The following is a 56,887-nucleotide window of genomic DNA, read 5'->3' on the forward strand; positions in this document are numbered from 1 at the left end:
CCGCGACCGCGCCGCCGACGCCGCGCATCACCGCTTCCCAGGTGCCCGGCGACATCGAGGTGTCGCCGTCGATATAGACCTGGCCGCTGGTCGGCGCGATGTGGCGCAGCTCGGTGACGTAATGCTCGTTGTGGCACAGCGTGACGAGATCGAGATCGCCCTCCGGCGCCTGGTCGCGCACCAGAAACTGGAAACGCTCGTGCGACAGCGCTTCCTCCACCGCGCGCAGGCGATCCGGCCTTTCAGGATGTCCCGGCGGCGTGACGTGGTCGAGGCAGGCCTTGTGGGAGAGAAGAAGCGTGCTCATCAGGTCAGCCTCGCAAAAACGGCGCTTGACGTCGCTTGGCGCATTCGGCGCCAAAACGCAATGCAAAACCCAATCTAGGCATTTGAGCGGCAATGGCAAAGGGTCGGCCCGCGCCGGCCCGTTTGATCCGGATCAATTCATCCGCAGGATACGGGTGGGTGGCAGCGGACCGATCGGCCCGTGCGCCCGGAAGAACGCGAACAGCGCGTCCGCATCGTAGCCGCCGTATTGCGGCGCCGTGCCCTGCTTGGCGACGGTAAAACCATCGCCACCGACGGCGAGGTAATCGTTGAGGGTGACGCGGTAGGCGCTTCCGGCTTCGACCGGCCTGCCGTTGAGTGTCATCTTATCGAGGCTCACGCGCTCGCCGGATGGCTTCGCCGCATCCCAGGCATAGCTGAATCCGTTCGACACCTGGAGGATCCGCGGTCGCTTCGGGTCCAGCCATTGCTGTTCCAGCATGTCCTTGAGCTGGCTGCCCGTCAGCGTCAGGGTGACGAGGCGGTTGCGGAACGGCTGGCTCGCGAAGACGTCACCGAATGTGATCGTGCCGTTCTCCTTCGGCACGATATCGGTGCGGATGCCCCCGGGATTGGTGAGCGCGAGGACGGCGGCGCCGTCCTTGGCGTCGCGGGTTGCGAACAGTTGCGCATCGGCGATGACGTCGCCGAGCGCGCTTTCGCCGGCCTCGTTCGGACTGCGCGACAGCGTCTGCGTCACCGATCCGGCCGGGCGATTTGCGATCGGCGCCGACAGCCTGTCATAGGCCTCCATCAGCGCGGTCTGCTCGGGGTCCTTCGCCAGCGACGCATTGGCGACGATGACGTTCTCGGCTCTGGCTGCGACGATGTCGCGGCTCGCCGGGTCGAGCTTGAGGTCGATCGCGGTGACAAGCGTGCCGTATTTGTCGCCGCTGGTAACGAGCCGTCCGTCGATGTCGCAGACATAGGCGCGATGAGTATGGCCGCTGACGACGACGTCGACGGCGCGGTCGAATTTTTTGACGATATCGACGATGGGCCCGGTAATGGCGGGGCATTCATTGTAATCGCCCGAGGGCTCACCGCCCTGGTGGATCAGCACCACGATCGCCTCGACGCCGCGCGCCCTCAGCTGCGGCACCAGCGCATTGACCGTCTCGGCCTCGTCGCGGAATTCGAGGCCGGCAATGCCTGCCGGAGAGACGATGCCCGCGGTTTCCTTCAAGGTCAGTCCGATGAAGGCGACAGGGATACCCTCGAACTCCCTGATCTCGTAAGGCGGCAGCACGCTCTTGCCCGTCGCGGTCTCGATGGTGGATGCGGCGAGATAGCTGAACTTGGCTCCCGTGAAGGGATGCGGTCCCTGACAGCCGTCGAGCGGATGGCAGCCGCCGTTCTGCATCCGCAGCAGCTCGGTCTTGCCTTCGTCGAATTCGTGATTGCCGACCGAGCTGATTGCAAGGCCCATCATCGAGAGCGACTCGATCGAAGGCTCGTCGTGAAACATCGCCGACAAAAACGGGCTCGCGCCGATCAGGTCGCCGGCGGCAACGAAGATCGTGTTCTTGTGTCCTTCGCGCAGCTGCTTGACCAGCGTCGCCATGTATTCGGCGCCGCCGGCGGCGACCATGACTTTCTTGGCCTTGTCCTCGGGATCTCCGATGCGGATGCCGCCTGGCGGCGGCCGCAGATTGCCGTGGAAATCGTTGATCGCGAGGATGCGCAGCTCGACCGGCGCGGCGGTCTGGGCCGAGGCGGGGAGGGTGGCGAGCGCAATGGCGAAGGCGGTGAGGCGGAGGAGATGTCGCATGCAACCAGACTAGACGCACCGCGCGAAGATTTCACGAAGCATTGTCGTGATCACGCCCCGCTTTCTTCCGTCTCCCCTTGTGGGGTGGCATAGGCGGTCTGCGGCTGCCGTTTTTGAGAGCGCCGAAGCGAAGCTTCGGCTATGGCGCCGGATGAGGGTTGTCTCCGCGAGGTTAGATGTGTGCCGCAAGGGGAGAGGGGAAGGGCGCCCCTATCCCTTCTTCCGGTTCGCAAACGCATTGAACGCCGCGACCGCCTCGTCGGACTTCAGCCGGTCGCCGAACAGATGGCCTTCCTGGTCGATGCGGCGGGTGAGGTCCTCGGGCGGGGCGCGCAGCAATTTGCGCGAGGTCGCAACGGCCTCTGCCGGTAGCCGGCAGATCTCGCGCGCCACCTTGCGTGCCTCGACCTCGGTGTGTCCCGGTGAGACCACGGTGTTGACGAATCCCGCGGCATGCGCCTCCGCGGCGGTGAAGGTCCGTCCCATCACCAGCATCGCGAAGGCGCGCTGATAGCCCATCGTGTTCGGCATCAAGAGACTGGCGCCGCCGACCGGGACGAGCCCGAGATGGATATAGGGTGCGGAGAAGGTTGCCGCGTTGGAGGCAAGCACATAGTCGCAGTGGAACAGCATCACGGTGCCCATGCCGATCGAGGCGCCGTCCACCGCTGCGATGACTGGCTTGGCGTTGAGGGCCAGCGAATAGAGGAATTTTGTACCCTCCGACAGCGTCGCGGGGCGGGAAGTGTCGGCGTGCATGAAATCGTCGATGTCGTCGCCGGCGGTGAACACGCCGGAGCCGCCGGTGATGATCATGCAGCGGATATCGGGGTTGTTCTGCGCGGTATCGATCGCGCGGCTCATCTCCCGATACATGTCCTGCGTGATCGCATTCTTCTTGCTCGGACGACGCAGTGTGATCACGCGTGTTCCACGCTCTTCGGTGACGACGATGTTGCCGTTCGGCATGCGAGCCCCCTGCGATCGCCGCGGCGCTTGCCTCTGGCGTGTCTCACGAAGCGTCAGCCTACATCATCTTGCAGGTGTGCCAATGCACGGACGCGCGCTTTTCGACGCAATTCCGTGACATGGCCCGACGGCGCCGGCCGCATCGCGCGTCAGCCGCGTTGCGCATTGCAACAAATGGCTACAATGTTTCATTTGAAAAACCGGGGGTTGTAGGGCACGATCGCACTGTTGCACTGTTTCTTTGATGATTGCTCCATCGATGATTGCCGCATCGCGTGTTGACGAATCCTCGCTGCACTATCGCGGCTGGCGCGTGGTGCTGGCCTGCTTCCTGATGGCCTTCTTCATGTTCGGCTTCGGCCTCTACGGCCAGGGCGTCTATCTGGCGGAGCTTCAGCGCGCCCACGGCTGGCCGGGTACGCTGGTCTCCACGGCCAGCACCTTCTCGTTCCTCCTGACCTCCGTGCTCGTCATCTTCACCGACGAGCTGCTCGCCCGCATCGGGCTGCGTGCGCTGATCCTGTGCGGCCTGTCGGCGCTCGGCGCCTCGACCGTGCTGCTGGCGTTGATGCAGACGCCGTGGCAGCTCTATCTCGCCTATGCGCTGATGTCGGTCGGCTGGACCGGCATGGGCACCGTGGTGATCGCAACCCTATTGAACGCCTGGTTCGAGCAGCGCCGTGGTCTGGCACTCAGCCTCGCCTTCAACGGTGCGACCTGCGGCGGCATCATCCTCGTTCCCCTGCTGCTGTCGCTGACCGGCAGCATCGGCTTCCGCGCTGCGATGCTGGCGGCCACGCTCGCGATGATGGTGCTGGTGCTGCCGGCGGTCGTGACGTTCGTCGGCTGGCCCGTCGGGATGCCGCTTGCATCGGGCGAACGTCAGACCGGTGACGGCACGGCCGCGCCGCTTCACTCGCGCAAGGCGCTGCTCGCCAATGCGGCATTCTGGACCATGGTGCTGCCGATCGCGATCGCACTGCTGGCGCAGATGGGCTTCATCATTCACCAAGTGGCGTTCCTCGAACCGTTGATCGGGCGCGCCAGTGCCGGGCTTGCCGTGACCATCATGGCGGCGATGGCGATCGTCGGCCGCCTGTCGCTCGGCCTGTTCGTCGACCGGCTCGATCCGCGGCTCGCCTGCGCGGCGTCGATGACGAGCCAGGCCGCCGCGCTCTTCGTGGCCCTCCAAAGCACGAGCCCGATCGTGCTGCTGGCCTGCTGCGCCGTCTACGGCTTCTCGATCGGCAACATGATCACGTTCCCGCCGCTGATCATCCAGCGCGAGATCGGCTCTACCGCCTTCGCGGCCGCGATGGGCCTGGGCACCTCGATCAGCGGTATCGTCAGCGCCTTCGGTCCCGGCATCGTCGGCCTGGTGCGCAGCTTCACCGGCGATTACACGATTGCGTTCGCGCTGTGTGTGGTGCTCGATCTCGTCGCGGCGGGCGTGGTGCTGTGGCGGCCGGGGAAAAGCGTAGCCCGAATCTCCACAAACTAAGGTGAAGGCTCGCTCAAAATACCTGGTATCGTCCCGGCGGAGGCCGGGACCCATACCGCGTGATTCATCGATTGCGGCAAGGGCTCAATACCGCGGAAAGTCCGCTCAATTCCAGTCTTCGCCAAACGCCCGGTTGTGTTTATGGGTCCCGGCCTTCGCCGGGACGACACCGGTTATGTGGCAGGCGGTGGGCTGTTACCCCAGCAACACCGCGTCCGCCGCCGCGACCGACTCCGCGCTCTCGGTCACCGTGCGCTCGAGCGAGGGCGCCTGTACCGTGATGTTCTCGGCGAAGAAGCGCGCGAGCGAGACGTAGCGCGCGGCATCCGCAGCGCCGTCGGCCTTGGCGGCAAGGGCCTCGGAGGCCAGCATGCAGCCGCCGAGCGTGGCGCCGAATTGCTGCAGATACGGCGTCGCACCCGCGAGCGCCTCGTTGGGTGCGGATGCAACACGCTCCAGGAGCCATTTGCTGGTGCGCGTCAACGCCTCCAGCGCCTCGCGCAGCTTGGTGCCCGTGGTGCCGAAGGCGGGATCGTTGGAGGCCTCGACCTGTTTGACGGTGGCGGAGAGCTCGTCGAGCAGCGCCCACACCGAGGCGCCGCCGTTCGCCGCGAGCTTGCGCGTGACGAGGTCGATCGCCTGGATGCCATTGGTGCCTTCGTAGATCGCCGTGATGCGGGCATCGCGATAATGCTGCGCCGCGCCGGTCTCCTCGATGAAGCCCATGCCGCCATGCACCTGCACGCCGAGATAGGCGACCTCGTTGCCGATGTCGGTGGAATAGCCCTTGGCGAGCGGCGTCAGCAGCGCGGCGCGCGCGGCCGCGTCGGCCCGCACCTTGGCGTCCTTGGCGCGGGTGGAGACGTCGATCGCGACCGCGGTCGCATAGCAGATGGTGCGCGCCGCCGCGGTCTGCGCCCGCATCCGCATCAGCATGCGCTTGACGTCGGGGTGCACGAAGATCGCATCCGAGCCGTCGCCCTTGTTGCCGACGGCGCGGCCCTGCTTGCGCTCCTGCGCATAGGACAGTGCCTGCTGATAGGCGCGATCGGCGACGCCGACGCCTTCGAGGCCGACGCTAAGGCGGGCCTGGTTCATCATCGTGAACATGCAGCGCATGCCCTGGTTCTCTTCGCCGACCAGGAAGCCGATGGCGCCGCCATGATCGCCCATGGTCATGGTGCAGGTCGGCGAGGCATGCATGCCGAGCTTGTGCTCGACGCCGCTTGCATGGATGTCGTTGCGCTGCCCCAGCGAGCCGTCCGCATTGACCATGAATTTCGGCACCAGGAACAGCGAGATCCCCTTGGTGCCGGCCGGCGCGTCGGGCAGGCGCGCCAGCACGAAATGCACGATGTTGTCGGTCATGTCGTGCTCGCCATAGGTGATGAAGATCTTGGTCCCCTTGATGCGATAGGTGCCGTCGGCCTGCTTCTCGGCACGGGTGCGCAGCGCGCCGACATCGGAGCCGGCCTGCGGCTCGGTCAGCTGCATCGTGCCGGTCCATTCGCCGGAGACGAGCTTCTCGAGATAGATTGTCTTCAGCTCGTCGCTGCCATGCGCCTCCAGCGCCTCGATCGCGGAGGCGGTCAGCAACGGGCAGAGACCGAAGGCGAGGTTGGCGGCGCTCCAGATCTCGGTGCAGGCGGCGTTGATCGCGAGCGGCAGGCCCTGGCCGCCGAAACCTTCCGGACCCGAGACGGCGTTCCAGCCGCCTTCGGTCCAGCGCTTATAGGCGTCCGGCCAGCCCGGCGCGGTCGTGACCTTGCCGTCCTCGAGCTTGATGCCGTGCTCGTCGCCGATCTTGTTGAGCGGCGCCAGCACGTCGGATGCGAACTTGCCGGCTTCCTCCAGCACGGCCGCGACGATATCGCCGTCGAAATCGCCGTAATGGCCGGCCGTCACGGCAGCCTTCAGGCCCGCGCCATGGTTGAGCGACAGCAGCATGTCAGAAATCGGCGCGCGGTAGGTCATGGCTCACTCCCGTGGACATCATTGGCGCCGTATTCCCATGAAACGGGGGCGGTCTCAATGGGCGGTGGGCAGGGTTTGGCGCCTGCCGGCGGGGGGACCGCCGAGGTCCATCATATAAAGTGAGAAGAGGCGGGGGGCGCTGCCCTGTGTGGTATTTTGCCCCTCCAGGCGGTTGAAATGCCGCGCCGCTCCCTATAGACCGGCTGCGACCGATGGAGTCCGCGGTAGCCAGTTCTTCCGCGGTCCCTGCAGTTGGGGCGTAGCCAAGCGGTAAGGCAGCGGATTTTGATTCCGCCATTCGGAGGTTCGATCCCTCCCGCCCCAGCCAGGCGCAACACCCTGAATTTCCTTCAAAATCGGCTTTGTTCTCAGGCGCGCTTTGAGAGCATTTGGAAACTCGTTTGCCCCGGCATTTGGAAATTCTGTGCCGTTTTTGTTTCCAGGCCACCCAGGTGCCAGGTTGGCTGCATCTGCTCTTATTCGTTGGACGCTATTGATGCTGAGAACGCGCGGCGCATCAGGTGCGCAGCTGAGCCCAATAGGCATCGGCTTGATCGCTTCGACGCGGGGATCAACAGCAGGCGTGAGGCACTGACTGCTACTTTAAGGCGTTGTGCCGGATATCGCCGTCGCTTGTCTGATCTTGAGCTTCAGCTACTTCGCTATCCTGGTGTTCAACCTGCTTTTGCGCCAAGAGATGCGCATGCCGCTTGCGGGTCGCGGCCAGGGCGCGCTGCATCGTTTCCTTGGCGTAGCCGCGGTAGGCCTGTGCGGTCTTGTGCCCGGAGAGCGCTCGGCCCTGACCATCCGTCAGCTCGGCTTCTTCCAGTTCGGTCATGCCACCATGTCGGCACGCATCGAGCGTGAACAGCTCGGACACGCCATCGATCTTCTTGCGCATCTGCTGCACGACTTTTTCCATGCCTGGGTAAGACCAGACTTTTGCCGTGCCCTTAGATTCTCCTCGCTCGATCCGACGCATGATCATGGGAACGCCGATCTTCGGGAGATGGCCTAGGATGTCCTCTGCTTCGGCGTAGAACCTGACGATCTCGCCGTCCAGCTTGTCCTCGAGCGGATGCCAGACCAACGTCTTGTTCTTGTGGTGCTCAATCCGCACCGCATGCGGCCAATTCTTGCTGCGATAGTCTGGCCAGGTCAGAAATCCGGCCACAACGTTTTCCGGTCGCTGCAACCATTCAAAGCAAATGACGGCCACTGCGGCCGGCTCAGGCCGGCCGTGCTCGATGCAGCCCCAGGCAAATCGATAGACTTCATCACGCGTGACCGCGTGCTTCTTGGTCTTGGTTCGGCTCTTCAGGGTAAAATCGTCCCACGGATTCGGGTGCTTCTTATCGAACAGGTCTGGATGCAGGCGGGCGCATAATACGCCAAACCTTGCGGCACAGCCCGACGACCTTTTCTCCTTGCCGCAGCCTGACACCGTTCGGCCCGTTGATGATCCTGTCGTAGATCTTGTCAGCTGCTCGAGGTGTAAGTTCCCGGATCTGCCGCGCGCCAACACGCCGACCGCTCTTGCCGACGGTGTCGCAAATCATCTGCATAATGCGTTCGTAGTCGGGACGCGATCGCAATGAGACCTTCTCGGTATAGGCCTTCTCTGTCTTGTATTGGCGAAAGAGCCAATCAATCGTGCCATAGCGCGCGATCTCACCGAGTTCGATTGGTTCGCCCTTGCGGCGGTCGTTCCATTCATCGAACAGCGCATTGAGCGTCGCGGCGCGTCCTCCCTTGCCGTCTTCACCGCACGCCACTTCATAGCTAGTGCCCAATGGCTCGTTCGCCATCTCACACCCAAGCTTGCGATAATGCGTGGGAATGCGGAAGTAGAAACCAACGGGGCTACTGGCGAGCCGGCGCACCTCGACGAACCGCGGAAGAAGGCGCTCCAGCGTTACAAATCCTCGGCGAGGTCGCCCGGCGCGAGGTCCGGGGCAATCACTCGGTCTAGATCGTCTCTCAACCACAGCTGACGTCTTCCTTCCTTTACACGTGGCTGAGGATACTCCGAACCGACCCGTTTTAGAAAGGACTCAATGGTTGGCTCACCACAATAACCAGCTGCAATCGCGGCGGGCATGCGACGCGGCCAGGAGCCAGGTGGAATGATGGCAGAGCGTCGCATCGCCGAAACCAAAAACGCTGAGGTCAAATGAAGCCAGTGATGAGCAGCGCCGGGATGACGAGTCTCTGAGAACGGCCGCCCGGTCTTTCACCGGCCGCGCTTGTTGATCGCATCAAACACGGCGCGCAGGAATTGCTCAACTGCAAGCAAAGCAAGATTGCTGCATGGTGCGCCCAGATCAGGCCGCTTGCGGTATCCCTCGTAAGACTGGCCGGTGTTACGTCATGCTGATCATATTTGTGTTATCCCGCCGTCTGTACGGCGATGGCGGCCGCTGGTTATGAATTGCGTAGAATCTGCCTTGATGGCTTCAAGCTGAAAGCACCCTGTTGCTGCTGCAGGCTGGACTTTTCGTGATGCTGATCGTTGGCGCGTTCGCAAGCGAACCGGGCTCTCGTGGACCGAGCCGCGTTGCGTCTCGGCCTTTGACTTCGATCCCTCGCGCAAGCAAGCAGCATATATAATGTGTCGCTCGCCGGAGGCACTCGCGCGAAGGGCTGCCGCTTTGCGGCACCGCTATCACTGTCCGTCGCGCGGGTGCCTTCTTGAACCGGTCTCGCGGCTGCACTCGGTCCCGGGTCCCGCCGCGTATCGCGTCGGCGCTATGCTGACCCTCTTGCGGGTGCCTCTTTTGATTTTCTCACTCTTGCTTTTGTTTTCGATGTTTTGTTTTCACGTGCGCTGACAAGCTCAATATCGCTCACGCTCGAAAGCTATGGGGCTCCGCCCCTCGCGCGCGCCAGGGTGAAGCGCCGGCTGTCGCCGGCGCCGCCCCGAGCGGTCTCCCCGGTCTTCCGCGCTGATTTCAAACGACCGACTTCAGACTTCAGGGCAATCGCTTGTGCAGACCCGCTCGTGCGAGCGGCCCTTGCGGGCGGGCGATCCCCCACCGCTCGGGTCGCCCTGGCACTTGCTAACCCCGGTCTCGCCGACGGGCAGGGGTGCAGGCGCGTGGTGCGCCTTGCACCCATGGAAGCAAAAGGAAGAATGATCATGTCGGAAAAGCACATCGAAATCATCCCCGTGAGTGGGACGGAGACGTTCATTCCGCTCAACAAACTGAAGAAGTCACCGAACAATGCGCGCAAGACGCCGCATAGTGAGGCGGCAATTGAGGGCTACGCGGCAAGTATCGCTGCGAAAGGTATCCTGCAAAATCTGGTGGTGGAGCCCGAGTTGGACGGAGAGGGCGTGGCCACGGGGTTCTATCTGGTGACCATCGGTGAGGGCCGACGGTTGGCCCAGCTGCTGCGGGTGAAGCGGAAGGAGATCAAGAAGACCGAGCCGATCCGATGCGTCATCGACACCACGAACGACGCGCACGAGATCAGCCTGGACGAGAATGTCACCCGGGAAAACATGCATCCCGCCGACCAGTTCGAGGCGTTCAGGAGGCTCGCGGACGAGCGGGGCTTCGGCGCGGAGGAGATCGCCGCCCGGTTCGGCGTGACGCCGCATGTGGTGCGGCAACGGCTGCGATTGGGGTCAGTTTCGCCACGATTGGTGCAGCTTTATCGCGATGGCAATCTGGCTCTTGATCAGTTGATGGCGTTTGCCATCACAGACGACGTGGTTCGGCAGGAAAGTGTCTATGAGCGTCTTTCCTATGACCGTGAGCCCAGCACGATCCGCCGCCTGCTCACCGAAACCCACATCGCCGCAACCGATCGCCGGGCGCGGTTTGTCGGGCTGGAGGCTTACGTTGAGGCCGGTGGCACGATTCTGCGCGACCTCTTTGGCGAACGCGAGGCGTACGTCGTCGCACGTTCCCTTGCTCACCGGCTTCGTGCGTCGGTTGACCCATCGCGGCTTGGTTATCATGGCCTGATATCCGCGGTCCAGATCGGCCCACGTCCAGGTAGCCGGCTTGGGCACCTGAGGTGCTGCCGCCGGAGGCGCCTCGTCGAGCTTGCCGCCGGCCATGTCGGCGTAGATTTGCTTGGCCTTCTCGCGAGCGTCTCGAAGCGAGAGGCAGGTCGGGTCGACATGGATTCCCGTGGCGGAGCCGATCTTGCGGGAAAGGCCATACGCCCGCACGATCCACCGCACCGACCGCCCGCGCTGGCGCAGGGTCAGGTACCGCCGCTCCGTGTCGTTCCAATCGGCGATCCGACCGCTGTCCGTCGCCTTCTTGGCGGCTGCAATGGCCTGGTCTACGACCGCCGGTGTGATCCGCTCCCGGACCTGCTGCGTCTTCTTTTCGCTCGCTACTTCCCTCTGTTTGGAAATGGTAGCTAAGTAATTGATATTGCTAGAGGCGAATTCGAGCATTTTTTCCAAATGCGCACTGAAATCCTTGAATAATCAAGCTGATTTTGATTCCGCCATTCGGAGGTTCGATCCCTCCCGCCCCAGCCAGATCTCGCGCTCGGTCCGAAATCACGCACGAAACCGGCCTGACTGCGGAGCTGCCGCACAGCTCTGGGAGAACATCATTGCTGCGTAGTGGGTAGTCCACGAGCGTCCACGCTCGGCGTCAACGCGCGTCAACTGCATCTGCTCGATCAGGCCGACTGGTCTTGGATCTCCTTGGAGCTCCCTGGAACTGCCTCGAGCAAAGTTCGTGCTTCGGCCCCGAAAGTTCTTGACAGCCGGCAAGATGCTTAACATGTTAAGTATATCGACCGACGTTCCAAATTGACGCGTCGGAGCTGCGGCGCCATTGGTCCGGGGCTTTGCGAAAACAAATAAGGGGTCGCTGCCCGCGTGCGGCGCTGCAAAAGCAAAAGGGAGTGAACCGTCATGTCCAAGCTCCAGGAAAATATCGACAAGGCGGAGCGTCATCTTGCCCGCTTCAAGGAGAAGGGCGTGCTCAACCGCATCGGCGGTGAGGACATCCCGGCTGCGGACAACGCGACTTTCGAAACGATCTCACCGGTCGACCTCAAGCCGCTCGCCAGGGTCGCGCATGGCAAGGCGACGGACATCAATCGCGCTGCGAAGGCGGCGCAGGCGGCGTTTCCACAATGGGCCGAGACCTCCGGGGAAGCCCGCAAGAAGCTGTTGCACAAGGTCGCCGACGCCATCGTCGCACGCGCCGAAGAGATTGCGTTTGTCGAATGCATGGATACCGGCCAGTCGCTGAAGTTCATGGCCAAGGCTGCGCTACGGGGTGCCGAGAATTTCCGCTTCTACGCCGACCGCGCCCCCGAGGCGCGTGACGGCAAGACGCTTCGCACCGATGGCCAGGTGAACATGACGACCCGCGTGCCAATCGGTCCGGTGGGCATCATCACGCCCTGGAATACGCCCTTCATGCTGTCGACGTGGAAGATCGCGCCGGCGCTCGCGGCCGGCTGCACCATCGTGCACAAGCCGGCCGAATTCTCGCCATTGACGGCACGTCTGCTGATCGAGATCGCGGAAGAGGCCGGTCTCCCCAAGGGCGTCTGGAATCTCGTCAACGGCCTTGGCGAGGACGCCGGCAAGGCGCTGACCGAGCACCCGCTGATCAAGGCGATCGGCTTCGTCGGCGAAAGCCGCACCGGATCGATGATCATGAAACAAGGCGCCGATACGCTGAAGCGCGTTCATTTCGAGCTCGGCGGCAAGAACCCGGTGATCGTGTTCGCGGACGCCGACCTCGAGCGCGCCGCGGATGCGGCGGTGTTCATGATCTACTCTCTCAACGGCGAACGCTGCACCTCGTCCTCGCGACTTCTCGTCGAGGCCAGCATCTACGACAAGTTCACGGCGATCGTCGCGGAGAAGGCCAGTCGGATCAAGGTGGGGCACCCGCTCGATCCCGAGACCGTGATCGGTCCGTTGATCCATCCCGTTCACGAGAAGAAGGTGCTCGAATACATGGAGATCGGCAGGTCCGAGGGCGCACGGATTGCGACCGGCGGCGGCAAGGTCGACGGTCCCGGCGGCGGCTGCTACGTCGCTCCGACGCTTTTCACCGGCGCCAACAACCGGATGCGCATCGCACAGGAGGAGATCTTCGGGCCGGTGCTGACGGCGATCCCGTTCAAGGACGAGGCGGAGGCGCTCGCACTCGCCAACGATGTCCAGTACGGCCTCAGCGGTTACCTCTGGACGGCCGACGTCACGCGCGCCTTCCGCTTCACGGACCGGCTGCAAGCCGGCATGATCTGGGTCAACTCGGAGAATGTCCGCCATTTGCCGACGCCGTTCGGCGGTGTGAAGAGCTCCGGTATCGGCCGCGACGGCGGAGATTGGTCGTTCGATTTCTACATGGAGACGAAGAACGTCGCGTTCGCCACGACCGCGCACAACATCCAGAAGCTGGGCGGCTGAGCGGTCCGCAACAGACCCAAGGAGGACATCATGGCCTTGCCAACGCCCAACCTCTACCCGCCGTTCAACATCGTGCGTCTCAGCCATGTCGAATTCGGCGTGACCGATCTCGCGAAGTCACGGGCCTTCTATGTCGACACGCTCGGTTTGCAGGTGACGGACGAAAGCTCCGATGCGATCTATCTTCGGGCGATGGAAGAGCGCGGCCACCATTGCATCGTGCTGAGAAAGTCCGACAAGGTCGAAGCCCGCGATCTCGGCTTCAAGCTGTTCAGCGAAGAAGATATCGACAAGGCAGTCCATTTCTTCAAGGGCAGGGAGTTGCCGGTCGAATGGGTCGAGCGGCCCTATCAATCGCGTACGTTTCGCACCCGCGATCCCCACGGCATTCCGCTCGAGTTCTATTCCAAAATGGACCGGCTGCCGCCGATCCATCAGAAATACGCTCTCTACAAGGGCGTGAAGCCGCTCCGGATCGATCACTTCAATTGCTTCTCGCCCAACGTCGATGAATCCGTCGTCTTCTACAATGAGATCGGCTTCCGCGTGACCGAGTATACGGCGGATGAGGAGACCGGGCGGCTCTGGGCTGCGTGGACCCATCGCAAGGGCGGCGTTCACGATCTCGCCTTCACCAATGGCCGCGGCCCGCGCCTGCACCACACCGCGTTCTGGGTGCCGACGCCGCTCAACATCATCGACCTTCTCGATCTCATGGCGACCACCGGATGGGTGTCCAACATCGAGCGCGGTCCCGGCCGCCACGGCATCTCCAATGCCTTCTTCCTCTACATCCTCGATCCCGACGGCCACCGCATCGAGATCTACTGCTCGGATTACCAGACCGTCGATCCCGATCTCGAGCCGATCAAGTGGGACCTGAAGGATCCGCAGCGGCAGACGCTTTGGGGGGCGCCCGCGCCGAAATCCTGGTTTGAGCATGGCAGCCTGTTCGCCGGAGTGCAGCCGCGTGATGCCGAGTTGGCGGCGCAGCCCATTATCGCCCCCTGATCCCCAAGCATTCGCATCTCGCCTGAAGTCGAGAGGAAAGGCGCCATATGTCTCGTCCGAGATTCGTCAGCTTCACCCGCAACGGCACACCCGGATACGGGCTCCTCGGCGCGCAGGGCATCGTCGACCTGTCGGGCCGCCATGGCAAGCGCTGGCGTACGTTGCGTGAGGTGATCGAAGCCGGCGCGCTGGTCTCCCTGGCCGAGGAGAGCGCCGCGTTGGCGGCGGATTTTGCGGTCGGAGAGATCCGCTACGAGATCCCGGTGCCGGCACCGGAAAAAATCATCTGCGTCGGCGTCAACTTCCCCGACCGGAACGAGGAATACAAGGACGGGCAGGCGGCCCCATCGAATCCCTCGCTCTTCATCCGTTTTCCGCGCTCGTTCACGGGCCATGAGCAAGCACTGCTCCGTCCGCCCGAGAGCGCGCAGCTCGACTATGAAGGCGAAATCGTCATCGTGATCGGCAAGGGCGGCCGCAGGATCGCGCAGAGCGAGGCGCTCGGCCATATCGCCGCACTGTCGCTGTGCAACGAAGGCACCATCCGCGATTGGGTGCGGCACGCCAAGTTCAACGTGACGCAAGGCAAGAACTTCGACCGCACCGGATCGATCGGACCCTGGCTGATCCCTTATACCGACGAGAGCCAGCTTGCCGCCGTCAAGCTGGAAACCCGGGTCAACGGCGAAGTCCGCCAGCAGGACCGCACGAGCCGGATGATCTTCTCCTTCCGCAAGATCATCAACTATATCTCGACCTTCACGACCCTGGTTCCCGGGGATGTCATCGTGACCGGCACGCCGACGGGCGCCGGCGCGCGCTTCGACCCGCCGATCTGGCTGAAGCCCGGCGACGTCGTCGAAGTCGAGGCGGAGGGCATCGGTGTGCTGCGCAACGCGGTTGCGGATGAAGCGTGATCGCCGATCAGGCCGCTGATGCGGCGTGCACGCGAATGCGGCCGTCGTCATCCACGACGATCGGAATGGCATCGAGGGCGCAGTTCAGGCCCAGTCCCTCGACGCCGGTGCCATCCTGAACGCGAAATCCGGCGCTGTGATTGGTGCAGCGAAGCACCGTGCCGTCCGCACTCAGCAGATTGTCGCCGCGATGATCGAGCGGCAGGTACTGATGGGGGCATGCATTGACATAGGCGGCGAGAGTGCCCGCCGACCTCACGATCAGGACCGGAAAATCAGCCGGGCCGAACTTGATGGATCTGAAGCTCCCTTCGCCGATGTCATGGGCGTTGCACAGAACGCTTCCTTCGGCCGGAGCGCCGCGATAGCTCTTCCACGCGTCGGGTATGGCTGCCTCCTTCAAGACGCCTTCAGCACGCCGCGCTGGATCTGATCGGCCTCGATACTCTCGAACAGGGCCTTGAAGTTGCCCTCGCCGAAGCCGTCATCTCCCTTCCGCTGGATGAACTCGAAGAAGATCGGGCCGATCACGGTCTTGGAGAAGATCTGGAGCAGGATGCGGGTCAGCCCGCCATTCACCACGCCTTCGCCGTCGATGAGGATGCCGTGCTTGCGCATGCGCTCGAGCGGCTCGGTGTGGCCCTTCACGCGGTCGAACGATTTGTCGTAGTAGATCGAGGGCGGGCCCGGCATGAATTCGAGCCCGCGACCGGCGATGGCGTCGGTCGCCGCATAGATGTCGTCGGTGCCGACGGCGATGTGCTGGATGCCTTCGCCCTTGTACTGACGCAGATATTCCTCGATCTGGCTCTTGTCGTCGGCGCTTTCGTTGATGGGAATCCGGATCTTGCCGCAGGGTGACGTCAATGCGCGCGAGGTCAGGCCGGTCAGCTTGCCGGAGATGTCGAAATAGCGGATCTCGCGGAAATTGAACGTCCGGCTGTAGAACTTGTACCAGGTGTCCATGTTGCCGCGCATCACGTTGTGCGTGAGGTGATCGAGATAATAGAATCCCACGCCCTTCGGTGTTGGGTCGGCCTCGCCGGTCCAGTCATACTCGGCCGAATAGGGCGAGCCCTTCGCGCCATAGGTCTCGACCAGATACAGCAGCGATCCGCCGATGCCGACCACGGCCGGCACGTCGAGCGACTTGTCGTTGCCGGTATATTCGGTGCCGCCGAGTTCGAGGACGCGCTTCAGGGCGTGCTTGGCATCGACGACGCGCCAGGCCATCGCCGGTGCGCAGGGCCCGTGCTCGGCGACGAAGCGGGCGGCATGGGAGTTCGGCTCCCGGTTCAGGACGTAATTGATCGTGCCCTGGCGCCAGACGGAGATGTCCCTGGTCTTGTGCCGGGCGACCTCGGTGTAGCCCATCTGCTCGAACAGCTTGGCGAGCTTCTCCGGCTCGGGATGGGCGAACTCGACGAACTCGAAGCCATCCGTGCCGGCCGGATTGGCTGCCGAAATCGTGGCGGGTGGGGCATCGTGAGGGAAGGGGCCCAATGTCGCGCTCCTGCAACGGTATGTGATCCGGTGAGAAATATACTGCCGGCCCGCTGCACGATCCCCGCAAAATCCGCTCGACAATGCCGAGATATGCGTGAAACATGCGGACAGGAGCATTTATGTGCAAGGATCACGCATGGATCGGTTCGACGTCAAATTGCTGCAGGCGCTTCAGTCCGACGGCCGCTTGTCGAACTTCGAGCTGGCCGATGTTGTCGGCTTGTCGGCCTCGCAATGTTCGCGCCGCCGTGCGGCGCTCGAGAATGCCGGCACGATCGCGAGCTATCATGCGCATCTCGATCGCGAAGCGCTTGGCCTCGGCATCGTCGTGTTCGTGCAGGTGACGCTCGCAACGCACTCGCCGGACAATTCGAGGCGCTTCCCCAAGTTGATCGAGAGCCTGGATGAGGTGCAGGAGGCGTATGCGCTGACCGGCGAGGCGGACTACCTCATCAAGGTGACGATCACCGACCTGAAGGCGCTGTCACGCCTGCTCAACGAGGTGTTCCTGCCGCACGACAGCGTTGCGCATGTGCGCTCGTCCATCGTTCTCAATCGCCTGAAGCAAACGTCCCAATTGCCGCTCGGGCATCTGATGCCTGCCGACAACAGCAAGGCAGGCAATGCTCGGTCCCGAGGCAACGCTCGCCCCCGGGGCAAGCGGACGATGAAGGCAAGGTAAGGCGTCTCACGCCGACATGGAGGTTTCGTCGCCGCCTATCCCTCGTACTGGTCCGGACCCATCGCCCATGATGCTTCATCGTGGCCGAACGCGTAGTTCCGGTTGTTGATCGCCGGATTGCGGTTGACCATCGGGCGCATGAACATCGGGTGGGTGGCGCTGCGCACCTCGTGCTCGACGGTGAAGAGATGCCTGCCGCTATCGAGATCGACGATGTCGCAGAACCGGTACTGATATTGATTGTCCTCGCGGGAGACCAGGTCGCGCGCCAGCAGCTTGCGGTAGGGGCCGGAGAAGTCGGTGATGTACATCTGAACGTGGTGGCCGTCATACTCGCCTTGCGGACGATCGGTCTCCCGGAACAACAGATGCTGGTCGCGGCCGGTCTTTACCGCTGCAACCGTACCGTCGCCGTCCTGCAGGGTCGCGGGCATGCCCATGATCTCGGGATAGAACGCGCAGATGCCGGCTGCGGAGCCCACCGGCACGTCGAACTCGACATAGGGAATGCCGAGCGCGATGCGCCCGAAGCGCGCCGGGTCCGGCTCGTAGCAGCGCAGGCGGTTGCCCCACGGGCAGGTCGCCTCGACATGGTCGTTATGCGCGGTGAATGTGAAGGCCGTGCCCTCGAGCTTCGCCGCGACCGACGCCAGGCGCGCCAGCAGTGCCTCGCGGCCCGCGATGACCAGTCCGATATGGCCGCGCAGCACCTGCGGCCGGCCGCTCGGCAAGTGAAACTGGCTGCGCCCGGCATTGATCCACATGTTGGTGTCGGACACCATCAGATAGGGATCGCGGGTGAGGCCGAGGCCGGTGACGTAGAACAGGGTCGCCAGCCGCTGGTCCGGGACCTGGACGTTGACGTGCTCGAAATGGATAGCATTGCCGAGATCTTCTGCGGATCGGTCGAATTGTTGCGGCATGGCTGCGTGCTTCTCGCTGGGGGACGGACGAACCCATCCTAGAGCAGAATTTCCGCCAGCCGAAACTGGTCGCCGATCACTTCTTCAGGGCATGGCCCTGTGCCCATTGCCGTCTTGCTGCGGCGGCCAGTCCCTGTAATCTGACCAAAACAATGGGAAGGGACCGATGGGAGGAGTTCTGGAAGGCGTCCGCGTCCTCGATTTCGGACGCTATATCGCCGGGCCATATTGCGCGACCTTGCTGGCCGAATTCGGCGCCGAGGTCATCCGCGTGGAAAAGCGCGAGGGCAGCGAGGACCGCTTCGTGGCGCCGGTCGGCGAGAATGGCGAAGGCGCGCTGTTCCTCCAGGTCAATCGCAACAAGAAGTGCATCACGCTCGATCCGATGAAGGCGGAAGGGCAGGAGGTGATGCGCCGCCTGATTGCGACCGCGGACGTGGTCGTCGCCAACCTTCCGCCGCAGACCCTGCGGGCGATGAAGCTCGATTACGAATCGCTGAAGGCGGTCAAGCCGGACATCATCCTGACGACGGCCACCGCGTTCGGCGGGCCGGGTCCCTGGTCCGACCGGGTCGGCTTCGACGGCGTCGGGCAGGTGATGTCGGGCGCGGTCTACATGACGGGCGCGGGCGATCCGCCGTACCGGGCCTCGGTGAACTGGGTCGATTTCGGCACCGCGCTACATTGCGCGTTCGGAACGCTCGCCGCGCTGATCGAGCGCGGCAAATCCGGGCGCGGGCAGATCGTCGAGGGCGCGCTGCTCGCAACCGCCTTGTCCTTTACCAATGCCACGCTGATCGAGCAGGCCGTCATCAACGTCAACCGCGTGCCGACGGGCAATCTTGGCCAGACCTCGGCTCCCGCCGACATCTACCGCACCAAGGACGGCTGGGTGCTGTGCCAGGTCACGGGGCATCCGCTGTTCAAGCGCTGGGCGAAGCTGATGGGCGAGGAAGAGTTTTGGCTGAACGACCCGCGCTTTGCCGACGACATCAGCCGCGGCAACAACGGACCCGTCATCAGCGAGCGGATGGCGCGCTGGTGCGCCGAGCGCACCACGCAGGAGGCCGTCGACACGCTGGGACGTGCGATGATTCCGACCGGACCCGTCCTCAGCCCGCAACAGGCGCTGGATCATCCCCACATCCGCGCCGCCGGCTTCATGCAGGACGTCGATTATCCCGGCCTGCCGAAACACGCGCCGGTGTCGCGCGCCGCCGTCCGCCTGTCGGAAACGCCGGGCGAGATCGCAACGCGCCCGCCGACGCTCGGCGAACACACCGATCTCGTTCTGGCGGAGCTCGGCTACGACCGGGCCGCGATCGCCGCGCTTCGGCAGGGCGGTATCGTCTAGCGAGGCCGGTGTCTCGAAGGGCCGCGCGTCACGGCAAATGCTTCAATGCCCGTGCCGCCAGCCGGAGGTGCCGATCAGAACGCGCGCCATGGGTCACGTGCCATCCATTGTCCTTTGCCGGATGGGAACGTCCGTGCGGCCGACACGTTGCTCGGTAGCTTGACTGACGCAGGACCGGAACCGATGTACGCGCTGTTCGAAGGCAACAAGCAGATCGGCGATCCCTTTCCCACCGAGAAGGAGGTGTGGGAGGCCGCCTTGATCGAGGGACTGGTGACCGACGTACCCGTCGCGGACGCGGAGGGCGGCGGCCGCCTGCGCCCCACCGGCTACCACGTCGCGCAGGTGGATGAGAATTTCGCGCCGCGGCCGGAATGGAAGCTGCCGCGCGAGATCTCCTGAGCGGGCCTAATTCGACACCAGCGCCGTCTTGGCGACCTCGGCCATCCAGCTGGAGGCGACCGGAAGGATCGCGTCGTTGAAATCATAGCGCGGGCCGTGCAGCTCCGCGCCGTCGCGCAAGGGTCCGTTGCCGATCCAGACGAAGGCACCGGGCCGCTGCTGGAGATAGAACGCAAAATCCTCGCCGGCCATGCTGGGCGCGAGGTCGCGACGCACGGGAGCCTTCACCTTTTCCGCGGCGATGCGGGCAAGGCCCGCTTCCGCCGGCGTGTTGATCACCACACCCACACCCCAGACGATCTCGGGCGTGACCTTGACGCCGAAGCTCGTCGCAATGCCGGCGCAGGTGCGCTCGATCCCGTCGAGGATGGTGTCCTTGACCGCGTCACGGTGGTATCGCAGCGTGCCGCGGATGGTCACGCGGCCGGCGATCTGGTTCGCTGCGGTGCCGCCTTCGATCATGCACAGCGAGAGCACGGCGGTGTCGAGCGGATCGACGCCGCGCGAGGTGATCGATTGCAGCGCCACGATCAAATGGCCCGCCGCCACCACCGGATCGCGCGTCAGGTGCGGCATGCCGGCATGTCCGGCATGGCCCTCGATGGTGATGGTGACGCGCCCGCCGGAGGCCATGACGACGCCGTCATGCACCGCGATGGTGCCGGCGGCAAGGCCTGGCCAGTTGTGGAAACCGAACACCCGCTCCATCGGAAAGCGGTCGAACAGCCCGGCCGCGACCATCGCGCGGGAGCCGCCAAAACCCTCCTCGGCCGGCTGGAAGATGAAATCGACCGTACCGCTCCAATCGGTGTCGGCGGCGAGCAGCGCCGCTGCGCCGAGCAGCGAAGTGGTGTGGCCGTCATGACCGCAGGCATGCATGATGCCTGGGGTCGTCGAGGCGTAGGGCAGGCCGGTGTCCTCGGTGATCGGCAGCGCGTCCATGTCGGCGCGCAAGCCGACCCGCCTCATCGCATGCCCGCGCGTCAACGTCGCGACGATGCCATGCCCGCCGATGCCTGCCACGAAGGGAATGCCGAGTTCGGTGAGCCTGTCCTGCACGTAGGCGGCGGTGGCTTTTTCCTGGAGCGACAATTCAGGGTGCGCATGCAGGTGCTGGCGCCACTGGGTCAGTTTCTGGTGCAACTCGGGCGTCAAGGGAAAGGCTTTCGTAAGGTGTTGGTGCTGCCATCATAGCGGAACAATTGAGCCTGATCGCAGCCAGGAAGACGGGGATCTCCCTCTTCCGCAAGCGGGAGAGGTGCAGCAGAGCCCTACGGGATCAGCTTCGCCAGCCCCTTCCAATCAAAGCCGATGCCGTGGCCGGGCCGGTCAGGCGCGAGCGCCATGCCGTCCTTCAGCACCAGCGGATGATCGATATACGTGTCGAGCCCAAAACCGTGTGCCTCCAGATACGAACGATTCGGGCACGCCGCGAGCAGGTGCACGGTGATGTCGTGCGCGCCGTGGCTGGTGACGGGCAGGTTGAAGGCCTCCGCCAGCCGCGCGATCTTCATGAATGCGCTCACGCCGCCGCAATTGGTGACGTCCGGTTCGGGATAGGACACCGCGCCGCTGGCAATGTAGTTCTTGAACTCCCAGAGCGAGCGCAGATTTTCGCCCGCCGCGATCGGCACGCCGCCGGCCTGCATGATCCGCGCGTGGCCTGCGACGTCGTCGGGGATGATCGGCTCCTCGAGCCAGGTGAGGTCGTAGGGAACGAAGGCACGGGCGGCGCGGATGGCCTCCTCGACGGTCCATTTCATGTTGGCGTCCGCCATCAGCGGAAATCCGTCGCCGAGGTGCTGTCGCATCGCGGAGACCTTCGCGACGTCGGATTTCAGGTCGGGCCGGCCGACCTTCATCTTGATGGCGCGAAACCCCTTGGCGAGATTGCCGTCGGTCTGCTTGAGCAGCGCATCGACGGAGAGATCGAGGTCGATGCCGCCGGCATAGCACGGCACCCGCGCGTCGAAGCCGCCGAGCAGGCGGAACAGCGGCAGCTTGGCGCGCCGCGCCTTCAAATCCCACAACGCGATGTCGAGCGCGGAGAGCGCCAGCACCACCGGCCCGCCGCGGCCGCCATAATGCAGCGCCCACCAGAGATGATGCCAGATCGCTTCGGTATCGTCGGCCTCGCGTCCTTCGATCAGCGCGGGAATCTCGCGCTTGAGGATGTCGGCGACGGCGCTGCCATTGCGGCCGACGGTGTAAGTGTAGCCGACGCCCTCGGCGCCATCCCCGTCACGGACGCGGCAGGTGATCAGCTCGAACGCCGCGATCTCGCCATGAGTGGAATCGGAGAGCGTGACGGGGAGGGGGATCCGGTAGAATCCGGTCTCGGTCGTTGCGATGCGCGCCATGTTTTCTTCCTGATTTTGTTGCAGGCTAGGACGATGCGCGGCGCCCGGCAAGCGCGCGCCGCGCAAGGCACCTCACCGCATCGTCGCGAGCTGCACCGCCAGCGTGCAGGCGCGGTCGTATTCGTCGAGGTTGATCCACTCGTCGATCGTGTGCGCCTCGTTCTGCCCGGCGCCGAAGGTCACGGTCGGAACGCCGTGGCGGACCATCCAATTGGCATCCAGGCCGCCATTGGCCGCGCGCACGTTCGGAGTTCCGCCGACGGCGGAGACCGCCTCGATCGCGCGTTTGACCACGGGCAGGCTCTCCTTCATGCGGAACGGATAATAGTCGGTCTCGGCCTTGAACTTGACCTTGCCGGACTTGCCTTGCGCGTTGGTCACCTTCTTGGCCGCCTTCTCGAACGCGGCCTTGTAGGCTTTCGTGATCTCCTTGAAGAATTTTCCGTCATGGCTGCGGCTTTCGCCGCGCACATGCACGTAGTCGGTGACGACATTGGTGGCATCGCCCGCGGGGCGGCCATCGCCGCCGGTGACAGGGCCGACATTGCTGGTGCCTTGCTTCTTGCCCTTCACCACCTTGCCGAACCAGCCGCCGGCCTTCACCTCGGCCAGCGCGAGCGCCATGATCATGGTCGAGGAGATGCCGCGCTCCGGCGCGACGCCGGCATGCGAGGCGCGGCCGAAAATCTCGACGGTCCAGCGATCGGCGCCGACCGCGCCGATGACGACGTTGGAGGCGGAGCCGCCGTCATAATTGAAGGCCATCGTGGGCGAGCCGAGCTCGTCGAGCTTGACGTGGCGCGCACCGTAGAGCCCGCTCTCCTCGCGCACGCAGAACAGAAGCGTGATCGGCGGATGGTCGAGCTTCTGCTTTTCGAGCTCCGCGGCCAGCGTCACCAGCACGCCGCAGCCGCAGCGGTTGTCGCCGCCGAGCGCGGTCCTGGCCTCGTTGACGATCTTGCGCCCCGACTGCTTCGGCTTGGCGCCGGCACAGAGCGGCACGGTGTCCATGTGGGTCATGAACATGATGCGCGGCTGGTTGTGCAGCGCGCCGCGGCCGGGCAGGTCGACGATGAGGTTGCCGGTCTCGGTCGGAACGGGAATGCGGCTGTTGGCATCGTCGAGCCGGATCGCCTTCGCCGGAACGCCGCCCTCCTTCAGGGCGGCGGTGAGCTCGCGCCCGATCGCCGCCTCCTGTCCGGTGACGCCTTCCACAGACAGGAAGCGCATGAGGCGATCGGTGGCGGCTTTGGTGTCGACAGGCATGGATCTTCATTCCCCTTGGTGCGATGCCTGTCAGCATCCCCTGCGTCGCCCGGTTATGCAAGCTCGCCCCGACGCATGAGCGACGGCGCTGCGTTGCCAGGTGCGCATGGTGGCGAATACGGCGACGGCTGCCGCGATCCGCCGGCCGGGAGCATGCCTGCCGCAAATCGCTTTTCCGCGTGATCTAGTTCCTGCACTCCGAACTGTGCGAGCACAAGTTCGATTGCGCGAGCTTGGAGAAGTCCTCGGTCGCGATGAATACGAGAAGACCGAGCAGCACCATCGCTGCGATGTTCGAGCGCATGCTGGCGCCATTCTCCGCAGCGTGGCGATCTCGTTCAAACTTCGAGAGATCGAGCATGCGAAGGATGTCGTCGGATCGCACGTCGTCGATCCGATCTCCGCCGTCTCCCGATCGCGTTCGAAACGGTATGACATTTCCCCGATGGTCGGGCTGATCGGCTTTCATGTTGCGCCTCAAACGACAGTTCGCGTCGCCATCAAGATTATGATGATAGGCCCGGCTTTGGCTGGACGTTCCATAAATTCCTGGCCGCTGGCGCAATTGCGCGTGATGCCGCGGCAATCGTTCTCGCGCGCATTCCGATTGTTTCCGTCTGTTGCTTGCCTCGTTGGATGTCTTCGCCAGCCCGGAAGATTCGCGAGCTCGGAATTGATCGGTGCTCGATTTGCGCACTCGCGTTTTCGCCGCGATCAAACATGACGGTTTGTACAGAATGTCGCACGCAATCGTTATTTTGAGGCCGAGATGTTGTCCGCGATACTTTCCATTCAAAGCATGTGAAATCGAAGAGTTAGATGGCCATCAACCTGAAAAGGCGACCGAAGCTCAGCGCCACGCTGCTTGGAATCTTTGCACTGGCCGCGGTGGCGTTTGGCTTGTGGTATGAGCTCCTCGGGAGCGTCAAGCCGGTCGAAGCGGCCGCTCAGAGCGCGTCCAGTCAGGCTGCTGTCAGGATTCCCGTGACCTCGTTCGAGGTGAAGAAGACCGACTTTCCCGTGCACACCTATGGTCTCGGTGTCGTCTCGCCGTTCAGGACGGTGACGGTCAAGAGCCGTGTCGACGGTCAGATCACGAAGGTGTTCTTCAAACAGGGGCAGATGGTGAAGGAGGGCGATCCGCTGCTGCAGATCGATCAACGCCCCTTTACCGCGGCGCTGGAGCAGGCCGTGGCGAAGAAGGCCCAGGACGAGGCGAGCCTGAGGAACGACCAGCTGAACCTGGAGCGATTTCAGAAGCTGGCGAAACAGCAATTCGAGACCCAGCAAAATCTCGATACCCAGCAGGCGCTGGTCGATCAGATGACGGCGCAGGTGAAGGGCGACCAGGCCGCCATCGACAACGCGCAGACCAATCTGGGTTACACCTCGATCAAGGCGCCGATCAGCGGACGAATGGGCTTCCGGCTGGTCGACCCCGGCAACATCGTGCATGCCGCGGATACGACGGGCATCGTCACCATCGCCCAGCTGCAGCCGATCGCCGTGCAGTTCACGGAACCGGAAGACCAGTTGCAAGCCATCGCCAAGGCCTTCGCGGCCGGCGAGGTGCCCGTCGAGGCGCTGTCCTCGGACGGAACGCGAACCCTGTCGCATGGCAGGCTCGCGATCATGGACAATTCGGTGAACCAGGCGACCGGGACGATCGGTCTGAAAGCGCGTTTCGACAACACGGACAACGCGCTGTGGCCCGGCCTGTCCGTCAACACGCGGATGCTGGTCGACACGCTCAGGCAGGTCGTCGTCGTGCCGCAGGACGGCGTGCAGCACGGGCCGTCCGGCCTGTTCGCGTATGTGATCGGCGACAATGGCAAGGTCAGCGCCAGGCCGATCAAGGTCAGTGAAAGCGGCGATGCGAATGCCGTGGTGTCCGAAGGCCTGAACGTCGGCGACAGGATCGTGGTGGCCGGACAGTCGCGCTTGTTCGAGGGCGCCTTGGTGGACGACAAGCCGCTGGTCGCCGCGGCCGCGCCGATGACGCATGCGAGCGCCGCCACCCGGGCCAGGGCCGGATCGGCTGACTGACATGGCTGGCGGCATCTCGGCTCCCTTCATTCGCCTGCCCATCGCGACGTCGCTACTGATGGTCGGCATTCTCTTCGTCGGGATCATCGCCTATCCGCAATTGCCGGTGGCACCGCTGCCGGAAGTGGACTTCCCCACAATTCAGGTCTCCGCCAGTCTTCCCGGCGCGGATCCCGAGACCATGGCGTCCTCGGTGGCGCAACCGCTCGAATCGCAGTTCGCGCTGATCCCCGGCGTCTCGGAGATGACGTCGTCGAGCCAGACCAGCTCGACCCAGATCGTTCTGCAGTTCGATCTTTCGCGCAACATCGACGGGGCGGGCTCCGACGTGCTTGCCGCCATCAATGCCGCGAGCGGGCAATTGCCCAAGACGATGCCCAGCGCTCCGACCTACAGGAAGGTCAATCCGGCGGACTCGCCCATCCTCCTGCTTGGCGCCACGTCGAAGACGCTGCCGATGACCCAGGTGTCGGACGAAGCCTACACCAAGCTCGCGCAAGCGATCAGCCATATCAGCGGCGTCGGCCAGGTCAGTGTCGGTGGACAGCAGGCTCCGTCGATCCGCGTCCAGGTCGATCCCGCCAAGCTGGTCGCCAAAGGCCTGTCGCTGGAAGACATCCGGGCCCCGCTCTCGGTGATCACGGTCAACAATCCCAAGGGCACCCTCAACGGGGACACCCGCACCTACACTGTCTATGCCAACGACCAGTTCACCAAGGCCGAGGCCTGGAACGACATCGTCATTGCCTATCGCAACGGCAGTCCCGTCCGCGTCGGCGACATCGGCCATGCCGTCAGTGCGCCGCTGGACAATACCCAGTACGGCTGGGCCGACGGCAAGCCCGGGGTCTTTCTGGTCATCTTCAAGCAGCCCGGCGCCAACGTCATCGATACCGTCGACAATGTGATGAAGCAGCTGCCGCACCTGGAGGCGGGCATTTCGCCCGCCATCGACATCAAGGTGTTGTCGGACCGCACGCAGACCATCCGGGCGGCCGTGAAGGACGTGCAGTTCACGCTGCTCCTGACGATCGGCCTCGTCGTCATGGTGATCTTCGTTTTTCTCCGCAGCGTGTGGGCCACCATCATCCCGTCGGTCACGGTGCCGCTCGCGCTGCTGGGCGCCTGCGCGCTGATGTGGGTGGCCGGATACAGCCTCGACAATCTGTCGCTGATGGCGCTCACCATCGCAGTCGGCTTCGTGGTCGACGACGCCATCGTGATGCTGGAGAACATCACCCGGTACATCGAGGAAGGCGAGTCGCCGATGGCCGCCGCGGTCAAGGGCGCGGGCGAGATCGGGTTCACGATCATCTCGATCTCCGTCTCGCTGATCGCGGTCCTGATTCCGTTGCTGCTGATGAGCGGCATCATCGGCCGCCTGTTCCGTGAGTTCTCGGTGACGCTCGCGATGACGATCGTCGTGTCGGCCTTCGTGTCGTTGACGTTGACGCCGATGATGGCCTCGCGCTTCCTCAAATCGCACGACGAGGAGCATCACGGCAGGCTATACATGCTCAGCGAGCGGATGTTCCAGGGCCTGGTCAACGGTTATGAACGCGGCCTCGACCTCGTGCTGCGCTTCCGCTTCGCCACCTTGATGGTGTTCTTTGCGACGATAGCCCTGACGGTCTATCTGTTCGTGATCATCCCCAAGGGGTTCTTTCCGCAGCAGGATACCGGACTGATTACCGGAATTGTCGAAACGTCGCAGGACGTGTCGATCGCGGACATGGCGAAGCACATGCAGGAGATGGGAGCGATCGTGCTGAAGGATCCGGCGATCGCCCACATGGCCATGCGCATGGGCGGCAGCGGCAACACGCTCAACGACGGCAACATGTACATCACCTTGAAGCCGCGGGACGAGCGCACGGCGTCGGCCGACCAGGTCATCCGTCGCCTGCAGGCGCAGACGGCGAAGGTTGAGGGCGCGCGTCTCTATCTGCAGTCGGCGCAGGACGTTCGCGTCGGCGGCCGGGCCTCCCGCACGCAATATCAGTTCACCTTGCAGTCGACCGACATTGACCAGCTGAACACATGGGCCCCTAGGCTGCTCGACAAGATGAAGCAGATGCCTGAATTGCGCGACGTCGCTTCGGATCAGCAGACGTCGGGCACCACGCTGACGCTGTCGATCGACCGCAATCAAGCGGCCCGTTTCGGGATCACCCCCGACGTCATCGACGCCACGCTGTATGACGCATTCGGGCAGCGGGAAATCGCGACCTATTCCACCCAATTGTCCACCTACTACGTCGTCCTCGAGGTGCTGCCCTCGCTGCAGAAAAATCCGTCCACGCTGGAGCAGATCTATCTGCGTTCCCCGACGACGGGCGGTGAGGTGCCGTTGTCGGCCTTCGCGAAGTGGACCACGGCGCCGGTGCGGCCGCTGGCCATCAATCATCAGGGCCAGTTTCCGGCGGTGACGATCTCCTTCAACCTCGCTCCCAATATCGCGCTCGGCCAGGCGACGCAGGCGATCGATGCGATGGAAAGGCAGATGAACGTGCCGGCCGCCATCACCTCCACATTCCAGGGAACGGCGAAGGCGTTCCAGGAGTCGCTCTCCTCGGTGCCCCTCTTGATCGTAGCGGCGCTGATCGTGGTGTATCTCATCCTCGGTGTGCTCTACGAGAGCTACATTCACCCTCTGACGATCCTGTCGACCCTGCCGTCGGCCGGGGTCGGCGCTCTGGCGACGCTCCTCATTTTCCACTTCGATTTCAGCCTGATCGGGCTGATCGCGCTGGTGCTGCTGATCGGCATCGTCAAGAAGAACGGCATCATGCTGGTCGACTTTGCGATCGTGGCGGAGCGGGATCAGGGCATGTCACCGGTCGAAGCCATTCGCCGGGCATGCCTGCTGCGCTTCCGTCCGATTCTCATGACCACGATGGCGGCTGTGCTCGGCGGCGTGCCGCTGATGCTGGGCCACGGGACCGGCTCGGAGCTCCGTCAACCGCTCGGCTACGCCATGGTCGGCGGTCTCCTGGTCAGCCAGGTCCTGACGCTTTTCACCACGCCGGTGGTCTATCTCTATCTCGACCGCGTCTCGCAATGGCTCAATCCAGACCGACACAAAGGCGATCGTCAAGACGAGGGTGTTGTCGACAACGGTGATCTCGACATCGTCGACAGGATACCCCGGAAGACATCCAAGGTCCTTGCAGCGCAGTGAGCGTTCACAGGACCCGCCACGGCTGCGATGCGCGATGTCCGTTGAACTGCTGCCGATGACGGCCCGGCAGATTTCGAAATGGTGCCGGTGCCGTCCCTGGCCGTCCCTGGCCGTCCCTTGCCCTCCCTTGCCCGCGCGGTGACGGCGTGCTTCCGCTGGCGGGCGGAGCGCGCCACCTATGGGCTTGGCGAGGTGTAAGCCAGGAAGATCAACACGCCGAGTGCCAGCATGGCCGCCATGAACAGCAGCACGGCCGGCAGTCCCGCGAGCGCGGCCACCGCGCCGGTCACGGACTGCATCAGGGCTGCGCCGAGAAAGAATGCGAGGTTCACCGCCGCAAGCGCCTTGCCCGCAGTCTGCGCATCGACCAGCTGCCGGGACATGCCGAACAGCAGCGGCTGGGCGGATGTCGCAAGGCCGATGAGCACGAACAGCACGAGGTCGTATTGCGGCGGCATCACGGGCACCCCCCACAGCGCGGAGACGGCGTAGTGCGGCGCGCCAAGCGCCATCAGCGCCAATAGCAGCGCGCCGACCATATGCGTGCCCGCCACCAGCGCCCGGCGGCGGCCCAGCCTGCGGTCGATCATGCCGATGCAGAGGGGGCCGGCGATCATCGCCAGCGTGAACGCGCCGAGCTGGTTGCCGGCCTCGAGCCGCGACAGGTCCTTGATCTGCATCAGCCACGGCCCGCCCCACAGGCCGCGCAGCACCAGCGAGGTCGCCAGCGACACCAGCGCCAGCGCGATCAGGCCGCGCAAGGGCCGCGACAGGCCGAGCCTGAGCACCTCGATCATCTGCGACAGCGGCGAGGAGTCGTCCTTGTGCTCGGCCGCCTGGTGCGGCACCAGCGCGAACACGGCGAGCGCCACCGCGACGCCGCCGAGGGCCGAGATGAAGAATCCGGCGCGCCAGCCCCAGGCGTCGACCACGAAAGCGAGCGGGCTCGACGACAGCAGCATGCCGATATTGCCGATCGAGAGGATCGCGCCCGACCACAGGCCGAACCGCGCTGCCGATAATTGCTTGGCCGCCAGCGTCATCGGGCACATCAGCATGCCGGAGGTGGCAACGCCGAGCAGCACCTGGCCGACCGCAAAGCTCGCAGGCCCGGTGGCAAATCCCGACGCGATGGCGCCGATCACGGTTCCCACCAGCAGGCTGAGCGAAACGGGACGCACGCCGAAGCGATCCATCGCCGCGCCGACCGGAATCTGCGCGGCGGCGAAGGCGAAGGGATAGACCGAGGTGAGGCTGGCCAGCGCCTGCGGCTCCATGCGGAAGTCCGCCGCCATCAGATCGAGGCTCACGGCCGGAATGGTGCGCAGCAGGGTCGAGAGCATGTGCCCGCAGGCCAGCGCAAGCAGTGCAAAGATCAGCGCGCGGGTGGCATCGCCCGCTTCATCCGTGGTAGCGGCCGTCATGAGCGTCCCGTCCCGAGAAGATTTCGGATCGGCCTACATGATCGCGGGCCGGTCGCCAATGGCGGCAGCGGGACCCCCTCATTCCGGAATGTGGCTACTCTGCTGTCCTACGCTCGCGCGTACGGCACCGCGCGCAGCCGGCGCAATCGATGCAGCTCCCTTGCGGCGTCCTTCATCAGGCCGGCGGCGGCCTCGCGTTCCTGTCCGACGATGACGCCCGACGCGAAAGCCTGGGCGCGGCGATTCGCGGGCGGTGCCGTCAGCGCAGCCTCCGTCGCAAGCTCGCGGTGCGACATGAAGTCGTTCAGCGATCCCAGCGCGGATTGAATCTGCTTCAGCCGGCCGGAAAGAGCCGCAAGCTCCTTCCGGTCGCCGTCGCCATAGAGGCTCTCGAAGAAGTCGGCGGCATAGCGAATCTTCTTGATCTTGATCCGCAGCTTGTGGCGCTGCATCGGGTCGAGATCGTTCAGATGCTTGCCCTGCTTGCGCGCCTTCCTGATGCGCCGATCGAGAATCTCCGCGGCGTAGGCGGCGATCGAGCCGTCGTCGGCGGCGCGATGTCGTCCGCCTTCGATCCACTCGATCACGTCGATCAGCAGGCGGCGGTAACGCGCCGACATGACCGCCCCGCGTGCGCGCTCGAATGCCGTCACCCGTTGTCGGGAGAACCTCTTGCGGATCGCGCGGGCGCCGCGTCGCGGCACGCCCTGCTTGGTGATCGGCCGAATGCTCTCATTCAGGAACACGTCGATTTCACGCGCCGGCGCCAGCTCGCCCGTCAGCCATTTCAGCTCGGCCTTGATCCGCGCGGTGCTTGCCCGCGGCAGGATATCGGCGAACAGCGAGATGGCCGCACGCAGGCGCCGCACGCCGACGCGCATCTGATGGACTCCTTCGGCGTCGATGTCGCGCACCGGATCGGCATTCGCCGCGACGTGACGCAGCGTCGAATGGGCGATGATTCGGAACGCCTCGCGCGGCGACAGGCCGGCCTTCAGTTCGATCGGCCCGGCGCGTTGCGCGCCACCGCCGCCCGCGACGAGCATGAAACCTTGTTCGGCCTTGGAGCGCAGATCGAGCTCCGCACCCGCTTTGCGTTCGAGATCGCGGGCAAGGCGGAACAGGTCAGCAATATGTCCGGACTTCAGTTCGAGCTCCAGCTCGGCAACGGGCCGCACCCGGCGGCCGGCGCTGATGCGGCCGCGGTCGACTGCAAGTTCAATCTGGCTGTTCCGGACGCGCCGCGCCTGCGCCATGCGACGAATTTCGGTCTGGAACACAGGCTTCAGCTTGCGGGGAAGCTTCCGGGTCGCAAGCTCCCGGAGCGGCGTATGCCTCGTCTTCTTGAGGTCGGGCCGTGCACCGGAAACCTCGTGCTCCCATTCGCCCCGCGTCAAGCTGCCCGCGCCGGCCGCTTTCACGGTCTGAACATAGCGATCCTTGATCTTGCGGACGCGCAAGGTCAGGCCGTGGCGTCTGAGCTTATGGGTGGTGGTGTCGTAGTAGGTCGACACGAGCGATTGCTCGGACTGGTGGCCGCGTCGCCCGCTCAGACCGCCCTTCCGCAACACTGACGACAACTTACCCGGCGCAACGCGGAATTTCAGTTCCGTTTCGGCGGCCATCACGAACTCTTCCTCTGCCGAGTCCAATGTGGTGTCAGCGCGGGAAGTTCCGACACTGCGGGCATTTCGATCGGGACGCATCGCCGCAAGATCATCGAAACTTCACGGAACCCTGGGCGCGCATGATCAATTGGAGCAGCAACCGTGAGCTTCACTTGCGCATTGAAGGAGGGGCCCTTGAGCCGCATGAACACAATCGCGATCCTTGTCATCGCGCTCGTCCCCACCGTCGGCGCCGCCGCGCTCTACCGTGTGGATAGCGGCCAGGGAGGCCGCGCCAGCCAGGCGGATACGGCGAGGAAGGCATCGGATTGAGCGGACCAATACAACTTTGGAAAGAAGAAGCCATGAGGAAAGGAGATCTCATGAAGAAGCCCGCGATCCACCCAGACGACTTCCCGGTCAAGGCGGACGAGACCACGGTCAAGACCAACAAGGGCAAGCCACTTGCGGATGCGGAAAGTGAGCCCGTGGCGGAGGACATTGCCGATCGTCTCAACGAGCAGGCTTACCGCGAGGAGCACGATCGCTGGTCGCCGTGACATTGAGACTGACCCAATCGCCGAGTCGCGATGCAGCCTACTTTAACTCGCTCAGAAGCTTCCATGCTTCATCCAGCAGGACCTCAATCTGCCGTCGCTCGGCGATGCCGTCCTTTGTGAACATTCCATGCCTTCGCGCATTCTGGTTGCCGCGCGGCGCACCCGATCTCCGGGCGCCGCCGTGCATGCGGCAGCGGGCCTTACCGTGCATTGCCGGCGCGCGACAGAGGGTGTCGTCGCGCGTCCGTGCGCCGCAGCGGGGGCTCGACTGCATGGCCTCCGTATTGCGGACGTGATCGCTGCTCATGCGACGGTGCCGTTCTCCATGCAAGGCTCGATCCAAGGCTCGATGCAAGGCTCGTCTTTCCCGCCCGGGCGGTCGCGGCCTGCGGCCGCTTCCGCATTCGCAGCCGCGTCAATCGGCCGTGCCTTCGCAACGATCACGCTCCCATGCTGCGTGACGTTCCCGACGATCGCGCTGCCGCCGTCCTGCACCGAGACGTTCTGCACCGTGATGGCGCGCTCGCCATTGCTGCGGTGGCGGCCGAGGGCGTCGATCTGGGCCGCGAAGGTGCGGGCCAGCCGGGTCAATGCGCGGGTGATGCCTTCCTGCTGCTGAAGATTGTCGGTGAACGCGAGGCGGCAGGCCGAGCGCATTGCAGCGACGTGGACGGACACCATCTGCGCCACCAGCATGGCTTCGACGGAATCCCTCGGCGCGATGCTCTTCATCATCGAGATCATGAAGGCGAGGTTGGCCTCGTTGGGTTTCTGCTCGATCACGCTGGCCTTGAGCAATTGCTTGAGGATGCCGTGCAGCGCGTCGCGATCGACGGCACCGAGCGCATCGGCCAGCAGCCGCTCGCCGGCTTGCGCGTCGGAATGCAGGATCATCAGGCGCCGTCGGGTGAGCTTGATCCGGGGCGTGGGCCTGCCGCGGTCCGTTGCCGCGGTCGGTGACGTGTTGGTGCAATCGAGAGATGTCGTCATGGTCTGGGGTCCTCTGCCGGAGGTGCGTGGTTGTTGCGCGCAGCCGATCGCGCGCGTGTTGCGCGGCTGTTGCGATTTTCAGATGTGGATGAAGGGTTTACGCGTGATCAGATCGAGGCCGCCCAGGCTGGAATAGCCTCGACGCTCACGATTGTCGCGATGATGCCATTCTGCCCGTGTTTTGCCCGACGTGTCAACTCGGATTTCGCAATGTCCGAAACGGCGGAATCTGCGCAAGTCTTTGATCCGGTAGCGGCCGGCTACTGTGCATGGGGTTGTTTTCGCATTTTTTGTTGCGGAGCCGCTCTATCGTGCCGCGCGGCGGAATGCCGGCGCGCAAACGCGATTGCCAATTCCGGCGCGACCGCTATTCATGATCGTGAGCGCGCCGCGCCAACAAGCATGCACAGTGCGCGACAGGCCCTGGGAGGGAACGAATGCAACGAACGCTTCGCCTGCTGGCGATTGTCGCCGGATTGTGCGTGACGACGCAGGCCCTCGCGCAGAAATACCCGTCGCGTCCGGTCAAGATCGTGGTCGGCTTCAGCGCAGGCGGTCCGGTCGACGTCGTCGCGCGCATCGTCGGTGATCGGCTCAGCAACAAGCTCGGCCAGCCTTTCGTGGTCGAGAACCGCGCCGGCGCCAACGGCATGATCGCGGCCGAGGGGGTCGCGCGTGCGGATGCGGACGGCTACACCATCCTCGCCTGCAACTCGTCCACGATCACGCTCAACAAGACGCTGTTCAAGGATATCCGCTACGATCCGGAAAAAGACTTCGCGCCGCTCACCACCGTGGTCTCAGCGCCGCTGGTCCTCGTCGTCAATCCCGAGAATCCCAAGACCGCTGCTATCAAGACCGTCGCCGATCTCGTCGCCGCGGCAAAGGCCGCGCCCGGGGCGCTCGCTTACGGCTCGGGCGGAAACGGCAATCTCGCCCATCTCGCCATGGAGCTGCTCGGCCAGAAGGCCGGCATCAAGATGATCCATGTTCCGTATCGCGGCGGCTCAGCCGCCGAGGTCGGCATCCTCGCGCAGGAGGTGCTGGCCGTGTTCGATCCGCTCTCCGCCGTGCCGCTGGTCAAGGCCGGCAAGCTGCGCGCGCTGGCGGTGTCGTCAGCCGAGCGGCTGCCATCGCTGCCTGACGTGCCGACCGTCGCGGAAGCCGGCTATCCCGGCTTCGACATCTCGTTCTGGGTCGGCTTCTTCATGCCGAAGGCAACGCCGGCGCCGATCCTGGAGACGCTGCACCGGGAGATCGTCGCAGCCGCCAAGGATCCGGCGGCCGAGGAGAAGCTCGGCTCGCAGGGCGTCGTGTCCGTGCTCGGCCCCACTGAGTACGCCGCCAAGATCGCGAAAGAAACGAAGGAGCTCGCCGAGGTCGTCGTCGCCGCGAACATCAAGGCGGAGTAGGGGAACTAGAGCCACAGAATCTGCTTGCGATAGCCGAGATCGTCGAGCAGCGGCGCCGCCGGTCCCTGGTGGAACACGGCGCCGCGCTCGAGCGCGAAGACGCGGTCGGCCAGCGCCAGCACGAGGTCGAGATTGTGCTCCACGATCACGATCGACATTTTTTCGCGGAGCTGGTCGAACACCCCAAACAGTTCCAGCGTCACCGTCGGCGCGAGGCCCTCGAACGGCTCGTCGAGCAGCAAGAGGCGGACATTGCCCGACATCGCGCGGGCGACCGCGACCATCTGCTGCTCGCCGCCGGAGAGATAGTCGGCGGCGACGTTCATGCGCTCCTTCAAGCGCGGAAAATAGTGCAGGATCTGCTCCTCGTCCCAGACCACGCCATCGCCGCCGTCGGTCTTGCGCGCGAGGCGCCCGAGCGCGAGGTTCTCGCGCACGGTCATGCCGGCAAACAGGCCGCGCCCCTGCGGCACATAGCCGACGCCGCGGCGCGCGATGTCGGGCGCCGGGAGGCGTGCCAGATCGGTGCCGCGATAGTCGATGGTGCCGGATGACGCCGGCACCAGGCCGGCGATGGATTTGAGCAGCGTCGACTTGCCCGCGCCGTTGCGGCCGAGCAGTGCGACGATCTCGCCCTCGCGCACGTCGAGCGCGGCGTCGTTGAGGATGTGGCTCTTGCCGTAGAACGTGTTGACGCCGTCGAGACGCAGCACGGTGTCGCGCTCGCCGGCCGCCTCGCTGCTGCGCCGGTGCTCGACGGCGGGAATGCCCTTGCCGGTGTAGATCTCCTGCACGCGCAGATCCGCCCGCACCGCTTTGGGGCAGTCGGACATCAGCACCTCGCCCTGGTTCATCACGGTCACGATCTGGGAGAAGCCGAGCACGCGGTCGATGTCATGCTCGACGATCAGCACGGGAATGTTCGCCGCAATGTTCTTGACGAGGTTGGACACGCGTTCGCGTTCGGCCGCGGCAAGACCTGCGAGCGGCTCGTCCAGCAGCAGCACCTGCGGCTTGCTGCCCAGTGCGATGCCGAGATCGACCAGCCTTTGCCCGCCATAGGAGAGCTCGCCGCCCTCGATCTCCTCGATGCCTTCGAGGCCGAGGAATCTGACCAGTGCGGCGGTCTCGGCGTGGATGTCGTCATAGGCGTCGATGTCGTTCCAGATGTTGAAGCGCATCGGCCGCCGCGCCTGCAGCGAGAGGCGGAGGTTCTCGTAGATTGTGAGCCCGCGAAACAGGTTGGTGATCTGGAACGAACGCGCCAGCCCCTGGTGGCAGATCAGGTTCGCAGGCACGCCGGCGATGTCGCGGCCCTGAAGACGGATCGTGCCCTGGTCGGGGGCATAGAGGCCTGAGACGAGGTTGAACAGCGTGGTCTTGCCGGCGCCGTTCGGACCGATCAGCGCGTGGATCTCGCCGGCGGCGACCGTGATGCTCGCATTCTCGACCGCGCGGATGCCGCCGAACTTGCGGGAGACGCCGCTGACCTCCAGCACGGTGCCTTGCAACGCCTCCGGCCGCAGGAAGTCGGGCAGCGGCAAGCCCTCATAGATCTTGCGCCGGCTCATGGCGGCCGTCTCTTCCGCAGGCGGACGCAAGCGCCGCATGATCAGCGCGCCGATGCCGACGAGACCTCCGGGCGAATACATCACGAAGGCCACGAAGGTGAGGCCGAACCAGAACAGCCAATCCGACGTCCAGATCGAGAACAGCTCGCGGAACAGGATGAAGAACAGCGCGCCGAGCGCGGGGCCGAGCAGGCTGCGCATGCCGCCGATGACGACCATCGCCAGCAGCTCTCCGGCGAACGGCACCGAGACGGCCTCGGCCGAGACCAGATAGTTCAGGAAGCCGATCAGCACGCCCGCAACGCCGGTGACGACGGCGGAGATCACGAACACGGCGAGCTTGTAGCGCTCGACCGGATAGCCCTGAAAGCTGGCGCGCAACTGGTTCTCGCGGATCGCGACCAGCACATGCCCGAACGGCGAGCGGACCAGGCGCATGAGCACATAGAGCGTGGCGAGCCCGATCACGGCGACCACCACGTAATAGTTGAGCGCGTTGTCGAGATCGACAGGTCCGATTGCGCCGCGCTTCAGTCCGCCGAGCCCATCCTCGCCGCCGGTGAGGCTCGTCCAGCGGAAGGCGGTGGTGTAGGCGAGAGCGGCGAGCGCCAGCGTCAGCAGCGAGAAATACACGCCGCGCCGGCGTAGGATCAGCATGCCGATGACGGTGGACGCTATCGCGACGACGACCATCGATCCGAGCAGCGGCAGCCAGATCTCGCTGGAGGCGAGGTGGAGCTGGATCAGCCCCGCGGCATAGGCGCCGATGCCGAACCAGGCGCTGTGTCCGAACGAGACGAGGCCGGTATAGCCGATGCAGAGGTTGAGCCCCATGGTCGCGATCGCGAGGGCGACGATCCAGGTGCCGGTGTTCAGCGACAGGCCGAAGGCCCTGAGCAGGAAAGGCAGCGCGACGACCGCAACAGTCGCGATCAGCAGCGGCCTCAGCCTGTCGATGGCAGACATGCGGCTCATTCGAACTTCTCGATGCGTTCGCCGAGCAGGCCGCGCGGGCGCACCAGCAGCACCAGGAACATCAGGATGTAGATCGAGGCTTCGCCTGCGGCAGGCGCAAAGTGAATGGCGATGCCGCGCACCACGCCGACGAGGAGGGCGGCGATGACGACGCCCCAGAAACTGCCGAGGCCGCCGATCACGACCACGACGAAGGCGACCGTCATGATCTCGGCGCCCATCGCCGGATGCACCGTCGTGATCGGTGCGAAGAAGGCGCCGCCGAGTGCGGCCATGCCGACGCCGAGCATCACGATCGCGGTCATGTAGGGCTGCAGGCGGATGCCGAGGGCCGCGACCATGTCCGGGCGCTGGATGCCGGCGCGCACCACGCGTCCGAACGAGGTCTTTTGCAGCAGCAGCCAGATGCCGAGCAGGATCGCCGCCACGACGGCGAGGATGAGCAGGCGATAGCGCGAGAACAGGAAGTCGCCGACGATGACCGAGCCGCGAAAGCTCTGCGGGATCTCGGTCGACACGGGCGCCGCGCCCCAGATCATGCGGATCGCCTGTTCTGCGACCATCGCAAGACCGAAGGTGACGAGCAGGCTCAGGATCGGGTCGGCGCTGTAGAAGCGGCGCAGGATGAAGCGTTCGAAGAGAATTCCGAGCAGGGCGACCGCGAACGGGGAGACCACCACGGACGCGCCGAAGCCGAGGCGCTTCGTCAACTCGACGCAGACATAGGCGCCGAGCGCATAGAAGGCGCCGTGCGCGAGATTGACGATGCCGCCGACCGAGAAGATCAGCGACAGGCCGAGCGCGATGAGCAGGTAATAGCCTCCGAGCACGAGGCCATTGACCACCTGTTCCAGCAAGAACTCGAACTGCATGTTGCGTCCTTGCGGCGCGAAAGGCGCGTCAGGCCTTCATCTCGCAGGGGTTCTGCTCTCTGGTCGGATAGATCTGCTCCAGCGGATCGTTTGCCGCCGGCACCGCATCGCCCAGCACCAGCATGTCCCATTGGTCCTTCATCTGGTCCTTGGGCTTGACCGTGAACGGATAGGCCTCTTGCACCAGCTGGTGATCCCAGGCGCGGAAATAGGCCTTGCGCGCCTTCATGATGTCGAACTGGGTCTGCTTCTCGAAATAGGCGATCAACTCGCCGCTGTCGGTCGACTTCGTGGCGTTGATCGCCTCCGCCAGCAGCTTGAGCGTCACATATTCGATCCAGGCGTGGTTCTCTGGCGGCTTGCCGTATTTCTTGGTGAAGGCCGCGACGAAGGCCAGCGAGGCTGGATTGTTCAGCGTGTGGTACCAGACCGTCGGCCAGGTGCCGCTGAGATTGCCGGCGCCCGCGGCCCAGGCATCGCCGGTGTTGAGGTTGAAGCCGACCAGCGGATAGGGCAGGCCGAACTCGGCATATTGCTTGACGAGGTTGGTGACCTGGTTGCCGGCGAGGTTGCAGCAGACCACGTCGGGCTTGGCCTGCCGCACCTTGAGCAAATACGGGCTGAAGTCGGTGACGTCGGTCGCGATCAGCTCGTCGCCGATCAGGTTGGCCTCGTGCGCGCCGAAGAAGCCCTTTGCCGCCTTCAACAGGTCATGGCCGAAGATGTAGTCGGCCGTCAGCGTGAAGAACTTCTTGCCCTTCACCATGCCCTTCTGCGACAGCGCGGTGCCGACCGCGTTCACCATCACGGTGTTGGGGATGTCGCAATGGAAGGAATATTTGTTGCAGTTCTTGCCGCGCAGCGCGTCCGAGCGCGCGCCGGTCGAGAAGAACACCTTGTTGTTGCGCTCGGCGACCTGCATGATGGTGAGCGAGGAGGCCGAGGAGATTTCGCCCAGCAGGACGACAGCGCCGTCCTGCTCCAGCATGCGCTGCGCCTTGGTCGATGCGGTTGCCGGGTTGATCGAGTCCTCCGAGATGAGGTCGATCTGCTTGCCCATGACGCCGCCGGATGCGTTGATCTCCTCGGCCGCAAGCTTCACGCCAAGCTGCGCATAGCTGCCGATCACGCCGAGAAAGCCGGTGAGCGGCGTCAGGTGGCCGATCCGGATCTTCTCGGCCCGCGCTCTCACAATTGCGGGAAATCCCAGTGCAGACGCGCCGACCAAGGCTGCGCCCGCCCGTAACACCGTCCGTCGCGGGTAGCGGATCATGTCTGTCTCCTCCCGGGTGCATCGTGTCTCTCTTCAAATCGGGCATCCGATATTGTGAGAGGTGTTTTTCTAATGCTGGAGGATAATCCCGAACGCCATTGCCGGTGTCAACCGGCAAATTCGACGCTTGTGCGCCTTCCTAGACTTTCTGCTTGAACGCCTGGTGCGCCCGACCCTTGGCGCCGAATTCGGCCGAGAGCTGGTCGGCGGCGGCTTGCACGATCTGCGCGCCGGCATGCAGCGCCTGGTTGGAGAGCCGCCAGATCGGCCCGGAAATGCCGAGTGCGCCAACCACCTGCCCGGTGAAATCGGTCACGGGCACGGCGACGCAGCGCACTTCCGGATTGAACTCGCCGTCGTCGAAGGCGACGCCGGTGCGCTGCACTTCGGCGATCTCGCGCATCAGCACGCCGGCATCGGTGATGGACTTCGGCGTCGATGGCTTCAGCTCCGCGCGATCGAGGAATCGTTTGAGTTGATCGGGCCGGAGCGAAGCCAGGATGATCTTGCCGAGCGCTGTGCAATGGGCCGGACGCACCACGCCGACGCGGTCGGTCAGCTGGAACGCGCCGGGACCGCTGGTGCGGGCGATGACGATGACGGCATCGCCCATCCGCACGGCAAAATGGCTGCTTTCGCTGGTCTGGCGCGATAGCTCCTCCAGCACGGGGGTTGCGACATTGACCATCTCGATCTCGTCGAGCGCGCTCGCCGCGAGGGCGAACAAGGGCCGGCCGATGCGGTAGCGCTTGTTGTCTTTCTCCTGACGGAGGTAGCCGAGCGAAACCAGCGTCTTGGCCAGATGGAAGGTGGTCGAGTTGTGCAGGCCGACCAGCTTGCTGAGTTCCGCAAGCCCGATGCCCTCGCGATGGCGGGCGACTTCCTCGAGGATGGAGAAGGCGCGGCCCAGCGACTGGACGCCGCCACCGCGCTGCTTGTCGTCGGCCTCATCGTCGCCATCGGCCCTGGGGGCGGGGACCAGCTCGGCGATCGCAGTCTTGCGCGGGCTCGCGGGCTTTTCGCTTGTGGTGGGCTTGGTGCGCGATCTCAAGGACAAGGCCCCTCTGGCAAATCCGTCATGACTCGGTGCCTCGACAGTAGCACGCAAGCTTGCGGCCGTCGGAACCGAGTCCGCATTCTCGCTGGAATTAGCCTACCACAATATAAATTGACGTACAGCATTATGAGAAATAGGGTGAGCGCGGGCCCAACGACGACCGCACCGCATTCTCCGCTCCGGTCCACAAGAAGTCGTGGCCGCGAGGGAGACGGTTGATGTCGAAGAACATGCTCAATGGCGCCCAGGTCATCGTCGACTATCTGATCCAGGAGAAAGTGCCGCAGGTGTTCGGCCTGTGCGGCCACGGCAACATCCAGTTCATCGACGCGTTGTATGAGCGCTCATCCGAGATCAAGACGATCTCCGTGCATCACGAGAGCGTCGCCGGCTTCATGGCCGACGTCTATTACCGCGTCTCCGGCAAGCCGACGGCGACCTTCACCTCGTGCGGGCCGGGCTCGGCCAACCTGCCGATCTCGCTGGCCAACGCCTTCCTCGATTCCGTGCCGTTCATGGCGATCACCGGCAACGTGCCGACCAGCCAGTTCAACCGCGGCGCGTTCCAGGAGATGTACCGGCATCACCAGGCCGACTTCCCGTCCACCGTGCGCACGATCTGCAAGAAGGTGTTCCAGCCGACGCGCGGCGAGATGGTGCCGCTCGCGGTGCGACAGGCCTGGAAGACCATGATCACGGGGCGGCCGGGGCCCGTCGTGGTCGACGTGCCCTTCGACGTCTTCATGGAATCGGCGGCCGAGGAGGCGCCGAAGGCGATCGAGTGGAACGCGAACATCTCGAGCCGCTGCGGTGCCGATCCCGATGGCGTCGAGAAGGCCGTCGACATGCTGCTGTCGGCCGAGAGGCCGGTGATGCTGGTCGGGCAGGGCGTCCGCTATGGCGGGGCCGCCGACGAATTGCGCAAGCTTGCCGAGCGTCTTCAGATTCCGGTGGCGGCATCGGCCAGCGGGCTCGGCGCGCTCGACGTCAACCATCCGCTGGCGCTCGGCCTCGTCGCGCGCGCCGGGCACTATCAGGCCAATCACGCGACGCGTCAGGCCGACGTGTTGCTCGCGCTCGGCGTCCGCTTCGACGACCGTACCTCGAGCTCCTGGATTCCCGGTTATTCTTTCACGATCCCACCGACGAGGCTGATCCACGTCGATATCGACCCCGAGGAGATCGGCCGCAACTATCCCGTCGCGCTCGGATTGATGGCCGACGTCCGCACCTTCCTGCGCCAGGTGCACGCCGAGCTCGATCGCCGCGACAATCTCTTCAAGAAGTCAGACGCGCGCAAGAAATGGCTGGCGCAGATCGATGGCTATCGCAAGGAGTGGGACAAGTTCGTCGCGCCCGGCTTTTCCGACGATTCGACGCCGATCAATCCGCAGCGCGCGGCTGCCGAGATCGACAAGGCGCTGCCGGAGGATGCCATCCTCGTCTCCGACATCGGCGTGCATCACAATTGGCTGCTCGGCTTCTGCAAGCCGAAGCGGCCGGACTCGCTGATCGGTTCGATGGGATTTGGCCCGATGGGCTTCGGCGTCGCCGGCGTGATGGGCGCGAAGTTCGCCGCGCCCGATCGCCCCTGCGTCTCCGTATGCGGCGATGGCGCCTTCTTCATGCATGCCAATGTGCTGGGCACGGCGGTCGAGTACAATCTGCCCGTGGTCTGGGTGGTCTGGAACAATTACGCCTATGCCTCGATCCGCGGGCTTCAGCGCGGCTATCTCGGCGGCCGCGAGCTTGCCACCGACTTCAAGCACCCCGAGACGGGAGAACGCTACAATCCGGATTTCGCGGCGATGGCGCGCTCGTGCGGAGTCGAGGGCGTGCGTGTCGATCGCGCCGCAGATCTCGGCGAGGCGATCCGCAAGGGCATTGCCGCGAACCGGCCCTATCTGATCGACGTCGACATCGCCGCCGACGTCAATCCGGCCGGCGCCGGCGTCTGGGAATTGCCGGGCCTCGGCCAGAGCAAGGCCGGCATCGGCACGCGCTTCCAGCCGGGCTGATCGTGCGGCCTCGCCAATCAAAGAGACTATCGGGAGATCGGGAATGACGTTCGCAGGCAAGAAGGTCGTCGTGGTCGGCGGTTCCTCCGGCATCGGCCTCGCCACGGCGGAGCTGGTGAAGCGAGAGGGAGCAGATGTCGTCATCGCCTCGCGCAGCGCCGCCAGGCTCGATCCCGTGGCGGAGCGGCTGAAAGTCACGGCTATTCCCACGGACGTCACCAGCGACCAGAGCGTCGCTGAACTGTTTCGGCGCACCGGTCCGGTCGATCACGTCGTGCTCACCGCGGCGCAGCTTCGCACCGGGCCGTTCAAGACCGTTGCGATGGACGACGTCCGCGCGACCATGGAAGGCAAGTTCTGGGGCGCCTGGCGCGTCGCGCGCGAGGCCGAGATCCGGCCCGGCGGCTCGCTGACGCTGGTCACCGGCTTTCTCAGCGTCCGGCCGCGGCCGAACTCGGCGATCATCAGCGCGGCGAATGGCGCGCTGGAATCGCTGACCCGCGCACTGGCGCTGGAGCTTGCGCCGGTGCGCGTCAACGCGGTCTCGCCCGGCGTGATCGATACGCCGATCCGGGCTGCGATGCCGGAGGCGGCGCGCAAAGAGATGCTGGCCAAGACCGCCGCCGCGCTGCCAGTCGGCCGGGTCGGCGCAGCCGAGGACATCGCGCAGCAGATCTCGAGCTTCATGGCGAACGGCTTTGCCACCGGCGCGATCGTCTATCTCGACGGCGGCGCGCTGGTGAATTGAGGAAGGGAGCACGATCATGGCCGATGACAGCAACGGCGCCTTCATCCGCAACATCGCCGAGGTGCCCTGGCGCGAATTCCCCAATCACTTCGGCGGCGCGCTGTCGAAGCCGCTGGTGATGCCGGAGACCGCGGGCTCGCGCCGCATCGACTATCGCATCTCGATGTACCAGCCGATGGCCTATGTCGCGCGCCACCATCACAAGGTGCAGGAGCAGGTCTATCACGTGCTCGACGGCGAGGGGCTGATGGAGATATCAGGCAAGAACCATGTCGTGCGCAAGCACGACGTGATCTTTCTACCGCCCGGCGTCGAGCACGCGATCTCCAATTCGGGCCTCACCGATCTCGTCTTCCTGGTGGTGACCTCGCCGGTGACGGACGACGACAAGCCGGTGTGAATGGCGCGTCGCGACGCGCCTATTCGCCGGCCAGCTGCGCCAGCCGATCAAGCAGCGGGCGTTGCCCTGCATTGATCCTCGTATGCGCCTTTTCGAGCGCGAACCATTCGGCACGGTCGACCTCCGGAAAAGTCTGCCGTTTGCCGCTGCGTGGCGGCCATTCCATCTCGAAATTGTTGCTGCGAATGCTGCTCGTGTCGATGTCGAGCTCGGCAGCGAACGCGGTGACGAGCTTGCCCCCGCGCTGCTTGACCTGACCAAGCGCGGTCAGCGGTACGGTCAGCTCGAGCCCAAGCTCTTCGGCAAACTCCCGCCGCGCGGCGATTTCCGCATCTTCCTCGTCCGCATACTCGCCCTTCGGGATCGACCATGCGCCGAGATCCTTGTTGCGCCAGAACGGTCCTCCGGGATGAACGAGGAGAACCTCGAGGCTTCCGCGCTTCCGATAGGCGATGATCCCGGCACTCTTCGATGGCATCGCAGGTTCCGTGCGGGCGCGGCGGTCGACTCTTCAGATCGGGAAAAAGTGGAACCACGCGCTCTAGCGCAGGTTACCAGCCAACATTCATCTGATGAAGGGAGTGATCCATGATCCGCTTGTTGGCAACCACCGCCTTGAGCCTGGTGCTGGCGAATGCCGCCCTTGCGCAATCGCCTAGCACCGGCACGAAATCCGAGCAGACACCGCCATCCCAGTCGAACTCCACCTCGCCGTCCACCACCTCGCCGTCCGGCGCGACGAGCCCGCAGCAGACCACATCGCAGCCGCAGCAAGCACCCTCGACTGGAACATCGACACAGAACACGCAGAGCAGCCCGCCGTCATCAGGAACGGCCAATTCCGGCTCCGGCACGTCCAACAATGCCGCGAACAGCACGGACACGTCGCGGCCGCAGAGCGGCACGGCAAGCTCGAACACGACCGGCAACCAGCCAGCGACCCAGCAGAGCGCCAACCCGCCGCCGGCCAATAACAATCAAGCCCAGCAGCCTGCTGCATCCGGGACCAACCAGGCTCAGCAGGCGCCGACTGCGCCAGCCGGCAATCAGGCGCAGGGCGAGCGGTCCGGAACCAATTCCCAGGCGGCTGCCCGGACCGACGTCAATCTCAACAAGCAGCAGGAAACCAGGATCAGCACGTCGGTCTCGCGCCTGAACGTTCGGCCGCTGACCAGCGTCAATTTCTCGCTGAATGTCGGCACGGTTGTGCCGCGCGATGTGCATCTGTCGACACTGCCGCCCGACGTCGTCGAGATCGTGCCGCAATATCGCGGCTACAGCTTCGCGCTGGTGAAGGATGAGATCGTCGTGGTCGATCCTGCGACCTACAAGATCGTGACGGTGCTGCCCTATTCGGGGCAGTCCACCGCAACGACGACGACCACGCGCGAGCGCAGCGCCAGCAAGTTCTCCGATCGCGATCGCGACACGATCCGCAAGCATGCGAAGACGCGTACCGAGGGACGCAAGGAGGTGCGGACGACCGGGAGCACCGCACGTTCTGAGATCCGCGTCGGTGATCGTCTTCCCGACAGCGTGGAGGTCGAGGAATTCCCGAGCACGGTCTATCGGGACGCGCCGGACCTGCGGGAATACCGCTACATCCACCGCGACACCCGGACCTACGTCATCGAGCCGCGCGAGCGGCGCGTGATCGAGGAGATCGACTAGCCCAATGGATGTCGGAGCCACTCGCGCGGGTGGCTCCGGCCTTTAGCCTGACGGCCGTTCGCGTGATGCGAGGCGAACCGCGCGGGTCTTCGCGCCTTGTCCGGCTGCGCGCGCTGCAATCATGCTGCGCGCCTTGCCGGTGCCGGTGGCGTTCTTCCGAAGCAGGATTGCGAACCGCTTGCGCGCACGGCTCGTCGTGAGGCGTGCGGCGAACTGCTCAGCCTTGCGAATGATGGTCGTGACCGAAGGCGTCAGGTTGACCGGAACCCAGGCCACGTCCTTGGCCTTTGAGAGGCTGCCAACTCCTTCGCAGGGTGCCTCGCGCGGCAGGTCGATCCGGATCGCAAGCGCCTCGGCGCGCGCGGTCCAGTCCTCGGCCCTGGTGCCGGTGATGATGCGGACATAGTCGCGCGTCTCGCGCGGCAGCTCGCTCTCCTTGGCTAGCCACTTCTGGATGCGGCCCGGGCCCGCATTGTAGGCAGCGGCAGCAAGGCCGAGATTGCCGAAATCGTCGCGGAGCTTGCGCAGGAATTTCGCCGATGCCGGCAGCGCCTTCATCGGATCGAAGGGATCATCGAGCCCGACTTCGGCGGCCGTTCCCGGCATGAATTGCGCGACGCCCTGCGCGCCGGCGTGGCTGACCTCGTTGGACTTGAAGCGGCTCTCCTGCCAGATCAGGCGCGCGAAGAACGGCACCGGAATGCCGCTGGCTTCGGCAGCTTCGCGAAGCGCATGACAGAATTTGTCTGTCGGCGAAACCGGCCCCTCGGCGACAGGCTCGATCGCGCGCGGCGGCTCGATTGTTTCCTCATATGCAGCACGAGCGTTGGCGACATCGATGGCCTGCACGCTGGCGAGGAAGAGTTCGACCACAGGAACAAGTGGCGAGGCATGATTGTTCTTGAGAACGGCGGTGTCGAAAGTTGATGTTTGGCGTGACGCCGACGGATCGAGGTCGCACATCAGAATCAGGAACGCGGCGCAAGCCGCGACGACGAATCGCATTGCTGGGGCAACCTCGAACTGTGGGATGAACGGCCGACGATGCGCCGGCGATAGGACGTTCTTAACCTTCCGATTGCGGCGAAGCTGCGATCCCGCCGGTTCTTTCGGTGTTACTACGGTGTTCCCGGAGAGAAACTGCCCGCAGGTTTGCGGATCATTGTTTGTGGCATTGTCGGCAAATGGAACGAACGATCATGATGCGATGGATGCTTGGCGCGGCAATGTCGCTGTGGTTCATTTGCCCGGTGCTCGCGGGTAATCTCGATGCGAATGCGGTGAATGACGCCGCGCGTCCCGAAAAGCAGCCGGCAGCGGACAAGATCAGCGCGGTGGTGACGAAGCTTCAGATTTTGCTCGACCGCGCGCAATTCTCTCCCGGCCAGATCGACGGCAAGCTCGGCGACAACGCGCTGAAGGCGCTGAAGAGGTTCGCCGAGCAGAACGGTATCGGCCTCGACAAGGCGATCGCTCCGGAACTCTGGGACAGGCTGAACGCTGCGAGCGAAGGTCCTGTCCTCGTCGACTACAAGATCGCCGACGCGGATGTGAAGGGGCCGTTTCTCAAGAAGCTGCCGGCCAGGCTCGATGACATGAAGTCGCTGGAGGCGCTGAGCTACACCAGTCCGCTCGAAGGGCTCGCGGAAAAATTCCACATGAGCGAAGAGCTGTTGAAATCGCTCAATCCGGGGAAGGCTTTCGACAGGGCGGGCGAGACGATCAGCGTGGCCAATTTGCCGGCGCGACGCGAGCTTCCTCGCATCGTTCGCCTCGAGATCGACAAGGCGCGCGCGACGCTGAGCGCCTACGACAGCTCTGGTCGTCTGGTCGCGTTCTATCCGGCGTCAATCGGCAGTCCGGATCGCCCGACGCCGACGGGGACGCTGAAGGTCACCGCCACCAACGAGCAGCCGACCTATCGCTACAATCCCGAGTACAAGTTCAAGAGCGTGAAATCAAAGAAGCCCTTCGACATCAAACCGGGTCCGAACAACCCTGTGGGCGCGTACTGGATCGGCCTGTCGGCGCAGGGCTACGGGATTCACGGCACGGCAGAGCCCGACAAGGTCAGCAAGTCGGCATCCCACGGCTGCGTCAGGCTCACCAACTGGGACGCGCGTGTGATCGGCGAGAACGTCAAGCGCGGCATACAAGTCGACTTCCTCGATGCGCCGACGGACACGTCCTCGAAGCAGCAGGGCAGGCGAGCCTCCAACTAGGCCGTGTACCTATAAACTCCAGCGTCTCACGTGACGGGTGACTACATCCGCTTTGCTCCCATAGCGACCAAGTTTCGTGCGGCAGCGCAATATGTCGCGATAGGCACGTGTGGACAACGTTTGATCGAGGCCGGCTGCTGGAGCAGCTGCAACCGGCAGCGAAGAGATCAGTTGACTGGAGCGATGGGCACTACCGGACAAAGACCGGCAGTTTCAGATCAAGATCGTCCCTCTCCGTGATGACGGCTGGGCGACTTATGCCCGCGCAATTTGCGACGGATTTCTAGCAAGATCGGCCCAGCCTTCAGCATGACACGGTCGCTGCAACGGGACGCGCAATGGACCTACGGCGAGGTGCGGCGAGTTATGCAGGTTGCTTCTCGGTAGCGTCTGCTGCTTCGCCGAAAATCGATAGCCATTTTATAGAAGCTTATGAAAGCGTTAAATGATTGCAGCAATATTAAATGCATATTTTGAAAATTTGGAGGACACCGGTGTCCAAGGTGGTCGATTTCCCGCGCGGTCGAGGACGTTCTACATCTCATCCAGCTGTTCGTCGGATCCAAGGACTTACAAACGTCTTCTCTGAGCTGCGTGAAGCAGATCTTCAGACCCAACACGATATGCGGCGTGCTCTATGGATGCTCGATCTGACCAACAGGTGCGTTCAAATTATCCTGTCTGATTTTAAGGAGGATGCGTCTATCCTCCAGCTCACTCAGCAAGCGGAAGAACTAATCAATAGCGTCGAGAGAGCCCGTCAGGTGGTTGATCGACTGGGCTCAACTTTGCATGGCGCTGCTCTAAGCAGGTTTCGGTCATGAAGCTTGTTGCTACACACGAGTATCCGTATCTCGACGTTCAAACCTTAAGCGAGCGCCGAGCGCGCGACACGTTGTTCCGATATGGCGAGAATTGCTTCGTGTTGCACATGACTCCCGGCGAAGGGGAGGAAGACCAACTTTTGTGGTTGGATAGCCGGGCGGCGCTGCTTTGGATCAATCAGAGCGCTGAGGAGTACGGATCGATCTAGGGACTGCAATAGCGGTTGAACTCATGGTAGAGACACGTAACGCACCACGCTTTCGTGCGGCTATGCCAGCGCAAATAGAGGGAGCCGGAGACAAGATCTCCTGCATGATCCGCGATATCTCGACATCGGGCGCGGCGCTGCAATTCTTGAATACGACAGACCGAATACCCGCCAGGTTCACTCTCGTCATCCCAGAGCACGGTCTAAAGTTGCCTTGCCGAGTGGCCTGGCGCGCACCCTTCCGGATAGGTGTGGCGTTTCTTTGAAAGTGATGCCGGCTTCGAAGCTTTGTAAGTCAGTATTGACTTGCATCCATTACTCTACTGCCTCGGTCCCCCGTCGCGTAGGAACAAACCGCGACGACGCGCTACGACAGGCTACCTCGCCTTCGTCCAACTCGCATCTATCCGGCTATGGCTGGACGCGTGCTGATCGAAAGCGGCTTGCGGCCTCGTCATGATGTCGTAGAGCGAGATGCCCTTGATCGGCTTGCCCATCAGCTCGTGGACGCATTCGGCGAGCGTGCCGTTGTAGACGAGATGGGCGGACCGCGATCCTTCTGCCGCTCGCCCTGCAGCGACGGCCACATCTTCAGCTCGGCCGGCGCGTCATAGGCGATCGGCGATCCCTCTTTAAACATGGGCTTGCCTCAGGCAGCGTGAAGTGCCTGGACATCCTGCTGCCGCCGGGTAAATGCTCGTTGAAGAATTCGCTAAGCTCAGCCGGCGACGAAGGCGAGCAGGGTGCCGTTGGCCTTGGCCGGCGGCACGCAGATCGCACGGCCGCTGCGCACTGCCGCCGAGCCCAGCGCCTTCTCGGTGGCTGCGAGATCGCCGCTGACGAGCACCAGCGCCGCACCGCCCCGCTCGGAGAGGCCGGTGAGGGGTACGCCCGGATAGCGTCTGCCGAGCTGGTCCAGCGTCAGATAGACGAAGTCTGCGCGGTCGCCGCCGGAGGGGACGGTGACCGCTCCGTCCGCATCGGTCGCCGGCTCGCGGTCGATCAGCCGCCCGAGATGTGCGGCTTCCTTCGCGGGCTCGGGCGTTGCGATCAGCGTCTGCCTGATCCGCTTCGCTGCATTCGCGTGCTTCATCAATTCCGCAATCCAAACGGTTTCGCGGGTCTTGTGCTGGCAGGCGAAGATGCGCACGCCGCCGGGGGCTTCGGCGGTCGGCCACATGAAGGTGCGGAATTTTGCCGCCGAAACCGTGCCATCAGGCAGCGTCACCGGCCGCTCGAAATCGGTCGGACCGATCGGCTCCAGGCCCCGTGCGCGAATCTCCTCGGCGCCGGCGGCGGAATCAACCGCGGTGAAGGCGATGCGCTCGATGCCTTCGCCGCGCTTGTCGAGGAAGGCGCGAGCGGGGGCGTTGAGCTCGGTCGCAGCGAGCACGCCGAGCAGCTCCATGTAGTCGGGGTCGAACATGATGGTGTAGTTGCCCGTGCCCATATGGACGCTGTGGGTGCCGCGCGGGGACACGGTGAAGCCGAGCCGCCGATAGTTCTCGGCCGCCTTGTCGAGCTCCTTCACCATGACCACGGCGTGGTCGATACCGATGACGTTCTTGAGGGCCACTGTTCTTCCCCGCGGATGCAGACTGACCTGGGCCGCGTCAGCGGCCGCGGCTCCTGTCTACGCCGGATAGGCGGTCAAGTCATTTTCAATTCAGTGGGCGATGCGGAATTTCATTCCGTGAAATGATCCGTCGACGCGCGGCGGTATCAACGGGCCTGCTCGAGATAGGCGGCGAGGGTGGCGCGCTCCTCGCTGGTCATCTCGGTGATGTTGCCCGGCGGCATCGCATTCGACCAGGCGGCCACGCGGCCGATCAGGCGGATGTTGCGGTGGATGTGCTCGGGGGCGTCGAGCAGGATGCCTTTCGGCGCGGTGACGATGCCGGCCCAGACCGGCTCGGCGGCGTGGCACATGCTGCAACGGGACATCACGATCTCCTCGACGTTGGCGAGCGTCGGCGTTGCCGGCCGCGCGCCGGTCTTGACCTCGCGCGGGCCGGCCGCGGAGAGGAAGAGGATCGCGATCACGCCGACAGCCGCAACGCCCCACACCCACCACGGCGATTTGCGCCCCGCATGCCGCGCATTGAAGAAGTGGCGGATCACCGGGCCGAGCGCCAGGATGATGGCGACGATGATCCAGTTGAAGCGCGTGGCGTAGAGCAGGGGGTAGTGGTTGCTGATCATCAGCACGACCACGGGGAGCGTCAGATAGTTGTTGTGGACCGAGCGCTCCTTGCTGGCCTTGCCGAGCTTCGGATCGGGCGCCTGTCCCGCGATCAGGCTGGCCACGATCTTCTTCTGGTTCGGGATGATCAGTGCGAAGACGTTGGCGACCATGATGGTGCCGATGATCGCGCCGATCTGGTTGAAGGCGCCGCGGCCGCTGAGCACATGGGTGAAGGCATAGGTCAGTGCGACCAGGAACAGGTAGCCGCCGATGGCGAAGGGCAGCTCGCGCTGCGCAAGCCCGCTGCGGCAAGCGGCTTCATAGAGCAGCCACGCCAGCGCGAGGCTGCAGAAGCTGAACAGGCCGGCCTGCAGTGGCGAGAGGTCGAGGATGGACTTGTCGACCAGGAACAGATCGGCGTCGAGATAGTACACCACCACCATCAAGGCGAAGCCGGACAGCCAGGTGGTGTAGGCCTCCCATTTGAACCAGGTCAGCTCGTCCGGCATCTGGGAGGGTGCGACCAGATATTTCATGATCCGGTAGAAGCCGCCGCCATGCACCTGCCAGGCCTCGCCCTGCACGCCGCCGGGCAGGTCTCTCCCGGGCCTGAGGCTCAGGTCGAGGGCGATGAAATAGAAGGAACTGCCGATCCAGGCGATCGCGGCAACCACGTGCAGCCAGCGGAGCAACAGGCTTGCCCATTCCGATATGACGGATCCCCACATGATCTTCCCATCAGTCGCGAGCCCCACCCCTACAATGTGTCGCACCTATCTGCGGTGTTTTCCAGTACGATGGGTCGCATCCAATGCAGATCGCGCGGGCATGAGCTGACGAGGGATGTGGCAGGTGTTGAACCTGCCGCAGAACGTTTGCGGATAATCGGCGTTGACGCCCGGTACGTAGAGGTGGGGAGGAAGGCGACGTGAGGAACAGGATCTCGCCCGCGGTGATGTCCGCGATGCTGCTGCTGCTCGCATTTGCGGCCGGAGCGCAGGCCGAGCCGGTGTTGCAGGGCAAGGACGCCTATGGCGATTGGCGGGCGGACAAGCCCGGCACGGTCAGGTTGATCCGCCCGCAGGATCTGGTCAGGCCCGGCGCCTCGCGGTCGGTTGCGAGCTTCTCGCGCGTGGTGCCGCGTCCGCCGGACGCGGAGCTTCAGGTGCCGGCAGGCTTCAGGATCGAGCTGTTCGCCGAAGGCCTGCGCGCGCCGCGCATCGTGCGGGTGGCGCCGAATGGCGATGTCTTCGTCGCGGAGACGCGGGCCGGCACCATTCGCGTGCTTCGTGCCGGCGAGGGCAACAAGCTCGCCGGCAACGAGGTGTTTGCCAGCGGTCTGCGGCAGCCGTTCGGCATCGCCTTCTTCCCGAACGGCGACGATCCGCAATGGGTCTATGTCGCCAATACCGACAGCGTCGTTCGCTTTCCCTATCGGGCCGGTGATCTCAAGGCGCGCGGCAAGGCGGAGACGATCGTGGCAAGCCTGCCGCATGACGGCGGCCATTCCACCCGCGACATCGTCTTCACGCCCGACAACAAGCGCATGCTGGTCTCGGTCGGCTCGCTCAGCAACGTCGCCGAGGGCATGGGCACGCCGCCGGGCGGATTGGAGGCGTGGTCGAAGGCGCAACCGCTCGGCGCCACGTGGGCCAGCGAGACCGAGCGCGCCGCCGTGCTCGCCTTCAATCCTGACGGCAAGGAGCGGAAGATCTACGCCACCGGCATCCGCAATTGCGTCGGCCTCGCGATCCAGCCGCAAACCGGCCAGCCATGGTGCTCGAACAACGAACGCGACGGCCTCGGCGACGATCTCGTGCCCGATTACGTGACCAGCGTGAAGGAGGGCGGCTTCTACGGCTGGCCGTGGTTCTATATCGGCAACAACGAAGATCCGCGCCATGCCGGCGCGCGAGCCGACCTCAAGGACAAGGTGACGGTGCCTGACGTGCTGATCCAGCCGCATTCGGCCTCGCTCGGCATGACCTTCTATCAGGGCACGCAGTTTCCGCCCGAGTACCAGGGCGACGCTTTCGCCGCTCAGCACGGCTCCTGGAACAGGTCGAAGCGTACCGGCTACAAGCTGATCCGCATCAAGATGAAGGACGGCAGGCCGACCGGCGAGTACGAGGATTTCGTCACGGGGTTCGTCGTGAGCGACAGCGAAGTGTGGGGCAGGCCGGTGGGTGTCGCCGTGGCGAAGGATGGATCGCTGCTGGTGTCGGAGGACGGCAACGGCACGATCTGGCGGGTGAGCCGGCAGCCGCAGTGACGGTGCACCCTCTCCCCTTTGCGGGAGAGGGTGGCTTCGCGAACGCGAAGCCGGGGGAGGGGGTTCACTCCTCACGAACGGTAGCACGAATAGAGAGAACCCCTCATCCGGCGCTTCGCGCCACCTTCTTCCACAAGGGAGAAGGGAAGAGCACCGTGCTCGCTTCGATCACCCCCGCCTCACGCTCGCGCCGCCATCCACCGGCAACGTCACGCCGGTAATGAAGTTCGCTTCATCGGACGCCAGGAACAGCGCGGCGTTGGCGACGTCCCAGCCGGTGCCCATCTTCTTGCGCAGCGGCACCTTGCTGTCGCGCTCGGCCTCGACCTCGGCGCGGGTCTTGGACCATTCGCGGGCGCGGGTGTCGACCGCCATCGGCGTGTTCATCAAGCCGGGCAGGATGACGTTGGCGCGGATGCCGTATTCGGCATTCTGGTAGGCGAGCTGTTCGGTGAAGGCGATCATTGCCGACTTCGTCGCCTTGTAGGCGACGTAAGGATAAGTCGTGATCGCCGCCATCGAGGAGATGTTGATGATGGCGCCGCTGCGTTGCGCGCGCATGATCGGGATCACTTCTTTTGCCGCGAGAATGCAGCTCTTGAGATTGATGGCGACCACGCGGTCGAATGCCTCTTCGGTCAGCTGCAGCAATTCGGCATCGCCGCCGGACAGGCTGACGCCGACATTGTTGTGCAGCACGTCGATCCTGCCCCAGCGGGACTGCGCGTCCGCCACCATCGCCTTGATGTCGGCCGCCTTGGTCACGTCGGCCTTGCAGGCCGCGGCGCTTCCTTGCCTCGCGGTGATCATCGCGACCGTTTCCTGCGCCGATTCCAGATGATGATCGACGCACAAGACCTTGGCACCCTCGCGCGCAAAGGTGAGCGCAGTGGCACGGCCATTGCCCATGCCTTCGCCGGGGCTTTGCCCGGCCCCGACCACGATCGCAACCCTGTCCTTCAGGCGCATTTCGGTTCGCTCCCTTATATTTTCGTGCAGATTAGCAATCGCCCCCATCGGAGAGAAGGGCGCGGCTCCTGCGTTCATGTCATTGAGATCACATGGAATTGCATGCTGCGGCCGGCCCGTCGCGCATGGCGGCCCCTGGCGGGTCAGGAACCGATTTGAGGTCGCAGCGTTTGTTGCGGGGCCTTTCCCGCGCTAGGCTCTGTCCCGGGGCTTCCCAAACACCAGTGGCTTGCCGATGAATCTGCTCGATCCACAAGGGCCTGTGGCTGCGGCCAACAGCACCATCCTGGTCGATTCCGTTTTCATCATGCTCGTGATCGTGGTGCCGACCATCATCGCGATCCTCGGCTTCGCGTTCTGGTTTCGCGCCTCGAATCCGAAAGCGCGCTATCAGCCAGGCTTCGTCTATTCCGGCCGCGTCGAGATGGTGGTGTGGGCGATCCCGACGCTCACCGTCATCCTGCTTGGCGGCGTCGCCTGGATCGGCTCGCATCAGCTCGATCCCGCCGCCCCCGTGCCGGGCACCGGCAGCCCGGTGCGTATCCAGGCCGTCTCGCTCGACTGGAAATGGCTGTTCATCTATCCGGATCAGGGCATCGCCACCATCAACACCCTGACCGTGCCGGCCGGCGCCGAGCTGAAATTCCAGCTGACATCGTCGAGCGTGATGAACACGTTCTTCATCCCGCAGCTCGGCAGCATGATCTACACCATGAACGGCATGGTCACGAAGCTGAACCTGCGCGCCGACAACGAAGGCAAGCTGCAGGGGCTGTCGGCGCACTTCTCCGGCGACGGCTTCCCCGACATGATGTTCGACGTCAACGTGGTGTCGCCGCTCGCCTTTCCGGACTGGGTCGCGGCCACGGCGAAGAGCGATGCCGTGCTGAATGCCGACAGCTACAAGAAGCTGATGCAGCAGGGCATCGAGAAGGGCCGGCCGGTCTTCCGTCTCGAAGACCCGCGCCTGTTCGACCTGATCGCGACCCAGCACATTCCGCCGGGGCCCGGGCCGGAGCTGCTCTCCGATGCCGGCCGTCCGCACAGTGGAGGCCATGATGCTCGGTAAGCTCGACTGGTCGGCCATCCCGTTCGATCAGCCGATCCCGCTCGTCGCTGGCGCAGTGGTGCTGGTCGCGATCCTCGCCGTGCTGGCCTGGGTCGTGGTGAAGGGACATCTGCCCTATCTCTGGAGCGAATGGATCACCAGCGTCGATCACAAGCGCATCGGCGTCATGTATGTACTGCTGGCCTCGGTGATGTTGCTGCGCGGCGGCAGCGACGCCATCATGATGCGGATCCAGCAGGCCGTCGCCTATCAGTCGCAGGGCTATCTGCCGCCCGAGCACTACAACCAGATATTCTCGGCGCACGGCACCATCATGATCTTCTTCGTGGCGATGCCGTTCGTGATCGGACTGATGAACCTGATCGTGCCGCTCCAGCTCGGCGTGCGCGACGTCGCTTTCCCGACGCTGAATTCGGTCGGCTTCTGGCTGACGGCGACCGGCGCGCTGCTGGTCAATATCTCGCTCGTCGTCGGCGAGTTCGCGCGCACCGGCTGGCTCGCCTTTCCGCCGCTGTCGGAATTGTCCTACTCGCCCGGCGTCGGCGTCGACTATTACGCTTGGTCGCTCCAGATCTCCGGAGTCGGGACGCTGGTGGCCGGCATCAATCTGGTCACGACCGTGCTGAAGCTGCGCACCAAAGGCATGAACTATCTGCGCATGCCGATGTTCTGCTGGACCACGCTGGCCTCGAATCTGCTCATCGTGGCGGCCTTTCCGATCCTCACCGCCACGCTCGCGATGCTCTTGCTCGACCGTTACCTCGGCTTCCACTTCTTCACCAACGAGGCCGGCGGCAACGTCATGATGTTCATGAACCTGATCTGGGCCTGGGGCCATCCGGAGGTCTACATCCTGGTGCTGCCGGCCTTCGGCATCTTCTCCGAGGTGGTCTCGACCTTCTCCGGCAAGGCGCTGTTCGGCTATCGCTCGATGGTGCTGGCGACCATGGCGATCTGCGTCATCTCCTTCATGGTCTGGCTGCATCATTTTTTCACGATGGGCGCAGGGCCCGACGTCAACGCGATCTTCGGCATCGCCAGCATGATCATCGCGGTGCCGACGGGCGTGAAGATCTACAACTGGCTGTTCACGATGTATGGCGGCCGCATCCGCTTCGCGACGCCGATGCTGTGGGCGATCGGCTTCATGGTGACGTTCATCATCGGGGGATTGACGGGCGTGCTGCTCGCGGTGCCGCCGGCCGACTTCATCCTTCACAACAGCATGTTCCTGGTGGCGCACTTCCACAACGTCATCATCGGCGGCGTGCTGTTCGGCGCCTTCGCCGGCTTCGAATACTGGTTCCCGAAGGCATTCGGCTTCCGTCTCGACGAGCGCTGGGGCAAGGCTGCGTTCTGGTTCACCTTCGTGGGCTTCTTCGTCACCTTCATGCCGCTCTACATCGCCGGCATGCTCGGCATGACGCGGCGGATGCAGCATTATGACGTCGCGGCGTGGCGACCCTGGATGATCGTTGCCGCGATCGGCATGGCGGTGCTGGTGATCGGCGTGATCTGCCAGATCGTGCAGATCGTCGTCAGCGTTCGCAACCGTGAGGCCTTGCGCGACCGCACCGGCGATCCCTGGGACGGGCGCTCGCTGGAATGGGCGACATCGTCCCCGCCGCCGGCGTTCAATTTCGCGTTCAATCCCGACGTGCGCGGCGAGGATGCCTATTGGGACATGAAGGTTCGTGCCCAGCAGCAATCGCTCGATGCCGACAGGCCGGAATATCAGGACATCGAGATGCCCAAGAACTCGCCGACCGGTTTCGTCTGCGCGTTCTTCGCCACCATCATGGGCTTTGCGCTGATCTGGCACATCTGGTGGATGGTGATCCTGGGCGGTCTCGGCGCCTTCGCGACCTTCGTCGTGTTCGCCTGGCGCGACCATGACGAATACGTCATCCCGGCTGCGGAGGTCGCAGCGATCGACCGCGTCAATGTCGAGGAGCGGCGCGGC

General features: G+C 64.2%; 49 protein-coding genes, 1 tRNA gene and 2 pseudogenes (2 of these 52 only partly in view). 26 read left to right on the plus strand and 26 right to left on the minus strand.

Annotated features, from left to right (window positions below; translation table 11 throughout):
- From HAP40_RS11160 to HAP40_RS11170, 3 genes are all read right to left on the minus strand, one after another.
- Window positions 1-307, minus strand: partial view of a histone deacetylase family protein gene (locus HAP40_RS11160; protein WP_166817753.1) — the 5' end (the start) only. The gene continues 623 nt to the left of window position 1, outside the view; 307 of the gene's 930 nt are visible here — the first part of the coding sequence; its start codon is at window positions 305-307; its stop codon lies beyond the left edge, outside the window.
- A 132-nt stretch (window positions 308-439) separates the two neighbouring features.
- Complete coding sequence (locus tag HAP40_RS11165; protein WP_166817752.1) at window positions 440-2,098, minus strand: bifunctional metallophosphatase/5'-nucleotidase; 1,659 nt, start codon at window positions 2,096-2,098, stop codon at window positions 440-442.
- 210 nt (window positions 2,099-2,308) lie between these two features.
- The gene (locus HAP40_RS11170) at window positions 2,309-3,067 is read right to left on the minus strand and encodes an enoyl-CoA hydratase-related protein (protein ID WP_166817751.1); all 759 of its coding nucleotides are present in this window, start codon (window positions 3,065-3,067) and stop codon (window positions 2,309-2,311) included.
- Window positions 3,068-3,326: 259 nt separating this feature from the next.
- On the opposite strand from HAP40_RS11170, the gene HAP40_RS11175 reads away from it, so the two are divergent.
- Window positions 3,327-4,568, plus strand: a complete 1,242-nt coding sequence (locus tag HAP40_RS11175) for an MFS transporter (RefSeq protein ID WP_166817750.1) — start codon at window positions 3,327-3,329, stop codon at window positions 4,566-4,568.
- Between the two features lie 195 nt (window positions 4,569-4,763).
- Here HAP40_RS11175 and HAP40_RS11180 read toward each other — a convergent pair whose 3' ends face one another.
- On the minus strand, window positions 4,764-6,542 hold the full coding sequence (locus HAP40_RS11180) for an acyl-CoA dehydrogenase (protein ID WP_166817749.1): 1,779 nt from the start codon (window positions 6,540-6,542) through the stop codon (window positions 4,764-4,766).
- A gap of 253 nt (window positions 6,543-6,795) precedes the next feature.
- Between HAP40_RS11180 and HAP40_RS11185 the strand changes: the two genes are divergently transcribed.
- A tRNA-Gln gene (locus HAP40_RS11185) sits at window positions 6,796-6,870 on the plus strand.
- A 270-nt stretch (window positions 6,871-7,140) separates the two neighbouring features.
- Here the strand turns inward: HAP40_RS11185 and HAP40_RS11190 are convergent.
- Window positions 7,141-7,986 (minus strand): hypothetical protein, encoded by an 846-nt coding sequence (locus HAP40_RS11190; RefSeq protein ID WP_166817748.1) that lies wholly within the window; start codon window positions 7,984-7,986, stop codon window positions 7,141-7,143.
- The gene (locus HAP40_RS11195) at window positions 7,895-8,425 is read right to left on the minus strand and encodes a hypothetical protein (RefSeq protein ID WP_334270972.1); all 531 of its coding nucleotides are present in this window, start codon (window positions 8,423-8,425) and stop codon (window positions 7,895-7,897) included. Before HAP40_RS11195 ends, HAP40_RS11190 begins: the two co-directional genes overlap by 92 nt.
- Before the next feature lie 1,256 nt (window positions 8,426-9,681).
- Between HAP40_RS11195 and HAP40_RS11200 the strand changes: the two are divergent.
- From HAP40_RS11200 to HAP40_RS11215, 4 genes and pseudogenes are all read left to right on the plus strand, one after another.
- A pseudogene (locus HAP40_RS11200) lies at window positions 9,682-10,431 on the plus strand (ParB/RepB/Spo0J family partition protein); the annotation flags it as partial.
- A gap of 999 nt (window positions 10,432-11,430) precedes the next feature.
- The gene (hpaE, locus tag HAP40_RS11205; RefSeq protein WP_166817746.1) at window positions 11,431-12,948 is read left to right on the plus strand and encodes a 5-carboxymethyl-2-hydroxymuconate semialdehyde dehydrogenase; all 1,518 of its coding nucleotides are present in this window, start codon (window positions 11,431-11,433) and stop codon (window positions 12,946-12,948) included.
- Between the two features lie 30 nt (window positions 12,949-12,978).
- Entirely contained in the window at window positions 12,979-13,959 is a 981-nt protein-coding gene (gene hpaD / locus HAP40_RS11210) for a 3,4-dihydroxyphenylacetate 2,3-dioxygenase (RefSeq protein ID WP_166817745.1), read from the plus strand.
- A 47-nt stretch (window positions 13,960-14,006) separates the two neighbouring features.
- Window positions 14,007-14,876: a fumarylacetoacetate hydrolase family protein gene (locus HAP40_RS11215; protein WP_166817744.1), complete on the plus strand. Its 870-nt coding sequence runs from the start codon at window positions 14,007-14,009 to the stop codon at window positions 14,874-14,876.
- 7 nt (window positions 14,877-14,883) lie between these two features.
- On the opposite strand, the gene HAP40_RS11220 is transcribed toward HAP40_RS11215, so the two are convergent.
- Both HAP40_RS11220 and hppD read right to left on the minus strand, forming a co-directional pair.
- Window positions 14,884-15,279, minus strand: a complete 396-nt coding sequence (locus HAP40_RS11220; protein WP_208024788.1) for a Rieske (2Fe-2S) protein — start codon at window positions 15,277-15,279, stop codon at window positions 14,884-14,886.
- Window positions 15,276-16,379, minus strand: coding sequence for a 4-hydroxyphenylpyruvate dioxygenase (hppD, locus tag HAP40_RS11225; RefSeq protein ID WP_166817743.1), 1,104 nt, complete (start codon window positions 16,377-16,379; stop codon window positions 15,276-15,278). Before hppD ends, HAP40_RS11220 begins: the two co-directional genes overlap by 4 nt.
- 139 nt (window positions 16,380-16,518) lie before the next feature.
- Between hppD and HAP40_RS11230 the strand changes: the two are divergent.
- A pseudogene (locus HAP40_RS11230) lies at window positions 16,519-16,977 on the plus strand (Lrp/AsnC family transcriptional regulator); the annotation flags it as partial.
- Window positions 16,978-17,099: 122 nt separating this feature from the next.
- Here HAP40_RS11230 and HAP40_RS11235 read toward each other — a convergent pair.
- Entirely contained in the window at window positions 17,100-17,987 is an 888-nt protein-coding gene (locus HAP40_RS11235) for a VOC family protein (protein ID WP_166817741.1), read from the minus strand.
- A 166-nt stretch (window positions 17,988-18,153) separates the two neighbouring features.
- Between HAP40_RS11235 and HAP40_RS11240 the strand changes: the two genes are divergently transcribed.
- Entirely contained in the window at window positions 18,154-19,341 is a 1,188-nt protein-coding gene (locus tag HAP40_RS11240) for a CaiB/BaiF CoA transferase family protein (protein ID WP_166817740.1), read from the plus strand.
- Between the two features lie 183 nt (window positions 19,342-19,524).
- Entirely contained in the window at window positions 19,525-19,743 is a 219-nt protein-coding gene (locus HAP40_RS11245; RefSeq protein ID WP_166817739.1) for a hypothetical protein, read from the plus strand.
- A gap of 6 nt (window positions 19,744-19,749) precedes the next feature.
- Here HAP40_RS11245 and HAP40_RS11250 read toward each other — a convergent pair whose 3' ends face one another.
- The 3 genes from HAP40_RS11250 to HAP40_RS11260 form a co-directional block, all read right to left on the minus strand.
- On the minus strand, window positions 19,750-20,898 hold the full coding sequence (locus HAP40_RS11250) for an amidohydrolase (protein ID WP_166817738.1): 1,149 nt from the start codon (window positions 20,896-20,898) through the stop codon (window positions 19,750-19,752).
- A 116-nt stretch (window positions 20,899-21,014) separates the two neighbouring features.
- Window positions 21,015-22,103: a mandelate racemase/muconate lactonizing enzyme family protein gene (locus HAP40_RS11255; protein ID WP_166817737.1), complete on the minus strand. Its 1,089-nt coding sequence runs from the start codon at window positions 22,101-22,103 to the stop codon at window positions 21,015-21,017.
- Window positions 22,104-22,175: 72 nt separating this feature from the next.
- Entirely contained in the window at window positions 22,176-23,369 is a 1,194-nt protein-coding gene (locus tag HAP40_RS11260; RefSeq protein ID WP_166817736.1) for a M20/M25/M40 family metallo-hydrolase, read from the minus strand.
- A 106-nt stretch (window positions 23,370-23,475) separates the two neighbouring features.
- Between HAP40_RS11260 and HAP40_RS11265 the strand changes: the two genes are divergently transcribed.
- The 3 genes from HAP40_RS11265 to HAP40_RS11275 all read left to right on the plus strand — a co-directional run bounded on the left by HAP40_RS11265 (window position 23,476) and on the right by HAP40_RS11275 (window position 28,596).
- Window positions 23,476-24,093, plus strand: coding sequence for a hypothetical protein (locus HAP40_RS11265; protein WP_166817735.1), 618 nt, complete (start codon window positions 23,476-23,478; stop codon window positions 24,091-24,093).
- Window positions 24,094-24,188: 95 nt separating this feature from the next.
- Window positions 24,189-25,415: an efflux RND transporter periplasmic adaptor subunit gene (locus HAP40_RS11270; RefSeq protein WP_246741125.1), complete on the plus strand. Its 1,227-nt coding sequence runs from the start codon at window positions 24,189-24,191 to the stop codon at window positions 25,413-25,415.
- Window position 25,416: 1 nt separating this feature from the next.
- A complete protein-coding gene (locus HAP40_RS11275; RefSeq protein WP_166817734.1) occupies window positions 25,417-28,596 on the plus strand; it encodes an efflux RND transporter permease subunit in 3,180 nt (1,059 codons plus the stop codon).
- Window positions 28,597-28,772: 176 nt separating this feature from the next.
- On the opposite strand, the gene HAP40_RS11280 is transcribed toward HAP40_RS11275, so the two are convergent.
- Both HAP40_RS11280 and HAP40_RS11285 read right to left on the minus strand, forming a co-directional pair.
- Window positions 28,773-30,020, minus strand: a complete 1,248-nt coding sequence (locus HAP40_RS11280; protein ID WP_166817733.1) for an MFS transporter — start codon at window positions 30,018-30,020, stop codon at window positions 28,773-28,775.
- A 107-nt stretch (window positions 30,021-30,127) separates the two neighbouring features.
- Window positions 30,128-31,645 (minus strand): CYTH and CHAD domain-containing protein, encoded by a 1,518-nt coding sequence (locus HAP40_RS11285; RefSeq protein ID WP_166817732.1) that lies wholly within the window; start codon window positions 31,643-31,645, stop codon window positions 30,128-30,130.
- Window positions 31,646-31,822: 177 nt separating this feature from the next.
- Between HAP40_RS11285 and HAP40_RS11290 the strand changes: the two genes are divergently transcribed.
- Both HAP40_RS11290 and HAP40_RS11295 read left to right on the plus strand, forming a co-directional pair.
- Complete coding sequence (locus HAP40_RS11290) at window positions 31,823-31,960, plus strand: hypothetical protein (RefSeq protein WP_166817731.1); 138 nt, start codon at window positions 31,823-31,825, stop codon at window positions 31,958-31,960.
- A 50-nt stretch (window positions 31,961-32,010) separates the two neighbouring features.
- Window positions 32,011-32,187: a hypothetical protein gene (locus HAP40_RS11295; protein WP_166817730.1), complete on the plus strand. Its 177-nt coding sequence runs from the start codon at window positions 32,011-32,013 to the stop codon at window positions 32,185-32,187.
- A gap of 37 nt (window positions 32,188-32,224) precedes the next feature.
- Here HAP40_RS11295 and HAP40_RS11300 read toward each other — a convergent pair whose 3' ends face one another.
- Complete coding sequence (locus HAP40_RS11300) at window positions 32,225-32,494, minus strand: HGGxSTG domain-containing protein (protein WP_166817729.1); 270 nt, start codon at window positions 32,492-32,494, stop codon at window positions 32,225-32,227.
- The gene (locus HAP40_RS11305) at window positions 32,491-33,177 is read right to left on the minus strand and encodes a hypothetical protein (protein ID WP_246741124.1); all 687 of its coding nucleotides are present in this window, start codon (window positions 33,175-33,177) and stop codon (window positions 32,491-32,493) included. Before HAP40_RS11305 ends, HAP40_RS11300 begins: the two co-directional genes overlap by 4 nt.
- Before the next feature lie 30 nt (window positions 33,178-33,207).
- Here HAP40_RS11305 and HAP40_RS11310 point away from each other — a divergent pair, with 30 nt between their 5' ends.
- On the plus strand, window positions 33,208-33,663 hold the full coding sequence (locus HAP40_RS11310) for a hypothetical protein (protein WP_166817728.1): 456 nt from the start codon (window positions 33,208-33,210) through the stop codon (window positions 33,661-33,663).
- A complete protein-coding gene (locus tag HAP40_RS11315) occupies window positions 33,615-34,589 on the plus strand; it encodes a Bug family tripartite tricarboxylate transporter substrate binding protein (RefSeq protein ID WP_166817727.1) in 975 nt (324 codons plus the stop codon). Before HAP40_RS11310 ends, HAP40_RS11315 begins: the two co-directional genes overlap by 49 nt.
- Before the next feature lie 5 nt (window positions 34,590-34,594).
- Here the strand turns inward: HAP40_RS11315 and HAP40_RS11320 are convergent, their stop codons facing one another.
- The 4 genes from HAP40_RS11320 to HAP40_RS11335 all read right to left on the minus strand — a co-directional run bounded on the left by HAP40_RS11320 (window position 34,595) and on the right by HAP40_RS11335 (window position 40,331).
- Window positions 34,595-37,135 (minus strand): branched-chain amino acid ABC transporter ATP-binding protein/permease, encoded by a 2,541-nt coding sequence (locus tag HAP40_RS11320; RefSeq protein WP_208024787.1) that lies wholly within the window; start codon window positions 37,133-37,135, stop codon window positions 34,595-34,597.
- The gene (locus tag HAP40_RS11325; RefSeq protein ID WP_166817726.1) at window positions 37,132-38,007 is read right to left on the minus strand and encodes a branched-chain amino acid ABC transporter permease; all 876 of its coding nucleotides are present in this window, start codon (window positions 38,005-38,007) and stop codon (window positions 37,132-37,134) included. The genes HAP40_RS11320 and HAP40_RS11325 overlap by 4 nt, the downstream gene beginning before the upstream one ends.
- 28 nt (window positions 38,008-38,035) lie before the next feature.
- Window positions 38,036-39,280 carry an ABC transporter substrate-binding protein gene (locus HAP40_RS11330; protein ID WP_166817725.1) on the minus strand — a complete coding sequence of 415 codons (1,245 nt, stop codon included), beginning with the start codon at window positions 39,278-39,280 and terminating at the stop codon, window positions 38,036-38,038.
- Window positions 39,281-39,419: 139 nt separating this feature from the next.
- Window positions 39,420-40,331, minus strand: a complete 912-nt coding sequence (locus HAP40_RS11335) for an IclR family transcriptional regulator (RefSeq protein ID WP_334270974.1) — start codon at window positions 40,329-40,331, stop codon at window positions 39,420-39,422.
- A 224-nt stretch (window positions 40,332-40,555) separates the two neighbouring features.
- Here HAP40_RS11335 and HAP40_RS11340 point away from each other — a divergent pair, with 224 nt between their 5' ends.
- Genes HAP40_RS11340 through HAP40_RS11350 form a run of 3 tightly spaced genes read left to right on the plus strand, consistent with a single transcriptional unit; the run spans window position 40,556 to window position 43,503 of the window.
- Window positions 40,556-42,355 (plus strand): thiamine pyrophosphate-binding protein, encoded by a 1,800-nt coding sequence (locus tag HAP40_RS11340; protein WP_166817723.1) that lies wholly within the window; start codon window positions 40,556-40,558, stop codon window positions 42,353-42,355.
- A gap of 43 nt (window positions 42,356-42,398) precedes the next feature.
- Window positions 42,399-43,103, plus strand: a complete 705-nt coding sequence (locus HAP40_RS11345; RefSeq protein WP_166817722.1) for an SDR family oxidoreductase — start codon at window positions 42,399-42,401, stop codon at window positions 43,101-43,103.
- A 16-nt stretch (window positions 43,104-43,119) separates the two neighbouring features.
- A complete protein-coding gene (locus HAP40_RS11350) occupies window positions 43,120-43,503 on the plus strand; it encodes a cupin domain-containing protein (protein ID WP_166817721.1) in 384 nt (127 codons plus the stop codon).
- Window positions 43,504-43,522: 19 nt separating this feature from the next.
- Here HAP40_RS11350 and HAP40_RS11355 read toward each other — a convergent pair whose 3' ends face one another.
- Window positions 43,523-43,981 carry an NUDIX domain-containing protein gene (locus HAP40_RS11355; protein ID WP_166817720.1) on the minus strand — a complete coding sequence of 153 codons (459 nt, stop codon included), beginning with the start codon at window positions 43,979-43,981 and terminating at the stop codon, window positions 43,523-43,525.
- Between the two features lie 110 nt (window positions 43,982-44,091).
- On the opposite strand from HAP40_RS11355, the gene HAP40_RS11360 reads away from it, so the two are divergent.
- A complete protein-coding gene (locus tag HAP40_RS11360; RefSeq protein ID WP_166817719.1) occupies window positions 44,092-45,174 on the plus strand; it encodes a DUF1236 domain-containing protein in 1,083 nt (360 codons plus the stop codon).
- Window positions 45,175-45,216: 42 nt separating this feature from the next.
- On the opposite strand, the gene HAP40_RS11365 is transcribed toward HAP40_RS11360, so the two are convergent.
- Window positions 45,217-46,179: a lytic transglycosylase domain-containing protein gene (locus tag HAP40_RS11365; protein WP_166817718.1), complete on the minus strand. Its 963-nt coding sequence runs from the start codon at window positions 46,177-46,179 to the stop codon at window positions 45,217-45,219.
- A 194-nt stretch (window positions 46,180-46,373) separates the two neighbouring features.
- Between HAP40_RS11365 and HAP40_RS11370 the strand changes: the two genes are divergently transcribed.
- From HAP40_RS11370 to HAP40_RS37310, 3 genes are all read left to right on the plus strand, one after another.
- On the plus strand, window positions 46,374-47,396 hold the full coding sequence (locus HAP40_RS11370) for a L,D-transpeptidase family protein (RefSeq protein WP_166817717.1): 1,023 nt from the start codon (window positions 46,374-46,376) through the stop codon (window positions 47,394-47,396).
- 820 nt (window positions 47,397-48,216) lie between these two features.
- A complete protein-coding gene (locus tag HAP40_RS11375) occupies window positions 48,217-48,429 on the plus strand; it encodes a hypothetical protein (RefSeq protein ID WP_166817716.1) in 213 nt (70 codons plus the stop codon).
- 62 nt (window positions 48,430-48,491) lie between these two features.
- The gene (locus HAP40_RS37310; RefSeq protein ID WP_414645396.1) at window positions 48,492-48,695 is read left to right on the plus strand and encodes a PilZ domain-containing protein; all 204 of its coding nucleotides are present in this window, start codon (window positions 48,492-48,494) and stop codon (window positions 48,693-48,695) included.
- 111 nt (window positions 48,696-48,806) lie between these two features.
- On the opposite strand, the gene HAP40_RS11380 is transcribed toward HAP40_RS37310, so the two are convergent.
- The 3 genes from HAP40_RS11380 to HAP40_RS11390 form a co-directional block, all read right to left on the minus strand.
- A complete protein-coding gene (locus tag HAP40_RS11380) occupies window positions 48,807-49,016 on the minus strand; it encodes a hypothetical protein (RefSeq protein WP_246741123.1) in 210 nt (69 codons plus the stop codon).
- A gap of 131 nt (window positions 49,017-49,147) precedes the next feature.
- Complete coding sequence (locus HAP40_RS11385; protein ID WP_166817714.1) at window positions 49,148-50,005, minus strand: VOC family protein; 858 nt, start codon at window positions 50,003-50,005, stop codon at window positions 49,148-49,150.
- A 146-nt stretch (window positions 50,006-50,151) separates the two neighbouring features.
- Window positions 50,152-51,342 carry a urate hydroxylase PuuD gene (locus HAP40_RS11390; RefSeq protein ID WP_166817713.1) on the minus strand — a complete coding sequence of 397 codons (1,191 nt, stop codon included), beginning with the start codon at window positions 51,340-51,342 and terminating at the stop codon, window positions 50,152-50,154.
- A gap of 200 nt (window positions 51,343-51,542) precedes the next feature.
- On the opposite strand from HAP40_RS11390, the gene HAP40_RS11395 reads away from it, so the two are divergent.
- Window positions 51,543-52,886 carry a PQQ-dependent sugar dehydrogenase gene (locus tag HAP40_RS11395; protein ID WP_166817712.1) on the plus strand — a complete coding sequence of 448 codons (1,344 nt, stop codon included), beginning with the start codon at window positions 51,543-51,545 and terminating at the stop codon, window positions 52,884-52,886.
- A gap of 168 nt (window positions 52,887-53,054) precedes the next feature.
- Here the strand turns inward: HAP40_RS11395 and HAP40_RS11400 are convergent, their stop codons facing one another.
- A complete protein-coding gene (locus tag HAP40_RS11400) occupies window positions 53,055-53,855 on the minus strand; it encodes an SDR family NAD(P)-dependent oxidoreductase (protein ID WP_166817711.1) in 801 nt (266 codons plus the stop codon).
- A 235-nt stretch (window positions 53,856-54,090) separates the two neighbouring features.
- On the opposite strand from HAP40_RS11400, the gene HAP40_RS11405 reads away from it, so the two are divergent.
- Complete coding sequence (locus HAP40_RS11405; RefSeq protein WP_166817710.1) at window positions 54,091-54,924, plus strand: cytochrome ubiquinol oxidase subunit II; 834 nt, start codon at window positions 54,091-54,093, stop codon at window positions 54,922-54,924.
- Window positions 54,914-56,887: the 5' portion of a cytochrome o ubiquinol oxidase subunit I gene (gene cyoB / locus HAP40_RS11410; RefSeq protein ID WP_166819546.1), read on the plus strand. 27 nt of this gene lie beyond the right edge of the window; the window shows 1,974 of its 2,001 coding nt (coding positions 1-1,974); the start codon lies at window positions 54,914-54,916; its stop codon lies off the right edge, out of view. Before HAP40_RS11405 ends, cyoB begins: the two co-directional genes overlap by 11 nt.

Origin of the sequence: Bradyrhizobium sp. 1(2017) (assembly GCF_011602485.2) — a bacterium.
Taxonomy (GTDB): domain Bacteria; phylum Pseudomonadota; class Alphaproteobacteria; order Rhizobiales; family Xanthobacteraceae; genus Bradyrhizobium.

What these genes read in the sequence shown, in the direction of transcription:
- HAP40_RS11165 (WP_166817752.1), bottom strand. Translation starts at nt 2,098, where the DNA reads ATGCGACATCTCCTCCGCCTCACCGCCTTCGCCATTGCGCTCGCCACC.
- HAP40_RS11170 (WP_166817751.1), bottom strand. Translation starts at nt 3,067, where the DNA reads ATGCCGAACGGCAACATCGTCGTCACCGAAGAGCGTGGAACACGCGTG.
- HAP40_RS11175 (WP_166817750.1), top strand. Translation starts at nt 3,327, where the DNA reads ATGATTGCCGCATCGCGTGTTGACGAATCCTCGCTGCACTATCGCGGC.
- HAP40_RS11180 (WP_166817749.1), bottom strand. Translation starts at nt 6,542, where the DNA reads ATGACCTACCGCGCGCCGATTTCTGACATGCTGCTGTCGCTCAACCAT.
- hpaE (WP_166817746.1), top strand. Translation starts at nt 11,431, where the DNA reads ATGTCCAAGCTCCAGGAAAATATCGACAAGGCGGAGCGTCATCTTGCC.
- hpaD (WP_166817745.1), top strand. Translation starts at nt 12,979, where the DNA reads ATGGCCTTGCCAACGCCCAACCTCTACCCGCCGTTCAACATCGTGCGT.
- HAP40_RS11215 (WP_166817744.1), top strand. Translation starts at nt 14,007, where the DNA reads ATGTCTCGTCCGAGATTCGTCAGCTTCACCCGCAACGGCACACCCGGA.
- HAP40_RS11235 (WP_166817741.1), bottom strand. Translation starts at nt 17,987, where the DNA reads ATGCCGCAACAATTCGACCGATCCGCAGAAGATCTCGGCAATGCTATC.
- HAP40_RS11240 (WP_166817740.1), top strand. Translation starts at nt 18,154, where the DNA reads ATGGGAGGAGTTCTGGAAGGCGTCCGCGTCCTCGATTTCGGACGCTAT.
- HAP40_RS11245 (WP_166817739.1), top strand. Translation starts at nt 19,525, where the DNA reads ATGTACGCGCTGTTCGAAGGCAACAAGCAGATCGGCGATCCCTTTCCC.
- HAP40_RS11255 (WP_166817737.1), bottom strand. Translation starts at nt 22,103, where the DNA reads ATGGCGCGCATCGCAACGACCGAGACCGGATTCTACCGGATCCCCCTC.
- HAP40_RS11260 (WP_166817736.1), bottom strand. Translation starts at nt 23,369, where the DNA reads ATGCCTGTCGACACCAAAGCCGCCACCGATCGCCTCATGCGCTTCCTG.
- HAP40_RS11265 (WP_166817735.1), top strand. Translation starts at nt 23,476, where the DNA reads ATGGTGGCGAATACGGCGACGGCTGCCGCGATCCGCCGGCCGGGAGCA.
- HAP40_RS11270 (WP_246741125.1), top strand. Translation starts at nt 24,189, where the DNA reads ATGGCCATCAACCTGAAAAGGCGACCGAAGCTCAGCGCCACGCTGCTT.
- HAP40_RS11275 (WP_166817734.1), top strand. Translation starts at nt 25,417, where the DNA reads ATGGCTGGCGGCATCTCGGCTCCCTTCATTCGCCTGCCCATCGCGACG.
- HAP40_RS11280 (WP_166817733.1), bottom strand. Translation starts at nt 30,020, where the DNA reads ATGACGGCCGCTACCACGGATGAAGCGGGCGATGCCACCCGCGCGCTG.
- HAP40_RS11285 (WP_166817732.1), bottom strand. Translation starts at nt 31,645, where the DNA reads ATGGCCGCCGAAACGGAACTGAAATTCCGCGTTGCGCCGGGTAAGTTG.
- HAP40_RS11295 (WP_166817730.1), top strand. Translation starts at nt 32,011, where the DNA reads ATGAAGAAGCCCGCGATCCACCCAGACGACTTCCCGGTCAAGGCGGAC.
- HAP40_RS11300 (WP_166817729.1), bottom strand. Translation starts at nt 32,494, where the DNA reads ATGAGCAGCGATCACGTCCGCAATACGGAGGCCATGCAGTCGAGCCCC.
- HAP40_RS11305 (WP_246741124.1), bottom strand. Translation starts at nt 33,177, where the DNA reads ATGACGACATCTCTCGATTGCACCAACACGTCACCGACCGCGGCAACG.
- HAP40_RS11315 (WP_166817727.1), top strand. Translation starts at nt 33,615, where the DNA reads ATGCAACGAACGCTTCGCCTGCTGGCGATTGTCGCCGGATTGTGCGTG.
- HAP40_RS11320 (WP_208024787.1), bottom strand. Translation starts at nt 37,135, where the DNA reads ATGAGCCGCATGTCTGCCATCGACAGGCTGAGGCCGCTGCTGATCGCG.
- HAP40_RS11325 (WP_166817726.1), bottom strand. Translation starts at nt 38,007, where the DNA reads ATGCAGTTCGAGTTCTTGCTGGAACAGGTGGTCAATGGCCTCGTGCTC.
- HAP40_RS11330 (WP_166817725.1), bottom strand. Translation starts at nt 39,280, where the DNA reads ATGATCCGCTACCCGCGACGGACGGTGTTACGGGCGGGCGCAGCCTTG.
- HAP40_RS11340 (WP_166817723.1), top strand. Translation starts at nt 40,556, where the DNA reads ATGTCGAAGAACATGCTCAATGGCGCCCAGGTCATCGTCGACTATCTG.
- HAP40_RS11345 (WP_166817722.1), top strand. Translation starts at nt 42,399, where the DNA reads ATGACGTTCGCAGGCAAGAAGGTCGTCGTGGTCGGCGGTTCCTCCGGC.
- HAP40_RS11350 (WP_166817721.1), top strand. Translation starts at nt 43,120, where the DNA reads ATGGCCGATGACAGCAACGGCGCCTTCATCCGCAACATCGCCGAGGTG.
- HAP40_RS11355 (WP_166817720.1), bottom strand. Translation starts at nt 43,981, where the DNA reads ATGCCATCGAAGAGTGCCGGGATCATCGCCTATCGGAAGCGCGGAAGC.
- HAP40_RS11360 (WP_166817719.1), top strand. Translation starts at nt 44,092, where the DNA reads ATGATCCGCTTGTTGGCAACCACCGCCTTGAGCCTGGTGCTGGCGAAT.
- HAP40_RS11365 (WP_166817718.1), bottom strand. Translation starts at nt 46,179, where the DNA reads ATGCGATTCGTCGTCGCGGCTTGCGCCGCGTTCCTGATTCTGATGTGC.
- HAP40_RS11370 (WP_166817717.1), top strand. Translation starts at nt 46,374, where the DNA reads ATGATGCGATGGATGCTTGGCGCGGCAATGTCGCTGTGGTTCATTTGC.
- HAP40_RS11375 (WP_166817716.1), top strand. Translation starts at nt 48,217, where the DNA reads ATGAAGCTTGTTGCTACACACGAGTATCCGTATCTCGACGTTCAAACC.
- HAP40_RS37310 (WP_414645396.1), top strand. Translation starts at nt 48,492, where the DNA reads ATGCCAGCGCAAATAGAGGGAGCCGGAGACAAGATCTCCTGCATGATC.
- HAP40_RS11390 (WP_166817713.1), bottom strand. Translation starts at nt 51,342, where the DNA reads ATGTGGGGATCCGTCATATCGGAATGGGCAAGCCTGTTGCTCCGCTGG.
- HAP40_RS11400 (WP_166817711.1), bottom strand. Translation starts at nt 53,855, where the DNA reads ATGCGCCTGAAGGACAGGGTTGCGATCGTGGTCGGGGCCGGGCAAAGC.
- HAP40_RS11405 (WP_166817710.1), top strand. Translation starts at nt 54,091, where the DNA reads ATGAATCTGCTCGATCCACAAGGGCCTGTGGCTGCGGCCAACAGCACC.